Annotated in this window: 40 protein-coding genes (1 of these 40 cut by a window edge); 14 read left to right on the forward strand and 26 right to left on the reverse strand. The window is 72.6% G+C overall.

What is annotated here, in order from left to right:
• Together ACZ6JE_RS08945 and ACZ6JE_RS08950 are read left to right on the forward strand one after the other, a co-directional pair.
• On the forward strand, positions 1–59 hold the end of the coding sequence (locus ACZ6JE_RS08945) for a hypothetical protein (protein WP_464318734.1). The gene continues 2,692 nt to the left of window position 1, outside the view; 59 of the gene's 2,751 nt are visible here — the last part of the coding sequence; its start codon lies beyond the left edge, outside the window; it ends in the stop codon at positions 57–59.
• A gap of 265 nt (positions 60–324) precedes the next feature.
• Positions 325–3,060: an Ig-like domain-containing protein gene (locus ACZ6JE_RS08950; protein WP_464318735.1), complete on the forward strand. Its 2,736-nt coding sequence runs from the start codon at positions 325–327 to the stop codon at positions 3,058–3,060.
• 126 nt (positions 3,061–3,186) lie between these two features.
• On the opposite strand, the gene ACZ6JE_RS08955 is transcribed toward ACZ6JE_RS08950, so the two are convergent.
• Positions 3,187–4,260, reverse strand: coding sequence for an LCP family protein (locus ACZ6JE_RS08955; RefSeq protein ID WP_464318736.1), 1,074 nt, complete (start codon positions 4,258–4,260; stop codon positions 3,187–3,189).
• On the reverse strand, positions 4,257–5,180 hold the full coding sequence (locus ACZ6JE_RS08960) for a DsbA family protein (RefSeq protein WP_464318737.1): 924 nt from the start codon (positions 5,178–5,180) through the stop codon (positions 4,257–4,259). The genes ACZ6JE_RS08955 and ACZ6JE_RS08960 overlap by 4 nt, the downstream gene beginning before the upstream one ends.
• A 126-nt stretch (positions 5,181–5,306) precedes the next feature.
• Here ACZ6JE_RS08960 and ACZ6JE_RS08965 point away from each other — a divergent pair, with 126 nt between their 5' ends.
• Positions 5,307–6,617, forward strand: coding sequence for a GNAT family N-acetyltransferase (locus ACZ6JE_RS08965; protein ID WP_192061602.1), 1,311 nt, complete (start codon positions 5,307–5,309; stop codon positions 6,615–6,617).
• A 174-nt stretch (positions 6,618–6,791) separates the two neighbouring features.
• On the opposite strand, the gene ACZ6JE_RS08970 is transcribed toward ACZ6JE_RS08965, so the two are convergent.
• The 6 genes from ACZ6JE_RS08970 to ACZ6JE_RS08995 are packed head-to-tail and all read right to left on the reverse strand — an operon-like array spanning position 6,792 to position 14,339.
• Complete coding sequence (locus ACZ6JE_RS08970; RefSeq protein ID WP_464318738.1) at positions 6,792–7,982, reverse strand: glycoside hydrolase family 1 protein; 1,191 nt, start codon at positions 7,980–7,982, stop codon at positions 6,792–6,794.
• A 37-nt stretch (positions 7,983–8,019) separates the two neighbouring features.
• Entirely contained in the window at positions 8,020–8,913 is an 894-nt protein-coding gene (locus tag ACZ6JE_RS08975) for an alpha/beta fold hydrolase (RefSeq protein WP_464318739.1), read from the reverse strand.
• On the reverse strand, positions 8,910–10,643 hold the full coding sequence (locus ACZ6JE_RS08980) for an ABC transporter ATP-binding protein (protein ID WP_464318740.1): 1,734 nt from the start codon (positions 10,641–10,643) through the stop codon (positions 8,910–8,912). Before ACZ6JE_RS08980 ends, ACZ6JE_RS08975 begins: the two co-directional genes overlap by 4 nt.
• Positions 10,640–11,698, reverse strand: a complete 1,059-nt coding sequence (locus tag ACZ6JE_RS08985; RefSeq protein WP_464318741.1) for an ABC transporter permease — start codon at positions 11,696–11,698, stop codon at positions 10,640–10,642. Before ACZ6JE_RS08985 ends, ACZ6JE_RS08980 begins: the two co-directional genes overlap by 4 nt.
• On the reverse strand, positions 11,695–12,675 hold the full coding sequence (locus ACZ6JE_RS08990) for an ABC transporter permease (RefSeq protein ID WP_192061607.1): 981 nt from the start codon (positions 12,673–12,675) through the stop codon (positions 11,695–11,697). Before ACZ6JE_RS08990 ends, ACZ6JE_RS08985 begins: the two co-directional genes overlap by 4 nt.
• Positions 12,672–14,339 (reverse strand): ABC transporter substrate-binding protein, encoded by a 1,668-nt coding sequence (locus tag ACZ6JE_RS08995; RefSeq protein WP_320478088.1) that lies wholly within the window; start codon positions 14,337–14,339, stop codon positions 12,672–12,674. The genes ACZ6JE_RS08990 and ACZ6JE_RS08995 overlap by 4 nt, the downstream gene beginning before the upstream one ends.
• 382 nt (positions 14,340–14,721) lie before the next feature.
• Here ACZ6JE_RS08995 and ACZ6JE_RS09000 point away from each other — a divergent pair, with 382 nt between their 5' ends.
• Positions 14,722–16,116: a globin domain-containing protein gene (locus ACZ6JE_RS09000; RefSeq protein WP_464318742.1), complete on the forward strand. Its 1,395-nt coding sequence runs from the start codon at positions 14,722–14,724 to the stop codon at positions 16,114–16,116.
• 118 nt (positions 16,117–16,234) lie between these two features.
• On the opposite strand, the gene ACZ6JE_RS09005 is transcribed toward ACZ6JE_RS09000, so the two are convergent.
• The 4 genes from ACZ6JE_RS09005 to ACZ6JE_RS09020 form a co-directional block, all read right to left on the reverse strand.
• Complete coding sequence (locus ACZ6JE_RS09005) at positions 16,235–17,464, reverse strand: LacI family DNA-binding transcriptional regulator (RefSeq protein WP_464318743.1); 1,230 nt, start codon at positions 17,462–17,464, stop codon at positions 16,235–16,237.
• Between the two features lie 118 nt (positions 17,465–17,582).
• A complete protein-coding gene (locus ACZ6JE_RS09010; protein ID WP_192061611.1) occupies positions 17,583–18,329 on the reverse strand; it encodes a LysM peptidoglycan-binding domain-containing protein in 747 nt (248 codons plus the stop codon).
• A gap of 316 nt (positions 18,330–18,645) precedes the next feature.
• On the reverse strand, positions 18,646–20,853 hold the full coding sequence (locus ACZ6JE_RS09015; protein WP_464318744.1) for an acyltransferase family protein: 2,208 nt from the start codon (positions 20,851–20,853) through the stop codon (positions 18,646–18,648).
• Positions 20,854–20,948: 95 nt separating this feature from the next.
• Positions 20,949–23,597 (reverse strand): S8 family peptidase, encoded by a 2,649-nt coding sequence (locus ACZ6JE_RS09020; RefSeq protein ID WP_464318745.1) that lies wholly within the window; start codon positions 23,595–23,597, stop codon positions 20,949–20,951.
• Between the two features lie 175 nt (positions 23,598–23,772).
• Between ACZ6JE_RS09020 and acs the strand changes: the two genes are divergently transcribed.
• A complete protein-coding gene (gene acs, locus ACZ6JE_RS09025) occupies positions 23,773–25,830 on the forward strand; it encodes an acetate--CoA ligase (protein ID WP_464318746.1) in 2,058 nt (685 codons plus the stop codon).
• Between the two features lie 137 nt (positions 25,831–25,967).
• On the opposite strand, the gene ACZ6JE_RS09030 is transcribed toward acs, so the two are convergent.
• Together ACZ6JE_RS09030 and ACZ6JE_RS09035 are read right to left on the reverse strand one after the other, a co-directional pair.
• Entirely contained in the window at positions 25,968–27,263 is a 1,296-nt protein-coding gene (locus tag ACZ6JE_RS09030; protein WP_464318747.1) for a sensor histidine kinase, read from the reverse strand.
• Entirely contained in the window at positions 27,260–27,913 is a 654-nt protein-coding gene (locus ACZ6JE_RS09035; protein WP_192061616.1) for a response regulator transcription factor, read from the reverse strand. Before ACZ6JE_RS09035 ends, ACZ6JE_RS09030 begins: the two co-directional genes overlap by 4 nt.
• A 200-nt stretch (positions 27,914–28,113) precedes the next feature.
• Between ACZ6JE_RS09035 and ACZ6JE_RS09040 the strand changes: the two genes are divergently transcribed.
• The 5 genes from ACZ6JE_RS09040 to ACZ6JE_RS09060 all read left to right on the forward strand — a co-directional run bounded on the left by ACZ6JE_RS09040 (position 28,114) and on the right by ACZ6JE_RS09060 (position 32,739).
• Positions 28,114–28,683, forward strand: a complete 570-nt coding sequence (locus ACZ6JE_RS09040; protein WP_243215974.1) for a hypothetical protein — start codon at positions 28,114–28,116, stop codon at positions 28,681–28,683.
• Positions 28,680–29,780: a peptidoglycan-binding protein gene (locus tag ACZ6JE_RS09045; protein ID WP_464318748.1), complete on the forward strand. Its 1,101-nt coding sequence runs from the start codon at positions 28,680–28,682 to the stop codon at positions 29,778–29,780. Before ACZ6JE_RS09040 ends, ACZ6JE_RS09045 begins: the two co-directional genes overlap by 4 nt.
• Positions 29,777–30,526 carry an ABC transporter ATP-binding protein gene (locus ACZ6JE_RS09050; protein WP_464318749.1) on the forward strand — a complete coding sequence of 250 codons (750 nt, stop codon included), beginning with the start codon at positions 29,777–29,779 and terminating at the stop codon, positions 30,524–30,526. Before ACZ6JE_RS09045 ends, ACZ6JE_RS09050 begins: the two co-directional genes overlap by 4 nt.
• Positions 30,523–31,722, forward strand: a complete 1,200-nt coding sequence (locus tag ACZ6JE_RS09055; protein ID WP_464318750.1) for an ABC transporter permease — start codon at positions 30,523–30,525, stop codon at positions 31,720–31,722. The genes ACZ6JE_RS09050 and ACZ6JE_RS09055 overlap by 4 nt, the downstream gene beginning before the upstream one ends.
• Before the next feature lie 219 nt (positions 31,723–31,941).
• The gene (locus ACZ6JE_RS09060; RefSeq protein WP_320478078.1) at positions 31,942–32,739 is read left to right on the forward strand and encodes an isocitrate lyase/PEP mutase family protein; all 798 of its coding nucleotides are present in this window, start codon (positions 31,942–31,944) and stop codon (positions 32,737–32,739) included.
• Between the two features lie 144 nt (positions 32,740–32,883).
• Here ACZ6JE_RS09060 and ACZ6JE_RS09065 read toward each other — a convergent pair whose 3' ends face one another.
• The 11 genes from ACZ6JE_RS09065 to ACZ6JE_RS09115 form a co-directional block, all read right to left on the reverse strand.
• A complete protein-coding gene (locus tag ACZ6JE_RS09065; RefSeq protein ID WP_192061620.1) occupies positions 32,884–34,041 on the reverse strand; it encodes a YihY/virulence factor BrkB family protein in 1,158 nt (385 codons plus the stop codon).
• A 125-nt stretch (positions 34,042–34,166) separates the two neighbouring features.
• Positions 34,167–34,556, reverse strand: a complete 390-nt coding sequence (locus tag ACZ6JE_RS09070) for a DUF3618 domain-containing protein (RefSeq protein WP_243215268.1) — start codon at positions 34,554–34,556, stop codon at positions 34,167–34,169.
• Positions 34,537–34,965 (reverse strand): phage holin family protein, encoded by a 429-nt coding sequence (locus ACZ6JE_RS09075; RefSeq protein ID WP_464318751.1) that lies wholly within the window; start codon positions 34,963–34,965, stop codon positions 34,537–34,539. The genes ACZ6JE_RS09070 and ACZ6JE_RS09075 overlap by 20 nt, the downstream gene beginning before the upstream one ends.
• A complete protein-coding gene (locus ACZ6JE_RS09080) occupies positions 34,958–35,362 on the reverse strand; it encodes a YtxH domain-containing protein (RefSeq protein WP_192061623.1) in 405 nt (134 codons plus the stop codon). Before ACZ6JE_RS09080 ends, ACZ6JE_RS09075 begins: the two co-directional genes overlap by 8 nt.
• A 79-nt stretch (positions 35,363–35,441) precedes the next feature.
• Positions 35,442–36,815 carry a glycosyltransferase 87 family protein gene (locus ACZ6JE_RS09085; protein WP_192061624.1) on the reverse strand — a complete coding sequence of 458 codons (1,374 nt, stop codon included), beginning with the start codon at positions 36,813–36,815 and terminating at the stop codon, positions 35,442–35,444.
• 117 nt (positions 36,816–36,932) lie between these two features.
• Entirely contained in the window at positions 36,933–37,904 is a 972-nt protein-coding gene (locus ACZ6JE_RS09090) for a prenyltransferase (RefSeq protein WP_464318752.1), read from the reverse strand.
• Positions 37,901–38,257, reverse strand: a complete 357-nt coding sequence (locus ACZ6JE_RS09095; protein ID WP_192061626.1) for a lycopene cyclase domain-containing protein — start codon at positions 38,255–38,257, stop codon at positions 37,901–37,903. Before ACZ6JE_RS09095 ends, ACZ6JE_RS09090 begins: the two co-directional genes overlap by 4 nt.
• On the reverse strand, positions 38,254–38,595 hold the full coding sequence (locus tag ACZ6JE_RS09100; RefSeq protein WP_243215270.1) for a lycopene cyclase domain-containing protein: 342 nt from the start codon (positions 38,593–38,595) through the stop codon (positions 38,254–38,256). Before ACZ6JE_RS09100 ends, ACZ6JE_RS09095 begins: the two co-directional genes overlap by 4 nt.
• Entirely contained in the window at positions 38,595–40,295 is a 1,701-nt protein-coding gene (gene crtI, locus ACZ6JE_RS09105) for a phytoene desaturase family protein (RefSeq protein ID WP_464318753.1), read from the reverse strand. The genes ACZ6JE_RS09100 and crtI overlap by 1 nt, the downstream gene beginning before the upstream one ends.
• Complete coding sequence (locus tag ACZ6JE_RS09110; protein WP_192061629.1) at positions 40,292–41,185, reverse strand: phytoene/squalene synthase family protein; 894 nt, start codon at positions 41,183–41,185, stop codon at positions 40,292–40,294. The genes crtI and ACZ6JE_RS09110 overlap by 4 nt, the downstream gene beginning before the upstream one ends.
• Positions 41,182–42,252, reverse strand: a complete 1,071-nt coding sequence (locus ACZ6JE_RS09115; RefSeq protein WP_243215272.1) for a polyprenyl synthetase family protein — start codon at positions 42,250–42,252, stop codon at positions 41,182–41,184. Before ACZ6JE_RS09115 ends, ACZ6JE_RS09110 begins: the two co-directional genes overlap by 4 nt.
• A gap of 19 nt (positions 42,253–42,271) precedes the next feature.
• On the opposite strand from ACZ6JE_RS09115, the gene idi reads away from it, so the two are divergent.
• Together idi and ACZ6JE_RS09125 are read left to right on the forward strand one after the other, a co-directional pair.
• Positions 42,272–42,847, forward strand: coding sequence for an isopentenyl-diphosphate Delta-isomerase (gene idi / locus ACZ6JE_RS09120; RefSeq protein ID WP_243215273.1), 576 nt, complete (start codon positions 42,272–42,274; stop codon positions 42,845–42,847).
• Positions 42,848–43,015: 168 nt separating this feature from the next.
• The gene (locus ACZ6JE_RS09125; RefSeq protein ID WP_464318754.1) at positions 43,016–43,216 is read left to right on the forward strand and encodes a hypothetical protein; all 201 of its coding nucleotides are present in this window, start codon (positions 43,016–43,018) and stop codon (positions 43,214–43,216) included.
• Positions 43,217–43,320: 104 nt separating this feature from the next.
• Here the strand turns inward: ACZ6JE_RS09125 and ACZ6JE_RS09130 are convergent, their stop codons facing one another.
• Positions 43,321–44,433, reverse strand: a complete 1,113-nt coding sequence (locus tag ACZ6JE_RS09130; RefSeq protein ID WP_192061633.1) for a fatty acid desaturase family protein — start codon at positions 44,431–44,433, stop codon at positions 43,321–43,323.
• Between the two features lie 187 nt (positions 44,434–44,620).
• On the opposite strand from ACZ6JE_RS09130, the gene ACZ6JE_RS09135 reads away from it, so the two are divergent.
• Positions 44,621–45,298 carry an HdeD family acid-resistance protein gene (locus tag ACZ6JE_RS09135; protein ID WP_320480086.1) on the forward strand — a complete coding sequence of 226 codons (678 nt, stop codon included), beginning with the start codon at positions 44,621–44,623 and terminating at the stop codon, positions 45,296–45,298.
• The gene (locus ACZ6JE_RS09140; RefSeq protein ID WP_192061634.1) at positions 45,295–45,540 is read left to right on the forward strand and encodes a hypothetical protein; all 246 of its coding nucleotides are present in this window, start codon (positions 45,295–45,297) and stop codon (positions 45,538–45,540) included. Before ACZ6JE_RS09135 ends, ACZ6JE_RS09140 begins: the two co-directional genes overlap by 4 nt.
• Positions 45,541–45,777: the final 237 nt, after the last annotated feature.

Genomic DNA, 45,777 nt, shown 5'->3' on the forward strand with positions numbered 1-45,777 from the left:
AGAACGGCACCCCGCTCACCGCCACCCACACCGGGCCCACCATCACCCCCACCCGCTAAGACACGGCGGAGAACCGTCCACTGGCGTGAGCCGCCTCGACGACACGACGAAGCCCCTGGAACGAGCCCACGCTCGCTCCGGGGGCTTCGTCGACTCGCGGCCACGATGGTGACGCTCTCCGACTGCTGATGGCGCGCCTCCGTCGATGCTCGAAAATCCCGCCGCCCCTCGATGCGATCACGGGGTCAGGGTGCGCGCTCTGCGAATGTAATATACGACATGGCCGCCCCGATCGGTCTTCACCGTCCCCAGTCGAAAGAAGACATGTCCAAGATCATCACCGGGCTGGCCACTGCCGGTCTCGCGACCCTCGTCCTCGGGGCGACCGCCCCGCTCTCGGCCGCGGCCGTCCCCGCGAACGGCGACCGGGCTGCTGCCGCCGTCGACGCGGAGGACCGCGCCACGGCCTCGCTCCCCACGCCGCAGGTCGCCTTCATCCAAGCTGAGGAGAGCGGTTCCCGACTCACCCTCGGCGGCCTCGCGCCCGACGCCGACTTCGTCCGAATCGACGTCGCGAACGGTATCAGCGGCGGAACGGTCGGGGTCTGGAACGGCCGTTTCACTCATTCGATCTCCGCGCAGGACGTCGGCAAGACCGCGACCATCCGCGCCTACGACTACTCCTCGCGCAGCAGCTCAGCCGCCGAGGTCGTGCTCGGACCGATGTTCGCCGAGGGCGAGGACGACGCGCCCGGCACGCCCGTCGTCCACGCCGTCAGCCAGTACGACGACGACCATCTCGTCATCGAGGGAACGATCACCCATCGCCCTGGCCTCTTCCACAAGACCGTGGTCTGGGCCGAGGGATCGGGCATGTCGTTCGACTTCCCCTCCGAGAACGGCGCCTTCTCGTTGACGTTGCCGATCGCCCGTGCAGGTGAGGTCATCGACGTGACCGGCTCCTACGGGAGCCATGCGAGCGAAGCGGCCCAGGTCGCGCTCGTCCCCACCCAGCGCAACACCGCCTCCGAGGTCCACCCGCTCGAGGTCGCATCACCCACGGCGGGTGACGTGCTGGCGGCCCCCGAGGCGACCTTCGCCGGGTCGGGCATCCCGAACTCGCAGATCGTCGTTACCCGCGACGAGAAGACGAACCGCGCCTCCTCGACACTGTGCGAGACCCGCGTCTCGTCGCTGGGCGACTGGAGCTGCACCTCGCCGGCGCTCCCCGCCGGGAGCCACGACACCGTCATCACCGAGACGCCGACCTGGGCCTCCGCCGCGAAGCAGGAGACGCGCACGGCCTTCACCGTCGTCGACGACGCCGATGACGACGCCGCCGCCGGCTGGACGCCGAGTCAGCCGATGCTGTCGTCGGTCACCGAGAACGCGTCGGGGAGGATCGTCGTCCGGGTCATCGCCAACCGAGCGACCACGGCCGAGATCGTCGTCGGAGACCACGAGGAGACCGTGCGCGGCAGCAACGGACGCTTCGCCTTCGAGCTCGACGGCTCGCTCGCCGGTGCGACCGCCACCGTCACCGGCCTCCTGGCCGAGAACCGGGGCCGATCCCTCGAGATCCCCCTCACGCCGGTCGCCGCCCCCGACCCGTCGCCTCTCGAGGCACCTCGGATCCACGGGATCGTGGGCGATGCCCAGAACGGCTTCTCCATCGCGGGGACGACGTCGTACTTCGCCACCGAGTTCGACGTGCCGGGTGTGATCGTCCAGCACGAGGGGCGCTTCATCGGCGGCGCCGACACCACCTGGAACGGCGCGTTCATGATCCCCGTCGACGCCAAGTACGCGGGCGAGGAGCTCGACGTCATCACCGTCCGGGATCTGGCCATGTCGGACCGCACCACCGTCGCGGTCGAACCCACCGAGGGATTCGACGCTTCCGAGATCTTCCCGATCGACGTCACCTCGCCCGCCGAGGGCGAGACCATCCCCGCCGACACCGAGGTCTTCACCGGCACCGGGATCCCTGGATCGACCGTCGCCATCAGCAGCACGACGGAGGGCTCCGAGACCCTCGTCGTCGAACTCGGCAAGGCCGACGTGTTCGCCGACGGCAACTGGCGCGTCGAGCTCGACGCACCGCTGTCCGCCGGTGACCACGAGATGACGGTCACCGAGACCCCGTTCTGGGAGGACGCCGCACCGGCCGTGTCGACCCGATCGTTCAGCGTCGCCGAGGGCTCCGAAGACGGCGACGACGGCGAGGTCGCCGAGAAGCCCATCACGGTCACCGCACCCGTCGACGGCAGCACCTTCGCCGCCGGCAGCGTCGTGACCTTCACCGGCACCGCGACCCCCGGCGCAGACATCGCCGTGCGCCTCGGCTACGGCCTCGCACCCGTCACGGGGACCGCGAACGCGTCCGGCGACTGGACCGTCTCGCGCTGGCTCGGCAACGCGCCGTACACCGCGACCATCACGCAGTCGAAGGACGGCAAGCAGATCGGCGAGCGTCACACCGGCCCGACGATCACCCCCGCCGCGACGACCGCACCTGTCGTCGTCACCGCGCCCGTCGATGGCAGCACCTTCGCCGCCGGCAGCGTCGTGACCTACACCGGTACCGCCACCCCGGAGGCCACCGTCTCGGTCCGCCTCGGCTACGGCCTGGCACCGCTGGTCGCCGAAGCCGACGAGAACGGGAACTGGACCGTCTCGCGCTGGCTCGGCAACGCGCCCTACACGGCGACCATCACGCAATCGAAGGACGGCAAGCAGATCGGCGGGTCGATCACCGGACCGACGATCACTCCTGCCGCGACGACCGCACCGGTCGTCGTGACCGCACCCGTCGACGGCAGCACCTTCGCCGCGGGCAGCGTCGTGACGTTCACCGGCACCGCCACCCCGGGTGCCGACATCGCCGTGCACCTCGGCTACGGACTCGCACCGCTGGTCGCCGAGGCCGACGAGAACGGGAACTGGAGCGTCTCGCGCTGGCTGGGCAACGCGCCCTACACCGCCAAGGTGATCCAGTCGAAGAACGGCACCCCGCTGACCGCCACCCACACCGGGCCCACCATCACACCGGCCCGCTGAGACACCGGTCTGACCCGCCGAAGGGCGGGAGTCGCCTCGGCGACACGACGAAGCCCCGGGGCGAGCATGCTGCTCGCCCCGGGGCTTCATCGTGCGCGGGGTGCGGACGACGGCGCCCGCGCCCGATCAGGGCGCGGCGTCGGGCAGCGCCTCGTCGGACTGCAGGGCCTCACGCACGGTCTCGAGACCCGCCGGGTCGATCGCGAGGTACGACTGCCCGTCCGCCGACGTGCCCCCACCGGCGACCGGCAGGGTGACGGCGTGCAGGCTCGACGGCGTCAGCCCGCGCGAGCTCCAGCCGAGCTCGAGGAGGCGCGCCGGGGTCAACGACGCATCGACCGCCAGGTGGTCCGCCGTGACGCCGACGAACTCCGACACCCGGGCGGGGTCGGTCAGCGTGCCTCGGCTGACGACCCCCTGGGCCAGACCCGTCAGGAACGCCTGCTGGTTGCGGACCCGCTGGTGATCGGCGTCGGCGAACGAGTAGCGCTCGCGCACGAAGGCGAGGGCCGCGTCGCCGTCGAGGCGGTTCAGCCCCTGACGGAACTCGTGCGGACCCGCGGTGAAGGGCTGCTCGGAGTCGACGACGACCCCGCCCAGGGCGTCGGTCATGGCGCGGAAGCCCTCGAAGTCGATCTCGGCGACGTGGTCGACCCGCACCTCCAGCAGCTGCTCGACGGTCTGGACGGTGAGCGGCACGCCTCCCCAGCTGTAGGCGGCGTTGATCTTCGCCTCGCCGTGACCGGGCACCTCGACCCATGAGTCGCGCATGATCGAGAGCACCTCGACGGACGAGCGGTCGGCCGGCAGCCGGACGAGCATGATCGTGTCGGAACGCCCGCTCTCGCCCTCGACCCGGGTGTCGGACCCGAGCAGGAGGACGTCGACCGCCCCGTCGTCGTCGGCGGCCGGGCGCCCCTCGTACTCGGGGAGGGCGCCGGCGATCGTCGTCGAGCGGTCGTCGAACGACGCCCCCAGACGGACCAGGTAGCCGGCGCCGACCACCGCGGCCAGGACGGGCACGCCGACGAGGACGGCGAGCGTGACGACGACCACGGTCAGTCGCCGCCTCCGACGCCGCTCAGCCTGTCGGCGGGCACCCCGCGACGGCGCGGGGTCGAGACCCAGCTCGGCGAGAATGTCGACGCCGTCGCTGCCGACGTCGCGGCCCGAGCGGGGCGCTCCGCCCGACGCGCTCATCGCACACCTCCGGCGGTCTCGGCCGCGTAGGCCTCGCCCAGCGTCGACGCCACGAACTCGGGGAACGACTGGACCTCGGGGTCGAACAGCTCCCCGTTGACGATCGCGGTGGGCGTCGACGTGATCGCCTCGACCGAGTCGTAGGGCAGGGGGCCGGCGAGCGCGCGGCTCGTGGCCGCGGTCACCCAGCCCGCGAAGCGCTGGTCGGCGACGCACTCGGCGACGGCCGAGGGATCGTCGAAGGGATGGGCCTCGTCGACGATCCGAGCCAGACCCTCGATCGAGTGCCCCCGGCTGCCCGGGTCGGGCTGAGCGGCGAAGAGGGCCTGGTTGACCGCCCAGAACCCGTCGGGCTCGAGGTCGGCGACGCAGGCGGCCGAGGCGGCGGCCCGGGTGGCGTACCGCGAGCCCAGCGACGACCGGTCCGTGACGGACAGCGGGTGGATCTGCACGGTCGCCGCGCCGGACTCGACGAGACCCGTGAGGTAGTCGGCGTTGTCGAGCTCGAACTGCGCGCACCCCGGGCAGTGGTAGTCGACGTAGACCGCGATGTCCGCCACGTCGGAGGCCCCGGGGGTCGGCGAGGCGTCGGGTTCGGCGTCGACGGCCCGGGCGGGCGATCGCTCGGCGACGAGACCGGTGCCGACGCGGACGCCGTCCGCGGCGGTGTTGGCGGGGCCCGATCCCGTCGGCGACGAGGCCGACGCCACGAGCACCGCGGCCACCGTGGTCACCAGCGCGAGCGCGACCACGGCCGATCCGCCCTTCACCAGCGCGACCGTCGCGCGCTCCCGACGACGGGCTCGCCGTCGGCCCTCCTCCGCCTTGATGCGTGCCGCGGCCCGCGCATCGCTGCGCGCATCGGGCCGCCCGTCCGTCTGTGCCCCGTGGTCGTGTCGGGTGCCGTCGTCGTCGAGCATCCGCCCTCCTTCATCCTAGATAATTCCTCACATCATATTTCACCGGGGCGGTGCTGGCAATACGTCGGAACGAGCCTCCACCGCAGGGACGACGACAACGTCGGGGGCCAGCCCTAGGCTGACGCCGTGACTGCCTTCGACGACGACTACGACATCCGCACCTTCCCGGCCGCCCTGGCCCCCGAGTCCACCGACGACGAGCCGCGGGCCGATGCCGAGACGGCCCGCTGGGTCCGTGCCGAGGCGCTCGGATTCCACGAGGCGGCCCCCGACGAGAACGCCGTCGGTCGCACGGCCCGCCGACTCGCGGCCGACGGCCGCACCGAGACGGGCGTCTACCCGCGCGAGCCCCGCGACGGCTCCCTCGACGCCGAGGGCCAGCCCGTCGCGACGTTCGAGTCGTTCGTCAAGTCACTGAACGTCGGCGGCGGCCGCCTGCTCGACGCCCACCTGATCTCAGGTGTCACCGTGCAGCCGACCCACCGTCGCCGCGGGCTCCTCCGCCGTCTGATGACCGACGACCTCGCGCGCGCCAAGGGCGCCGGTCTCGCGGTCGCCGCGCTGACCGCGAGCGAGGGCTCCATCTACCGTCGGTTCGGGTTCGGGGTGGGGGTGCGCGAACGCACGATCGAGGTCGACCAGCGCCGCGCCTCCGGCCTGCTCGGCGACCCCGAGGGCAGCACCGAGCTCGTCTCGCGCGACGCCCTCGTCGAGCTCGCGCCGGCGGTCTTCGCCCGGTACCACGCCCGCACCCCGGGCTCGATCGACCGACATGAGGGCGCGTGGAACCGCCTGCTCGGGCGCGAGCGCCCCGACGGCACCCCCGACCCCGCGGTGCGCGGCGCGGTGCACCGCGACTCGTCCGGGGTGGTCGACGGCTACGTCGCGTACCGCCTCGAGGGCGCCGACGGGGCGCGCACCCTCGTCGTGCTCGATCTCGTCTCGGCCACCGACGACGCCTACCTCGGCCTCTGGCAGCTGCTGCTCTCCGTCGACCTCGTCGCGACCGTGCAGTACGCCGGTGCGCAGCAGAGCGATCCGCTCGGGCACGCCCTCGTCGACGGGCGGGCCGTGCGGGTCACCCACGACGAGGACCACGTCTGGTTCCGGGTGCTCGACACCGTGGCGGCCCTGCAGGCGCGCCCCTGGGCGGCCGACGGGGTCGTGACGATCGCCGTGGGCGACTCGCTCGGGCACGCGGCCGGCACGTTCCGCGTCACGAGCGAGGGCGGCAGCGCCACCGTCAAGCGCGCCGCGGTGCGCCGGGCCGACATCGAGCTCGACGTGGCGACCCTCGGCTCGCTCTGGCTCGGCGGCGTCGACCCCGTCACCCTCGCCGCGGCGGGGCTCGTGCGCGAACGCCGCAAGGGGGCGGTGCAGACCGTGCGGGCGATGATCGCCGCCGATCGACCGCTGCACAGCATCACCCACTTCTGATCCCGGCTTCCGATCCGGCGTCGAGGGGTCACGACGCGCCGCCGAGCCCCGAGGCGGGCGGCATGTCGTGACCCGTCGAGGCGGAGATGCAGGAGGCGCGGGTCGGGTGACCCGCGCCTCCTGCGCCCTGGGATGGGGCACGGCGCCGCCGCGGCACGCGACGACGCCGTGGTCTCACACGGCCGAGCTGCGCTCGAGGCCGTTGGCCTGCGCCACGCCGCCGTACCAGCGCGCGCTGGGCTTGGGGGTGCGCTCGAAGGTGTCGCGGTCCCAGGCGATCAACCCGAAGGTGGGGCGGAATCCGCTGGCCCACTCGTAGTTGTCGAGGGCGCTCCAGTGCTGGTAGCCGAGCACCTCGATGCCCTCGTCGATGGTGTCGTGGATGTGCTCGAGGGCGCCCTGCGTGTAGGCGATGCGGCGGCTGTCGTCGGCGGTCGCGATGCCGTTCTCGGTGACCATGACCGGCACGTGGCCGGACAGCTCCCACGCGCTGCGGATGCCCTCGGCGGCGGCCGGCGGCCAGAACTCCCAGCCGGTCAGCGTGGTCTCGAGCCCGTCGGCGACCGGGCGCGGCCCCTCGGGGCCGACGAAGGTCTGCGTGTAGGCCTGCACGCCGACGAAGTCGTCGCCGGCCGCCATCTCGCTGTACCAGTCGTCGCGGATGTAGCCGTACTCACGGGTCTTCTCGGCGGCGCCCGGCTCGTCGACGGCCTTGAACGCCTGGGTCGCGACCGTCCAGCCCGACTTGACGCCGGCGATCTGCGACAGCACCTCGCGGCTGCGCTTGTGCGAGGCGAGCAGCGCGTCGGCCACCTCGAGGTCGGGGTTCGGCAGACCGTACGCGACCAGGTTCGAGGCGTCCTCTCCGCCGGCGAGCATCGCCGCGATGTTCGGCTCGTTGATCGTGCAGACGTAGCGGACGCCCTCGCTCACCACCGGCAGGGCGAGCTCGGTGTAGCGGGCGAAGAGGTCGGCGGCGTCGGGTGCGCGCCAGAAGCCGTCGCGCTCGAACCAGCGCGGCACCGTGAAGTGCATCAGCGTGACGATCGGCTCGATGCCGAACTCGTGGCAGGTCTCGACCATGCGGCGGTAGTGCGCGATCTGCGCCTTGCTGACGACGCCGCGCTCGGGTTCGATGCGGGCCCACTCGATGCTGAACCGGTAGCTGTTCAGCCCCAGCTCGGCGAGCAGGCGGATGTCGTCGCGGAACCGGTTGTAGCTGTCGGCGGCGTCGCCGCTCGGCTCGACGATGGTCGTGCCGGGCGTGTGCTCGTGCACCCACCAGTTGGAGTTGACGTTGTTGCCCTCGATCTGGTGGGCCGCCGTCGCGGCGCCCCAGAGGAAGTTCTCGGGGAAGGTGAGCACGGAGTGCTCCTTTCGGTGATCGTGGAGGAGGAGCGGGTCAGGAGGCGCGGGTCGACCCCGGCACGGAGCCCCAGAAGTCGGCGAGCAGCGCGACGGTCGCCTCGGGTTGCTCGATCTGCGGCGAATGCCACGCGCCGGCGACGATCTCGTAGCGGGCGCCGAGCCGGGAGGCCATGTCGCGCTGCCACGGGATCGGCCACGCGGCGTCCCATTCGCCGTGCGCGACGAGCACGGGCACGCCGGTGGCGGCGAGAGCCGCGGTGGTGTCCTCCGGCAGCTCGAGGATCCGCGCACCGCCGATCAGGCTGTGCGGGCTGGTCCGCCGCATGCGCATCCGGACGAACGCCAGCTCGGGGTCGAGGGCGGCGAGCTCGGCGTCGTCGAGGCCGAGCGTGATCGGGTTCGTCGAGTCGAACAGCGCGGCGCCGCCCTTCTCGGCGACCAGGTGGCGTTCGAGGTGCTTGCGATCCGCCCAGCCGTGCGGGCCCGAGCAGAGCATCGTGTACGACGAGAACAGCTCGGGCGCCTGCAGCACGGCCGCGCGGCCGATCACTCCACCGAGGCTGTGGCCGAGCAGGTGCACGGGGCGACCGTCTGCGAGCAGCGGGGCGATGCGCACGATGTCGCGCGCCTCCTCGTCCAGGGTGTGATCGTCGAGCGAAGGAGGCGCGACCGAGTCGGCCTGACCGCGTCGCGAGACCACGATCACCTCGAACCCGGCGTCGCGCAGCAGCGGCATCGTGACGCGGAAGTCCTCTTTCGAGCCGGTGTACCCGGGGACGACGAGCACGGTGCCGCGGGCCGGGGCCTCGGGCACGACGCGGTAGGCGCTCAGCCGGCCGACGGGCAGGTCGATCGCCACCGTGTCGACCCCCTCGGCGACCGGCAGATCGCCGAACACGGGATGCGGCGCGAAGTCGTGCAGAGTCATCGGAGCTCGCCCCGTGCGAGGGAGCGCCGCGGGTTCGGCACCGCGTCGAGCAGCTTGATCGTGTACGGATCGGTCGGCCGCTGCAGCACCTCGGCCGTGCCGCCCCGTTCGACCACGGCGCCCTGGTTGAGCACCATGATGTCGTCGGTGATCAGCCGCGCGCTCAGCAGGTCGTGGGTGATGTAGAGCAGCGAGACGCCCCACTGCTCGCGGAGATCCTCGAGCAGGGCGAGCACGCCGGCCCGCAGCGAGACGTCGAGCATCGAGACCGGCTCGTCGGCGATGATCACCTGCGGGTCGCTGGCGAGCGCCCGGGCGATCACGACACGCTGCCGCTGCCCGCCCGACAGCTGGTGCGGCAGCTTCGCCGCGAACTGCTCGACCGGCGTCAGACCGACCGTCTCGAGCAGTTCGAGCACCCGGCGCCGCGCCTCCTGACCGGTGAGGCCCGTGAAGTTCACGACCGGGCGGGTGAGCGTGTACTCGACCGTGTGCAGCGGGTTCAGCGCCGCGTACGGGTCCTGGAAGACCATCTGCACGTCGCTGCGGAAGCTCCGCAGCGCGCGACCCCGCAGCTTCGTCACGTCGGTGTCGCCGAACGTGACGCTGCCGCTGGTCGGGCGCTCGACGCCCGTCACCAGCTTGGCGATCGTGCTCTTGCCCGAACCGCTCTGACCGACGAGGGCCAGCGATCGACCCGGCTCGAGGCTGAACGAGACGTCGCGCACCGCGCGCACGGGCTCGTCGCCCCGCCGAGGAGGCGCGTAGGTCTTCGACACCCCGCTCACCACGATGGGCTGCTGCGCGATCCGCTGCCCGCGGGTCGACACGGTCGGCACCGAGGTGGTCGTGTCGACCCGGCGCTCGCCCCGCGCGTGACGGACCGAGCGGTCTTCGAAGCCCGGCAGCGAGACGACCTCGGCGCGCGGGTCGGCGTAGTGCGAGAGCAGCATGCGGGTGTAGTCGTCCTGCGGGTCCTCGAGCACGTCGAGGCTCGCGCCGTCTTCGACGATGCGGCCCTCGTGCATCACGAGCACCCGCTGCGCCGACTCGAGCACGATGCCGAGATCGTGGCTGATCAGCACGGCCGTGAAGCCCTCGCTGCGCTGCAACGCGATGATCGTGTCCATCACGGCGTGCTGCACGAGCACGTCGAGGGCCGTGGTCGGCTCGTCGAACACCATCAGCTGCGGCTCGAGCGAGAGCGCCAGGGCGATCGACACGCGCTGACGCATGCCGCCCGACAGCTCGCCGGGGAACCTCGCGAGCACACCCGGATCGAGCTCGACCTTCGAGACGAGCTCGACGGCGCGGCTGTGCCACTGGTCGCGCGGCACGTGGCCGTGGGCCTTGAAGACGTCGACGAAGTGGTTGCGGATGGTGCGCACCGGGTTCAGCGCGTTCATGCCCGACTGCAGCACCATCGCGAAGCCGCCCTGCCGTTGCTGACGGAGGGCCTCGGTGCCGAGCGACTGCACGTCGGCGCCGTCGAACAGGATGCTGCCGCCGTTGGTGCGGGCCGGCGGCTTCTGCAGCCGGGTGAGCGCGTAGCCGAGCGTGGACTTGCCCGAGCCCGACTCGCCCACCAGCCCGACGAACTCGCCGCGCTTCAGCTGGAACGACACGTGGTCGACCGCCTGGACCGGCTCGGCCCCGGCGCTCTCGTACACGACGCTCAGATCGCGGACGTCGAGGAGGACGTCGTCGCGGACGTCGTTGCTCGTGCTCATGATTCGTCCTCTGTTCCGGTTGCTCGCTGGTCCGATCCGGCAGGCCGGCTCGGCGCTGGCGTCGCGGAAACGCTTCGCGTTTCTTTGAGCTCCAGCGCGCATGCGCGCGCCTCCTTGGCCTTCTTGGCTCCGCCTTCGCGGAGGCGGGGGTTGCCGACGGCGTCGACTCCGAAGTTGATGAGGGTGAGGCTCATCGCGAGCAGGGCGATGCAGAGACCCGGTGCGAACAGCAGGATCCACTGACCGGTGAGCAGGGCGTTCGAGTTCTGCGCCCAGTAGAGGATCGTGCCCCAGCTGACGATCGACGAGTCGCCGAGCCCGAGGAACTCGAGGCCCGCCTCGGCGAGGATCGCGCTGGTCGCGGCACCGAAGAACGAGCCCGTGATCAGCGACGTCATGTTCGGCAGGATCTCGCGGAACACGATGCGCCCCGAGCTCTCGCCCGAGAAGCGGGCCGCCGTGACGAAGTCCCGCGAGCGCAGCGACTGCGTCTGGCTGCGGAGCACCCGCGCGCCCCACGCCCAGCCGGTCACGACGATGACCGCCATGATGACCAGGATGCCGCCGTTCTGCAGGTAGGCCGCGATGACGATCATCAGCGGCAGACCCGGGATGACCAGGAACAGGTTGACGATGAAGCCGACGACGTCGCCGCCGAAGCCCTTCATGTAGCCCCAGCTGAGACCGATCGCGACGGCGATGACGGTCGACAGCACGCCGGCGACGACACCGACGAGCACGCTGATGCGGGCGCCGTAGATCAGCTGGCTCAAGACGTCCTCACCGGCGGCGGTGGTGCCCATCCAGTGGGCCCAGCTCGCGTCGGCGCTGCGCTCGAAGCCGTTCTCGCTGCCGCCGTAGGGGGCCAGCAGAGGGGCGAAGATCGCCGTCAGCACGAAGACGCCGAGGATGATCACGCCGATCTTCGCCTTGGGGTTCGACCAGATGGTCGCGGCCATGCGGCCGATGGTGAGCCAGCGACTGGGCGCCTTCTGCTCGGCGGGGCCGCTCGGCGGCGCGCCCTCGGGCAGGTGGACGGACACGGTGGAGGTCATCGGCGGGTCCTTGGGTCGAGCACGCCGTACAAGATGTCGACGAGGAAGTTGGCGACGAGCACGCTGACCGTGATCATCAGGAAGAGGGCCTGCATCAGCGGGTAGTCCTGGCCGATGACGGCGTTGAACAGCAGGTAGCCGATGCCGGGGTAGCCGAACACCTGCTCGACCAGGATCGAGCCGCCGACCACGCCACCGAGCGCGAGACCGAAGCCGGTGAGGTTCGGCAGGATCGCGTTGCGGGCGGCGTAGCGCACCGCGACCGTGCGGCCCTTGAGGCCGTTCGCCTCGGCGAAGGTGACGTAGTCGTCGCCGAGCGTCGAGATCATCGCGTTCCGCATGCCGAGGATCCAGCCGCCGAGACTGGTCAGGAGGATCGTGATGGCGGGCAGGACGGCGTGCAGCAGGGCGTCGCCGACGAACGCGGGGGTGAACCCGGGCGTCGTCGTGGCCCCGTAGGCGCCGGTGGTCGGGAACCAGTGCAGCACGTAGCCCAGGAAGAACAGCAGCAGGAGCGCCGTCCAGAAGTACGGGAACGTGCTCATGAAGCTGCCCGACAGGGTCGGCAGCGAATCGAGCCAGGTGCCGCGCTTCCACGCGGCGGCCACGCCGATCAGGGTGCCGAGCACGAAGGCGATGATCGTGCAGACCCCGACGAGGATCAGCGTGTACGGCAGCGCCTGGCCGACCAGGTGGCCGACCGTCTCGGGGAAGAACGTGTAGCTCGTGCCGAAGTCGAGACGCACGACCTGGCCGAGGTAGCTGACGTACTGCTCGAGCACGTTGCCGCTCGGCACGCCAAGCTGGGCCTCGATCGCGGCCCGGGTCGCGTCGGTGACGGGCCCGTTCTGCGACAGCTTCGCGATGGCGGCGTCGGTCGGGCTGCCCGGCATCAGCCTCGGCAGGATGAAGTTCAGGGTGACCGCGGCCCACAGGGTGAGGACGAAGAGACCGAGTTTCTGGGCGGCGTACTTCACTGGTCTCCCCCGTCGTTCTGCACGCGCTTCAGCTTCGTGAAGATCAGCAGCGGTGCCTGGTCGTAGTTCTGCGGGGCCATGTACGGGTCCTCCGCGGTGGGCCAGCCGGTGAACTTGGCGTCGTTGAACAGACCCCAGAGCCCGCCGTAGTAGAGACCGATCACGGGCAGCTGGTCGTAGACCACGTTCTGCAGCTGGTACGAGAGCCGCTGCTGGTCGGCGGGGTCGGTCGAGGCCTTCCACTCGTCGAGCAGCTCGTCGACCGCGGGGTCGCTGAAGCGCTCGTAGTTGGCGGCCGTGGTCTCGCCGATCGGCGTCGCGAACTCACTGTTCAGCAGGTTGTTGAAGGCCTGGTACACGTTGCCGTTGCCCATGCCGCCCATCGCCATGTCGAACTCGCCGTTCGCGATGGCCGACTGGTAGCCGGCCGGCTGGGGAGCCTGGATCTGCACGTCGATGCCGATCGCGCCCAACTGGCTCCGCACCTCCTGAACCGCCCGAAGCCAGTCGGTGTAGCCGTTGGCCGTGAGGATCGTGATCTTCAGCTGCTGACCGTCGGGGCCGACGAGCCGGTCGCCCTGCTGCGTGTAGCCCGACTCGGCGAAGGCCGCGAGGGCGCCGTCGACGTCCTGCTCGATGATGCCGTCGTTCGGGATCGAGGGGTCGAGGTCGTCCTCCTGGTTGGGCAGGATGAGCCCGGTCTGCCCGGCCGGCTCGAGGTAGCCCTCGGTGGCCGACTCGGCGATCGGACCGCGGTCGAGCGCCAGCGCGATGCCGCGACGCACGTTCACGTCGTCGAAAGGCGCCTTGGTGAGGTTCGGCACGAGGCCGATCACACCACCCGGCGGGAACCAGAAGTGGTTGTCGGGACTGGCCGCACCCCAGGTGCCCTCGACGTCGCTGATGAACGAGTACGACCAGTCGTAGCCGCGCGTGACGGTGTCGAGCTGGTTGTTCGTCGCCGGCAGGATGAGGTGGCCGATCTCGATCTTCTCCGCCTGCCAGTACGACTCGTTCTTGTCCATCGAGTACTGCTGCGGCGAGTAGTTGCCGAGCGTGAACGGGCCGGTGCCGACGGGGTCGGGGTTGCGGAACGTGGTCGGGTCGTCGACGTCCTTCCACAGGTGCTCGGGCACGATCGTCGTCTGGCCGATGATCTCCATCGCCGGCACGTCGTCGGTCTGCAGGTGGAAGACCACGTGGTCGCCCCGGGTCTCGATGGTCTCGATGTGCTGCCAGGCGCCCTTGAGGTCGAGCGACGGATTCTCCTTGATGAGGTCGAACGTGTACACCACGTCGGCCGGGGTCATCTCGGTGCCGTCGGACCACTCGACGCCGCTGCGGATCGTCATGTCGACGGTGCGCGCGTCGGGCAGCGTCGTCTCGCTCGCGAGCCACGGCGTGATCTCGTTGTCGAGCGGGTTGATCTCGAGCAGGGGCTCGTAGATCCACGTGGAGGCGGTGCGCTTGTTCGTGAGGAACGGGTTGAAGTTCCGCTCGAACTGCGGGTTGCCCTTGTCGGCGTTGATCAGCATCGTGTCGTCGCCGATCGTCGGATCGGGTTGGCTGCGGATCTGGATGCTGCAACCGGCCAGCAGGAGCGCGGCCGCCGTGGCGGCCGCCGCTGCTCGCACCAGCGCGCGGGGTCTTGACGTGTGCTTCATCGCCACGGTTCTCTCATTCGTCGTCGAGGTGAGTCTGATGAGTGTAAGCGCATACATGGCGCAACGGCAAGCGGGTTCGCGGGGTGCGCGCGGGTTCGCGCCGTGTGTGCCGGGCGTGCGCGGGCGTGCGCGGGGTGCGGCGGGTTCGTGGCGTGTGTGCGCGGGGTGCGGCGGGTTCGTGCCGCGCGTGCGCGGGCGTGCGCGGGGTGCGGCGGGTTGGTGGCGTGTGTGCGCGGGGTGCGGCGGAGCGCGGCGGAGCACGGCGGACGCGGGCATGGCACGGTCATTCGAGATCGAGAGAGTGCGCAGCCGGCCCTCACCTCGACCCGCCATCATCGAGAGCAGGGCGGGAACCCGATCCCGCCGCCGAGGGAGGATGCCCATGGTCACCGCATCGCAGCTCGCCGCCCTCGCCCGCACCCTGCCCTCGGTCGAAGCCTCCGCCGACGCGATCGCGGCCGACTTCTACGATCGGCTGTTCGCGGCCCGACCCGATCTGCTGCGCGACCGCTTCAACCGCGGCGAGCACGCCCAGGGCCGCCAGGCCCGCGAGCTCGCCCGCACGATCGTGGCCCTCGCCGAGGCGATCATCGACGCCGCTCCGGGCAGCGGGACGAGCAGCAGCGCCCGCGCCGCCGAGACCCTGCACCCGACGGCACGGCAGGCCGGCGCCCCCACGTTGGCCGGGTCGACGGCGGCGGAGATCACCTCGCGACTCGCTCAGCGCCATGCCGCGCTCGGCATCCGCCCGGGCGACTACGCCGTGTTCGAGACGTCTCTGCGGGAGGCGATGCGCACCTCCCTGGCTTCGGACTACGACGCCGACGCCGACGAGGCGTGGACGGCGCTCTACCGCCAGGTCACCGACGAGGTCGCGGCGGCCGTGACCGATCTCTACGCGAAGGCCGACCTCGAACCCGACGAGGAGTGGCGCGAGGCTCTCGTCACCGAGCACCGCATCGAGGCGGAGGACGTCGTGGCGCTGACCCTGGTCTCGGCGGACAGCGAGGCGCTGCCGCGGTACCGCGCAGGCCAGTTCGCGTCGGTCCAGGTCGAGCTGCCCGACGGCGCCCACCAGATCAGGCAGTACAGCCTGCGCGGCGGACACGACGAGCAGTGGCGGATCAGCGCGCGCGTCCTCGACGGCGGCGGATTCGTGCCCGACGGCGAGGTGTCGCAGCATCTGCGCGACGCGATCGCGGTGGGCAGCATCGTGCGGGTGTCGCCGCCGATCGGCTCGCTCACCATCGACGAGCTGGACGACGCGCCCCTGCTCTTCGTCTCGGCCGGCATCGGGTGCACGCCCGTGCTCGGCATGCTCGACCACCTCTCGCGCACCGAGCCGGCGCGCCGCGTCACGGTGCTGCACTTCGAGCGGACACCCGAACGTCACGCCCACCGCGCGGAGCTCGAGGCGCTCGTGGCCGGCATGCCGAACGCGTCGCTGCGCGTCAGCTACACGCAGGGGAGCCTGAGTGCGCTGGGGGCCGGGGCCGGCGGCGGGGGTGCCGGGGCCGGGTCGACCGGCGGCGGGCCGGTCGCGTTCGCCGGCGAGTCGATCGACGGCCCGGGCGCCTACCTCGACCCCATCGACCTCGGCACGGTCGCCCTGACGCCGCAGCACCGGGTGTTCCTCTGCGGGCCCGTGCCCTTCATGGCCATCGCCCGCGCCGCCCTGATCGAGCACGGCGTCGAGGCGGAACGGGTGCACTACTTCGTCTTCGGCCCCGACGACGGCAGCGTGACGGGCATCGACACCGGGCAGCGCGGGCGGTAGCCGGTCCGAGGAGGCGCGGGGGCCGGGCCGAGGAGGCGCGGGCCGGGTTCACGAGGCAGGGGCCGGGAGGTCGAGGGCCGGGCCGAGGAGGTGGGGGCTGCGGAGGCGCGGGCCGGCCTCAGGAGGTGCGAGCCGGACCCAGGAGGGGCGGGCAGCTCTCGCGGAGCAGGACCTCCACGGGCAGGGTGACGCGCTGCGGCGGCATCCCTGGGTCGGTCAGGCGCCGGACGATCGAGCGGACGGCGACGCGCCCCAGCTCGCCCATCGGCTGCCGCACCGTCGTGAGACGCGGAGTCGAGAAGCGACCGGCCTCGATGCCGTCGAAGCCCGTCACCCGCACTTGCCCGGGCACATCGACACCGGCCCGATCGAAGACGTCGAGCACCCCGAGCGCCGTCTGGTCGTTGGCGCACACGACGGCGTCGGGCAGGGCAGGCCCGGCGACTGCGGGCCCGGCACCGGCACCGGCACCGGCACCGGCACCGGCACCGGCACCGTCAGAGCCCGACCCGAGGGCGAGCAGCGCCTCCGCGACCCGGCGCCCGCCGCCGCGGCTGAAGTCGCCGCGCTCGACGCGCACCCGCAGATCGACCCCGCCCGCGGCCCGGCGTCCGGCGACGGCCTCGTCGAACCCGCGGTGCCGGTCGGCCTCGTCGGGCGAGTCGGAGGGGCCGGTCACGTAGACGACGTCGGCGACCCCGCGCCCGTCGAGCACGAAGGAGGTGAGGGCGCGCATGCCCGCGACGTTGTCGACGCTGACGTGATCGAGCTCGTCGCCCGGCCGCGAGTCGGCGAGAACGACCACGGGGATCCGCCGCGACACGTGCGCGAGCAGATCGGCCGGCACGGTCTGCGCCAGCACGGCGAGCCCGTCGACCCGCCCGGCGATGTCGTTGACGATCACCTCGCGACTCGACCCGCGACCGGCCGCGACCATCAGGGCGAATCCGCGCCGCCACGACTCGACCTCGGCACCGCGCAGCACCTCGTCGAAGTAGAGGTTGGCCGGGTTCGACCAGTGACCGCCGGTCGCCACCGGCCCGGCGACCCGCGCCTCCCTGTCGTCCAGGAGGGGGATGCGGCTCGAATCGGTCAGCACCGCCCAGTCGGGTTCGGGCTCGTCGATGGCGTCGTGCCCGGGGAGGAACAGCCCGAGCACGCCGTGCCGCCGCCCGGCCAGCCCGCGGGCCGCACCACTCGGCACGTACCCGAGCGCGCGCACGGAGTCGAGCACCCGGGTGCGGGTCTCGGGGCGGACGTCGTCGGGTCGGCGGAGCACCCGCGACACCGTCGCGATCGAGACGGCGGCGTGCGCGGCCACGTCGTAGACGGTGGGGGCCTTCGTCACGGAGTCCTTCTTCAGCTGGCGGTCCGCACCATCCTAGGCATGCGACGAGGAGGCGCGGGTCGACCCGTGCCTCCTCGTCACGCCCTCGAGGGCGTCGGTCGCCTGCTCGGCGCGGCGCCTACTTCTCGGCGGGCAGCTGCAGCACCTGACCGACCGTGATGACGTTCGGGTCGGTGACGGTGTCGAGGTTCGCACCGGCCAGGGTGATCCAGCCGCCCTCGATGTCGAGGTCGGTGGCGATGAGGTCGAGGCTGTCGCCGGCCTCGACCGTGTAGGTCTCGCCGCTCGTCGGGACGGCGGCGATCTCGGGCACGACCGGCGCGGCGGGTGCCGCGGGCGCTGCCGCCTCGGCCGGGGCCGTCGTGGTCGACCCGGTGCTCGGCGCGGCGGCCTGGGGAGCCGGTGCGGCGGCGGGCGCGGGTGCCGGTGCCGGCGCTGCGGCGGGCGCGGGTGCCGCACCGCTGGTGCCGCTCAGTCCCAGCTGCGACGAGCACGAGGGCCAGGCGCCCCAGCCCTGCGACGCGAGGACGCGCTCGGCGACGGCGATCTGCTCGCTCTTGCTGGCGTTCGCGGCCGAGCCGGTGCCGCCGTTCGCTGCCCAGGTGCTGGGGCTGAACTGTAGCCCGCCCGAGTAGCCGTTGCCGGTGTCGATCGACCAGTTGCCGCCGCTCTCGCACTGCGCGAGGGCGTCCCAGGTGGCGACGTCGGCCGCGCTCGCAGGTGCTGCGGCGAGCCCGATGCCGGCGCCGGCGAGGGCGACGACCGCGGCCGTGCCCAGCAGACCGCGGGTCTTGCCCCGGCCGGTCTTGGTGCGGGCGGACCCGGCGTCGTGGGCGGAGGTGGTGGCGCGTGTGATTCGTGACATGTGTACGTGTGCTCCGTCGAGGTCACCCCGGCACGGCGCTGGCGCGCTCGAACCGCTGCCCGCCTCTCACCAGATAGGTCGGATGGCGGCGACCGCAGCCCGGGCAGCGGGGTGACGTGCGGTGCCGTCGTGACGCCCGCACGACGGCGGGATGTCTCGAGCCCCTGAGCGGGACAGCGGCCCACCGTAGTCACGAGGCCCGGGAGGGCCAAGCCCGACCGAGCGGTCCACCGGAGGCGCGGGTCGGGTTCTCCACAGGCCGATCGCGATGGCCATCGGCGACGACCCCTGAACGTCCGTGTTCGCTGGGAATCGGTCACGGCGCCTCGCCGAAGCCCGTCACCCCGGCGGCCGCGAGACTCTCGCCGAGCGCCGGAGCCATGTCGACGGCGAACGGCCCCGAGTAGTGCACGTAGTCGATCTTGACGACCGAGTCGCCCACGAAGGCCGGGCAGACGTTCTCGAGGCAGGTGAAGTCGCGGGCGTCGATCCACGGCTGATCGCGGGCGGCGACGACCTCGCCGATCGCGGCGGCCCGCTCGAGCCAGGGCCCGCCGACCCGGGTGATGCAGTCGACGGGCGACCCGCCGGGCCGGTAGCACTCGCGGACGCTCGCACCGGGCGGCGGGGGCGACAGATGGACCACCTGGCCGACGTGCGGCTCGATCCGGTCGAGGTACCGGGCGAGCCCGTCGGCGAGCTCGGCCACCGTGGCGTCACGCCCCGCGTCGGCCAGGGGCATGGGCTCGTAGGTGTTCTGCACCACGACCACGTCGGGCTTCGTCGCCTCGACGGCCTCGAGCGTCGCGGCCCGGTAGTCGGCGCAGTCCGCGGTGTCGTCGGTGTCCCAGGCGAGGTCGACGAACGAGCAGGCGAACCCGACCCGCCCGACGACCCGCAGGTCGCTGTCGGGCGCCTCGGCGAGCGCGACGAACGAGTCGAGCTGGTGCGCCGCCGTCGAGTCGCCGACCAGCATCACCGTCGTGCTCGCGTCGGCGGGCCCGAACGTGCAGCGCTCGACGGGGGCGAGTCTCGTGATGTCGCCGCAGGGCAGATTCGCGCCCCCGGGCACGACCCCGTCGACGGGCGGGTCGAGCTCGGGCCAGATGGTCGTGGCGAGGGCCGCGGCCACCTGCTCGCGGAAGGCCGTGCCGGCCGGGCCCACGGCCGGGGTGCCACCGGCCTCGTCGACGCCACCCGCGCCTCCTGCAGGTCCGTCGCCCTCGCCCGCGCCGCCCGCGGCACCCGTGCCCGAGGAGCCCGGCGCCCCCGAGGCGCCGGTCGCACCTGCCGCGATCACCGGCGGCGCGGGCAGCGGCCGGACGTTGTCGGCCGCGAGGGCCACGACCGCGGCGGCGACGACGGCGAGCGCCCCGACCGCGGCCACTCGCTGCTCGCGGCCCCGACCGGGCGTGCGGGGGCGGTCGCCCCGACGCGGCCGGTCGCGGAGGCTCCACGACGCGGTCATGGCCGGCTTCTCGACGAGGTGGTGGCAGACGACGGCGAGCGAGGACGCCGCGATGTAGACGGCCGCCGTCGACTCGGGCGCGATCGACCGGATGACGACGAGTGCCGGGAAGTGCCAGAGGTAGAGCGAGTAGCTGATGTCGCCGATGTAGCCGGCGACCCGGTTCGTCAGCACGACCGGCGATCGCGCGCCCGGCACCGAACCGCCGGCGAGGACGGCCAGGGTCGCCACCACGGGCACGACGGCCCACGGGCCGGGGAACCCCCAGGCCTCGTCGATCATCGCCATCGAGGCGACGATGACCAGCAGCCCCAGCCACGACAGGACGGTGCCCACCGCAGGAGGCGCGGCTCGCCAGACCCCGATCGTCACGGCCAGCAGCGCCCCCGCGCCCAGCTCCCATGCGCGGGTGAGCGTCGAGTAGTAGGCGAGCACCGGGGCGTCCGCCGTCTGGACGACCGCCCAGACGAAGGAGGCGGCGCACACCACCACGAGGACGGCCGCGAGCACCCCGCGCAGTCGCCGGGCCGAGATCGCGGCGACGAGCAGCACGACGAGGGGCCAGACGAGGTAGAACTGCTCTTCGACCGACAGCGACCAGAAGTGCCGGAAGGGCGAGATCGGCCCGTCGGCGGCGAAGTAGTCGGTGCCCTGCGCCGCCTCGTGCCAGTTGGCCAGGAAGACCGCCGACCAGCCGGCGTCGACGGCCGACGAGATCAGACGGTTCGTCGACAGCAGACCCGCCACCGCCGCGAGGGTGACGACGAGCACGGCGAGCGCCGACGGCATCAACCGCTTGACCCGGCGGAGGTAGAAGCCGCGCATCGAGATGCGCCCCGTGCGGCTGTGCTCTCGGACCAGCAGACCGGTGATGAGGAACCCGGACAGCACGAAGAAGACGTCGACCCCGACGAAGCCGCCCCGGGGCCAGCCCGACACGTGCTCGACGACGACGGCCAGCACGGCCACCGCCCGGAGGCCCTGGATGTCGAGACGTCTGCCGCGGGGTTCTCGGCGGACGGCGCGACCCGCGGGCGCGCTGCCTTCTTGCGACATGGATCCTCCCGGGGTCGTCGACTCCCGGGAATGCTACATGCTTTTATGCCTCATGCCTGTGTGATCCATGATCAGGCCGCTGTTGTCCACAGGCCCTAGGCGCGGCCGCCCCTGGGGAGGGGAGATCGACCTCCGTCATCCACAGGCGAGGACGAGGACGAGCCCGAGCGGCGGCGACGGACGCCCCCGCCCACGACGAGCACGACACCGGCGATCACGAGAGCGGCTGCGGCCCAGAGACCCTGCGCAGGCTCCGACCCCGTGTAGGCGAGCTGCGCGGGCCCGCCGGCCGCGACCGCTACGGGCACCGTGCCCGCCGGGTCGGCCGCGTCGGCCGCGTCGGCCGCGTCGGCCGCGTCGGCCGCGTCGGCCGCGTCGGCCGTGCCCGCCGGGTCGGCCGGGTCGGCCGGCGACACGGGCACCGGCGAGTCGGGCGCACCCGGCCCACCAGGCACGGCGGGCGCACCCGGCACCTCGGCCGCAGCCGCCCTCACGCTGAAGGCCACGGGCTCGCCCTGCCCGGAGACGCTCCCGCTGAGGAGCACCTGCACCAGCCCCAGCGCGACGTGGTCGCCCTCGGGGACGCCGGTGAACTCGACGCGCCAGGCTCCCGTGGAGTCGGCGGTGACGGCCGTGGCGGTCACCGCGGAACCGGTGTCGAACGGCTCGGGAGGCGCGGGGTCGCCGCCGGCCTCGGCACGATCGGCCGCGGCGGCCAGGGCCGCGGCCGCAGCGGCGGACGCCTCCGCCCCCGCGACGCCGCCGGGCGGGACCAGGGCGACGGCGACGGCGGCACCCGGTGCCGCGAGACCCGTCACCACGACGCGGGAGCCGACGACGACCTGGCCCGCGGAGGGCGAGTCGATGCGCGGACCGGCCAGAGGGGCGCCGATCTCGACGTCCACCCGGTCGCTGCTGCCCGAGCTCCCGGTCAGCACGATCGTGCCCGGCCCCACCGGGGTGCCCGGGTCGAGTCGGCCGATCGATCCGAGGCGGCCGTCGGCGTCGGCGTCGAAGGCGGTGAGGTACGCGGCCGGGCGGCCGACCCCGCCGACCTCGAGCGTCGGGGTCACCGTCTCGCCGGGCGCGAACCCGGCCCCGAGCAGCCGGAACGGCACACCGGCCTGCACCCGGCCGTCCGCGACGGCAGCGGTCGGGCCGAGGTCGAGGTCGTCGGTCACCGCCGCGAAGGCGTCGACCAGGCCGGCGCCGTAGAGCGCGGTGTCGCCGAGGTCGGTCGCCTGCGAGATCAGCAGCGCCCGCAGTTCTGCGGGCCCCGCGTCGGGGTGGACCGATGCCAGCAGCGCGGCCACGCCGGCCACGTGCGGCGACGCCATCGACGTGCCGCTGTACACGTCGAAGCCGCCCCCGAAGACGGTGCTGACGATACCCGAACCCGGGGCGGCGATGTCGATCTCGCCCTCGCCGTAGTTCGAGAACGACGACTTCGCGACGCTGCCGTCGGGCTGCTGCGCGACCGAGGCCACGGTGACGACGCCGTCGACGCCGGCGGGCAGGTCGACGCAGCCCTGCGAGACGTCGCGGTCCTCGATGATCCGCGGCCCCGACACGTAGGCGCCCGCGGCGTCGTAGACGCCGTCGTCGGGGCTCGTCGACTCGGTGGTCTTGTTCGCGAGGTCGTAGTCCTCGTTGCCGGCGGCGGCGATGTTCAGCACGCCCTGCTGCTGCGACCAGGCGACGGCCTTCTCGACGGCGTCGAGCGCCGGCTGCTGCTCGGGCTGCCCCTCGCACCAGAACGCCCAGGGGTCGACGTAGTAGCTGCTGTTCGTGACGTCCATACCCTCGGCGGCGGCCCACATGAAGCCGCAGAGCGCGTACTCGGGGTAGATGAAGCCGTCGTGGTTCACCACCTTGACGCTCGCCAGCGTGACGCCCGGCGCGACGCCGGTGATGCCGTCGCCGTCGGCGTCCGCGCCGATCGTGCCGGCGACGTGCGTGCCGTGCGATTCGCTGTCGTCGACGGGCACCCAGGCCGCCTGGTCGCCGTCGGGGATGCCATTGACCGAGCAGCCGACCGATGCCGCGGGGTCGACCTGCGACGCGAGGTCGGGGTGGTCGACGGCGATGCCGCTGTCGAGCACGCCGACCAGCACGTCGGCGTCGCCGGGTTCGATCGAGCGGGCCTCGGGGGCTCCGATCGCGTCCATGTCCCACTGCTGCGAGTCGAGCGGCGCCGCGGTGACGGCGGCCTCGGCGCGGGGCCGGTCGATGGACAGCGTGCCACCCTCCCAGTCGGCCGCGACGGCGCCCTCGGTGACGGCCGCCTGGCGCGTGGGCCCGGCCGACCGCACCACCGAGGAGGCGCGGATCGCGTCGAGGAACCCGGTGGCGGTCGACTGCGCGGTCACCACCCCGATCTCGGGGTAGCTCATCAGCACGATTCCGCCGGCTGCCACGACGGCCGCCCGAGCCCCGGTCGTCGCGGCCTCGGTGGGGGCGACGTTGACGACGTAGTTCATGAGCTCGCCGGGGGCGAGCGCCTCCGGGGCGAGCGCCTCCGCAGCAGGCGCCTCCGCAGCAGCCTCCGCAGCAGGCGCCTCCGCGGCCGGCGCCGATGCGTCCGCGGCGGGGGCCGTGTCGACGGCGGGCGCCGGCTCGACGACCGGAGCAGGCGCCGGTGCCGGCTCCGCGGCGGACGCCGCCACCGGGGCGAGCACGAGCGCGCCGGCGAGCGCGAGGGCGGTGCCGAGGCGAACGCGCCCACGACCGGTCGGGTTGGTCACGTCTGCTCCTGTCGTCGCGCCAGGAGTCGTCGCGATCCGGCGCGGGCGCCGACCGACGTCCGGAACGGAGTCCTGCTCAGAGTAAGGCGCGACGCGAGATTCCGCACGACCCGCCGTGTTACGCCGGGTTGCCCGCCGCCCGATGCCGCGCCGGGGCGACTCGTAGCATCGACGGATGGCGACGACCGACACCATCTCGAATCTGCTCGACGAGCGACGGACGTTCCCCGCGCCTCCCGGGCTCGCCGCGACCGCGAACGTCACGGCCGCCGAGCACGCCCGCGCGGCAGCGGACCCGGTCGCCTTCTGGGAGGAGCAGGCGCACCGCCTCGACTGGGAGACCCCGTGGCGCACGGCGCACACCTGGTCGCCGGTCGCCGAGGGCCCCGACGGCGAGCTGACCGTGCCCGAGGCCACCTGGTTCGCGGGCGGCCGTCTGAACGTCGCGGTCAACTGCGTCGACCGGCACGTCGCCGCCGGTCGGGGCGACAAGGTCGCGCTGCACGTCGAGGGCGAGCCGGGCGACCGCCGCGACATCACCTACGCGCAGCTGCAGCGCGAGGTCGTCAAGGCGGCCAACGGACTGCGATCGCTCGGTGTGACGAAGGGCGACCGCGTGGTCGTCTACCTGCCGGTGATCGCCGAGACGATCGTCGTCACCCTCGCCATCGCGCGGATCGGCGCGATCCACTCGCTCGTCTTCGGCGGGTTCTCGGGCGAGGCCCTGAAGTTCCGGGTCGAAGACACCGGCGCGAAGCTGCTCGTCACCACCGACGGCCAGTTCCGCCGAGGAGGCGCGGTGCCGGTCAAGGCGAACGCCGACCACGCGGTCAGCGGCGACAACGGGATCGAGCACGTGCTCGTCGTCCGCCGCACGGGCGATCGGACCCCCGACCTGCCCTGGACGGACGGACGCGACCTCTGGTGGCACGACGTCGTCGACCCTCAGCCCGACACCGACTCCCCCGAGCACTTCGACGCCGAGACGCCGCTGTTCATCATGTACACCAGCGGGACGACGGGTCGACCGAAGGGGCTCGTGCACACGAGCGGCGGCTACCTCACGGCCGCGAGCTACACGCACTGGGCCGTCTTCGACGCGAAGCCCGACGACGTCCACTGGTGCACGGCCGACCTCGCGTGGGTCACCGCGCACACCTACGAGATCTACGGGCCGCTCTCGAACGGCCTCACGCAGGTGATCTACGAGGGCACTCCCGACACCCCGCACCCCGCCCGGCATCTCGAGATCATCGAGCGGTACGGCGTGACGACGTACTACACGGCGCCGACCCTCGTGCGGACGCTGTCGTCGTGGTTCCCCGACGGACTCCCCGACACGTACGACATCTCGTCGCTGCGCCTCCTCGGCACGGTCGGCGAGGCCATCAACCCCGAGGCGTGGGTGTGGTTCCACGAGCAGTTCGGACGCGGCGAGTGCCCCATCGTCGACACCTGGTGGCAGTCCGAGACGGGTGCGAGCGTCATGGCTCCCCTGCCCGGGGTCGACACGCTCAAGCCCGGCTCGTCGCTGCGGGCGCTGCCGGGCGTCTCGACGGCCGTCGTCGACGACGCCGGAGCGCGCGTGCCGAACGGCGCCGGCGGCTACCTCGTCGTGCAGCGGACCCCGCCGTCGCTGGCCCGCACCGTCTGGGGCGACCCCGAGCGGTACCGCGACTCGTACTGGGCGAAGTACTGGCGGCAGGGCTGGTTCTTCTCGGGCGACGGCGCGAAGTACGACGCCGACGGCGACATCTGGGTGCTGGGCCGCGTCGACGACGTGATCAACGTGTCGGGTCACCGGCTGTCGACGATCGAGATCGAGTCGTCGCTGGTGGCGCACCCGCTGGTGGCCGAGGCCGCGGTCGTGGGGGTCGCCGACGAGCGCACCGGGCAGGCGATCGCCGCGTTCGTGGTGCCGGCGGCGAGGCCTGCAGGAGGCGCGGTGCCCGACGCCGGGTCCGCTTCCGAACCGCAGGTCTGGGCTCCGCTCGCGGGGTCGCTGTCGAGCGCGCTGCGAGCGCACGTGGCCGACCAGATCGGCCCCATCGCCAAACCCGCCACCGTGCTCGTCGTGCCCGACCTGCCGAAGACCCGCTCGGGCAAGATCATGCGCCGGCTGCTCGGCGACATCGTCGACGGTCGCCCCCTCGGCGACACGACGAGCCTGCAGGACGACACGGTGCCCGGCCGGGTGGCGGCGATCCTCGCCGAGGCGACCCACGCCTCCTGACGCCCGCTCAGACCCCAGGGAGACCCCGGGAACTCGCTCAGACCCCGGTTCGCGCACCGGGGTCTGAGCGGATTCCTGGGGTGTCGATCGAGGTGACTCGAACTGGGCCCGGCAGGCACCTCAGGGCACCGTTCGGGTCACCTCGTTGCGCCGACCGCGACCCGCAGACCACCGCCCTCGCGCGGCGCGACCTCGACCGTCCACCCGTGGGCGCGGGCGATCGAGGCGACGATCGCGAGACCGAGGCCGCTATGCCGGGCGGGCACCGCTCCTCCGGAGCCTGCAGCCACGGTGGTCGACGCCAGAGCGACGCGCGTGAACGGCCGCGTCAGCGTGGCGGCGACCTCCGGGTCGACGACCGGCCCCGAGTTCTCGACGACGACGACCGCGTCAACGGAGTCGTCCGAGCCGACCGCGTCGACCGAGCCGCTCACGCGCACCCACCCGCCGGGCTCGTTGTACTCGACGGCGTTGGCCACGAGGTTGCGGACCAGCTGCCCCACGAGCACCGCATCGCCCTCGACGGCGCGGAACGAGCCGCGGTCGACGACCACGTGCACCGAGGAGGCGCGGGCCGCGTCGGCGACGCCCGTCACCACCTCGTCGACGACGTCCCCGACGGCGACCCGTTCGAGAGCCCCGGCGGCCAGCCCGCGGTCGGCCGTCGCGAGGGCGAGCAGACTCTCGACGAGGTGCTCGCTGCGGCGGTTGACCTCGAGCAGCTGATCGCGGATCGCGGCGACCTGGTCGGGCGTGGGGTCGTCGAGGCCGATCTGCAGCGCGGCGCGCTGCACGGCCAACGGCGTCCGCAGCTCGTGCGACGCGTAGGCGACGAAGCGGCGCTGGGCCTCGAACGAGGCCTCGAGCCGGTCGAGCAGCCCGTCGATGGTCGACGCGACCCGCGAGAGCTCGTCGCTCGGGCCGGTCAGACCGATGCGCTCGTGCAGGGTGCTCGCCGTGATGCGCTGGGTCGCGGCGACGATGTCGTCGATCGGGCGGAGCAGGCGGCGGCTCACGAACCACCCGGCCCCGGCCGCGATCACGGAGGCCGCCGCGACGCCGACGGTCGACCAGATCAGCTGCTGCCGTGCCACGATCGTCCCGACGACGCGAGCCGCGGTCAGGGTGTCATCGCCCGGCTCCGCGCTGCCGACGGGACGCTCGACGGCGATCGGCGAGCCCGGCGACGACGGCGACCCCGGTGACGACGGGACGCCCTCGAGGCTGAGGGCGACGCCCTGCGACGTCGCGACGCCGACGCCGAGCAGCACGAGCGCGGCGAGGACGGCGAAGACGACCCCGAACGTGGTCGCCGTGCGGAGGCCGATGCTCCGCCGCCTCCGGTTCAACGACCCGAGACCGTCGGCCGCCGGAGTCGTCGGGGCCGTCGGGGGCGTCTGAGTCGTCGGGGCCGCCGGGGGTGCCGGTCTCACAGCCGGTAGCCGCGACCGGGGACGGTGCGGATCGGATCGGGCTCGCCGAGCTTGCGGCGCAGCTTGCTGACGGTGACGCGCACGGCGTTCGTGAAGGGGTCGATGTTGGCGTCCCAGACCTTCTCGAGCAGCTCCTCCGCGCTGACGATGCGCCCGTCGGCCTGCAGCAGGACCTCGAGCACCATGAGCTCCTTCGTGGACAACCCCAGGTCGAGCCCCCTGCGGGTCGCGAGGTGGCGGTTGGTGTCGAGCTCGAGGTCGCCCGATCGGAGCACCGGCGGCGTCGCCGCCCCCGACCGGCGTCCGAGCGCTCGCACCCGCGCCACGAGCTCGGGGTACTCGAACGGCTTCGCCAGGTAGTCGTCCGCTCCGAGCTCGAGCCCGCCGACGCGATCGTGCAGGTCGCCGGCCGCCGTGAGCATGAGGATGCGCGTCGCGTCGCCCCGCTCGGCGACCTGTCGTGCCACCACGTCGCCGTGGAGGCCCGGCAGGTCGCGGTCGAGCACGACCACGTCGTAGTCGTTGACCGCGAGCATCTCGTCGGCCTCGTCTCCGCGATAGGACACGTCGACGGCCATCGCCTGCCGCGACAGCCCCGCGGCGACCAGGTCGGCCAGCGCCACCTCGTCGTCCACCACCAGGACTCGCATCGATCCCCTCCCGTCGTCCTCCGCCGCCGCCACCGTCCAGGCGACGAGAATTATTCACATCATATTACGGACATCGCGTTTCGCCGACGTAACCGTCGAGGCCACGGCCCCGAGACGCCGCCCTCGGTGAGATGGTCACCGATCTCCGCACGACGACCCGGTACGGAGCCGCCCACCATCACGCCAGAGAAAGGCACCCCATGACCTCCACCTCCCCCGCATCCGCGCCGTTCCGTGACCGCCGGTCCGCGCGTCGACGCACGTCCGCCCTCGGCACGCTCTCGGTCTGCGCCGTGCTGCTGCCGGCCCTGCTGGCCGGGTGCAGCACGGACGACGACGCCACCTCCGCCGCCACGTCGGCGGGCGGCGGCACGAGCGCGTCGGCCCAGCTCGGACAGTGCCTCCGCGACGCCGGGTACGACGTCGACGATCCCGACCTCGACGAGGGCATGGTCGTGGCCGTCCCGAACGGGGCGGACGCCGACGAGTACGCGGCCGCGTTCGCCGAGTGCCGTGAGGGCCTGCCCGAGTCCGCGGGCGGCGGGGAGGCCGCCGAGGAGCCCTCCGCGGCCGAACTGGCCGAGTGGCAGGAGTCCCAGCTGAAGGTCGCCGAGTGCGTCCGCCAGGAGGGCTTCGAGGACTTCCCCGACCCGGTCGACGGCGCGTTCCCGCAGACGAGCTGGAGCACCACCAGCAGCACCCCCGAGCAGGACGCCTTCTTCGCCTGCAGCGAGCGGTTCGGCCCCTCCGCCGAGGGGTCGGGCGAGTGAGCCCCGCCCGCCAGCCCGACCGCCCCCCTGGCCACCGCCCGGCGCACCGCCGGGCCCTCGTCGGCGTCGTCGCGGGCGCGCTCTGCGTCGCGGCTCTGACCGGCTGCTCGCTCATCGAGGGCGGGGCCGGCGGCAGCGCTCCGTCTGCCTCGGCCGTCGGCGCTCAGCGCCCCACCGCCCCCGTCGTGCTCGGCGACCTCGTCGACGGCAAGCGGATCCCCGCGGCCCTCGGCTACGGCACCCCGGTGCCGCTGACGTCCGCCGGGACGGGCGTCGTCACCGGGCTCCCGGCCTTCGGCGAGGAGATCGGCCGCGACGGCGTCCTCTACTCGGTGGACGAGAGCCCGGTGCGGGCGATGCACGGGGACGTGCCGCTCTGGCGCCCCCTCGTGCAGGGGCTGCGCGGGGCCGACGTCACCCAGCTGAAAGAGAACCTGCGCGCACTCGGCTACGAGGTCTCGGACGGCGAGTGGTTCGACTCCTCGACGCGCGACGCCGTCACGCGCTGGCAGACGGACCGGGGGCGGACGCGCACCGGCGGCCTCGATGCGTCCGACATCGCCTTCGTCCCCGGCGACATCCGGGTCGCCGACCCGATCGGGCGGGTCGGCGACGAGGCGGGCTCGGCCGTCTACGGCTACACCCCGACCGCACTCGTGGTGACGGCCTCCGTCTCGCCTCCCGACCTCGCCCGGTTCCCCGGCGGCGGGCCCGTGGAGGTCCGCCTGCCCGACGGCACCACGGTGCCCGGCTCGGTCCAGGCCGTGGGCGAACCCTCAGGAGGCGCGGGTGACGACCCGGCGCCGGGTGGCGACGACGAGGTGGTCGTCACCGTCGGGCTCGACGGCGATCCGCCCGAGGGGACGTCGACGTCGACCGCGGTCGACCTGGTGGTGGACGGCGAGCGCCGCGAGGGCGTGCTGAGCGTCCCCGTGACGGCCCTCCTCGCCGGAGACGACGGTTACGTCGTCGAGGTCGTGCGGTCGGGCGGCGAGACCGAGCGCGTCCCCGTGACGACCGGTCTCTTCGCCCAGGGGCGGGCCGAGGTCTCGGGCGACGGGCTCGCCGAGGGCGACGAGGTCGTGGTGCCGTCGTGAGCGGGGTCGAGACCGTGGGCGGTCTCGTCGGGACGACCCGCGCCTCCTCGGAGGCGACGACGACCCCGACGGCCGCCGAGGCCGTGCTCGAGCTGCGCGGCGTGACGAAGGTCTACGGCGGGCTGGCCGCCCTCGGGGGCGTCGACCTGAGTGTGACCCGGGGCGAGTTCCTGGCGGTCGTCGGGCCGAGCGGCTCGGGCAAGTCGACCATGCTGAACGTCATGGGCACGCTCGACCGCCCGACGACCGGATCGGTCCGGGTGGCCGGTCACGAGGTCGGAGGGCTCGGAGACGACGCCCTGTCGAGACTCCGCGCCGAGCACATCGGCTTCGTCTTCCAGCACTTCCACCTCGCCTCGGGTGCGACGGCCACCGAGAACGTGGCCGACGGGCTGCTCTACGCCGGCGTCCCCCGCCGCGAGCGCATCGACCGGGCCCGCGGCGCCCTCGACCGCGTCGGCCTGGGTCACCGCGTCGATCACCGCCCGCATCAGCTCTCCGGCGGCGAGAAGCAGCGCGTGGCGATCGCCCGGGCCATCGTCGGCGAACCCGCGCTGCTGCTCGCCGACGAACCCACGGGCGCCCTCGACTCGGTGTCGGGCGCAGCCGTCCTGCGTCTGCTCGACGACCTGAACGCCGGTGGGACGACCGTCGTGGTCATCACGCACGACCTGTCGCTGGCGGCCACCCTGCCCCGCCGGGTGCGCATGCGCGACGGTCTGATCGAGGGCGAGGTGCTCCGGTGAGCAGGCGTCGACCCGGTCGGCTGTCGACGCGCGACCTGGTCGGACTCGGCGTCTTCGGGCTGCGGACCCGACCCGCGCGCGTCGTGCTGTCGGCGCTCGGCATCGCGATCGGCATCGCGGCGATGATCGCCGTCGTCGGGATCTCCTCGTCGAGCCAGGCGGCTCTCGCCCGGGTGCTCGACGGCCTCGGCACGAACCTGCTGCAGGTCACCCCCGGTCGGGACGCCCTCGGCACGGACGTCCCTCTGCCCGAGGCCTCGCGGGACATGCTCGACCGCCGCCCGGACGTCGAGCAGGCGGCCGGTGTCGGCCGGGTGCCCGGTCAGCGGGTCTACCGCAGCGATCGGATCCCCGCGGCGGCCTCGGGCGGCATAACCCTCGACGTGGCCCTCGGCGACCTCGAGGGGGTGCTGCGCAGCGAGATGTCGTCGGGCACCTGGTTCGGCGACGCCTCCGACGATCTGCCCCAGGTCGTGCTGGGGTCGACGGCCGCCGCCACGCTCGGTCTCGACCGGCTGCATCCGGGCAGCCGCGTCTGGATCGACGGCCGCTGGGTGGCGGTGGTCGGCGTGCTCGCGCCGCTGCCCCTCGCCCCGGACCTCGACAGCTCTGCCCTCGTGCCCGAGTCGACGGCCGCCGACGAGTTCGGCTGGGACGGCCGCCCCACCCGGCTGTTCGCCCGCGCCGATCCCGAGCGGGTCGCGGCCGTACGGGACGTCCTCGCCCGCACGGTCAACCCCGCCGAGCCGACGGCGGTCACCGTGAGCCGGCCGTCCGAGGCGCTCGCCGCCCAGCAGGCGTCCGAGGCGTCGTTCACCGGGCTGCTGCTCGGCATCGGCGGGGTGGCGCTGCTCGTCGGCGGCATCGGAGTGGCCAACACCATGGTCATCACGGTGCTCGAGCGCCGGGCGGAGGTCGGGGTGCGGCGAGCGCTCGGCGCACGCCGTCGGCACATCCGCGACCAGTTCCTCGTCGAGTCGCTGCTGCTCTCGCTGCTCGGCGGCGCCGTCGGCGTCGCGCTCGGGGCCGCGGTGACGGCCGTGTTCGCGCTCAGCCAGGGCTGGCCCGTCGTGGTGCCGGCGTGGGCGGCGCTCGGCGGGCTGGTCGCGACGGTCGTCATCGGCGGCGTCAGCGGGCTCTACCCCGCGTCGCGGGCGGCGCGCATCCCGCCCACGTCGGCGCTCGCGGCGGCCTGACCCCCGCCCGCGGCCTCATCGAGGTGACCCGGATCGCGCCCCGCAGGCGTGACAGGGCCCCGTTCGCGTCACCTCGATGGCCGTGGGTCGCCGAGACCCCAGGAACCCGCTCCGACCCCAGCGCGCGCACGGGGGCCTGAGCGGACTCCTGGGGTCGGGGCGAGGGCGGCAGCGCGCGCGGGGCTGGTGTCGCACAGCGCGGGCTGGTTGGCTGGGGGCATGTCCATCTCCTCCACGGCCGAGAAGGCCGAACTGCTCCGCTCGCTGCACGTCCCCGGCGATCCGCTGATCGTGACGAACGTGTGGGACAGCATCACGGCCCGCATCGTCGCCGGCGCACCGGGCGTGCGCGCCCTGGCCACCGCCTCCCACTCCATCAGCGAGGCGCACGGCGTCGAGGACGGCGAGGGCCTCGACGTCGACGAGATGCTGGCCGCGGCACGCATCATCATCCGGTCCGTCGACCTGCCCGTGTCCGTCGACTTCGAGAAGGCCTACGCCTCGGACGCCGCCGGCACGCTCGACAACGTCTTCCGCCTCATCGAGGAGGGCGCCGCCGGCCTCAACATCGAAGACAGCATCGGCCAGGCCAAGGCCCCGCTCTACGACATCGACACGCAGGTCTCGAAGGTCGCCGCCGCCCGCCAGGCCGGCGACCGCGCCGGGGTGCCCATCGTCATCAACGCCCGGGTCGACGCCCTGGCCGGCGACCCCGACAGCTTCGACGACGCCGTCACGCGCGCCAACGCGTACCTCGCCGCCGGCGCCGACTGCGCCTTCGTGCTCGGCCTCGGCACCGAAGACCTCGTCAAGGCCGCCCTCGACCGCATCGACGGCAAGATCAGCGTCATCTCGAACCCGTCGGCCGTGCCCCTGGCCCGTCTCGCCGAGCTCGGGGTCTCCCGCGTCAGCTTCGGCCCCACCACCATGGGTCTGACGCTGTCGCACCTGCGCGACGCCGCCGCCACGCTCACCGCCCGCGGCGAGTACCCGGCCGAGCTCGGCTTCTCCTTCTGAGCCGAGCCCCACGCGACACCCCGAAACCCGCGCCGCACCCCGAAGAATCGGGGTGTAGCGCGGGTTTCGGGGTGTAGCGGCCGGCGTGGCGCACGGCCGGCCCGGCACGCGGCCAGCCCGGCACGCGGGCGGCGTGGCGCGCGCTCAGTCGCGGCGCTTGCCCGAGTCGGGCTCGTCGGGCTCCGGGTGGTCGTCCGACGGGGCCGATCCGCCCTCGCCGTCGGCCTCGGGCCGCTCCTCGCCCTGACGCGCCATCTCGGCGGCCGCCGCCTGGCGCAGGCGCATGCCCTCGAGCTCGTCCTTGGCGAGGGCGGCGGCCTTCTTCTCGGTCTGCGCCGTGTCGCGCGGCGGCAGCAGGATCTCGCTCTCGGCCTTCATGCCGGCCTGCAGCTGACGTCCGCGCTCGAGCTCAGCGTCGAACTCTGCGCCGAAGAGCAGCGCGTTGTTGGTGATCCAGAGCCAGAGCAGGAACACGATCACGGCGCCGAGCGAGCCGTAGGTCGCGTTGTAGTTCGAGAAGTTCGCGACGTAGAAGCCGAAGCCGACCGACGCGATCAGCCAGATGACCAGGGCGACGAGCGACCCGATGCTCATCCACTTGAACTTCGGCTGCTTGATGTTCGGGGCCCAGTAGTAGAGCACGGCCACGATCACGATGGCGATCACCGCGAGCACGGGCCATTTGACGATGTTCCAGACGAAGACCGCCGTCGAGCCGAGTCCGACCAGGTCGCCGACCGTCTGGGCGACGGGCCCGCTGAGCACGAGGATCAGCCCGGCCGCGACGATCAGCACGACCGTGAACGCGGTGACGCCGAGCATCGTCGGGCGCAGCTTCCAGATCGGGCGACCCTCGTCGATGCCGTAGATGCGGTTCATGGCGCGCCCGAAGCCGCCGACGAACCCGGAGGCCGACCACAGCGCGCCGAGCACACCGACGATCAGGGCGACGCCGGCCGCAGGCGACCCGGTCAGCTGCTCGATCGGGCCCTCGAGCAGCTTCGCGACGTCGGGCGACCCCAGCTGCCGGATGATGTCGAGCACCGCGTCGGCCGTCGCCCCGGCCTGCCCGACGACCCCGAGCAGCGACACGATCGCCAGCAGGGCCGGGAAGATCGCGAGCACGGCGTAGTAGGTCAGACCCGCGGCGAGGTCGGTGCACTGGTCGCGGGTGAACTCGCGGAGCGTCTTGCCGAGCACGTACCCCCACGAGGGCTTCGACACGTCGGTCAGCTCCTGCGGTTTGCGCTCGTCGTCCGCCGACGGCGCCTGCTGCTCGCGCTCGGTGCTCTTCTGGGCCATGGGGTGTCCTGTCGTGGAGATGCGGGTGGTGAGCCCAGGAGGCGCGGTGCCGGTCGCGAGGACCGCCACCGCGCCGAGGCGGTCGCCGCCGGCCGGCCGCTGCCGGCCGGTCGGCGCCGAGACGGTCAGCGCCGGGCGACCTTGACGACGCCGGCGACGATGGCCGCCAGGCCGGCCGCACCTGCGGCGGCCGCCGCGACGACCGGCTTCGGGTCGTCGGAGTACCGCCGCTTGACGCTCGCCTTGAGGCGGCGGGCGTGCGCCGGCACGCTCAGCTTGTCTTCGATGGCGTCGAGCGTGGCCGCGAACTCCTCACGGGTGCGCGCGAGGTCGAGCTCGATCTCGGGGATGCTCGCGCCGGGGCGCGGTCCCTTCTCGTTCTCGGGGGCCGTCTCGTCGCGGGAGCCGCCGGACTTCTCGGCCCGCGCCTCCTCGGCCCTCGCCTCGGCGAGCTCGCGCTCGGGGTCGGGCTTCGGCTCGTTCTTCCCGGCCGGGTCAGTGCTGCGGGGAGTCATAGGTTCCCTGGCCCTTCAGAGCCGTGACGTCGGCCTTGACGCTGGCGACCGTCTTCTCGGGGGTCGGCGGCACGCCCTTCTTCAGCGCCTTGACGCCCAGCAGGGCGAGCACGGCGGTGACGATCAGCAGCACGGCGGCGACGATCAGGGCGGCCAACCACGGGGCCACGACGGTCGACAGCCCCAGCACGGCAGCGGTCAGCAGCACCGCGAGCAGGAAGAACCCGAAGAGCGCGGCGCCGACGAGCAGACCCGCACCGACCCCGACCTCTTTCAGCTTCGTCGAGAGCTCGGTCTTGGCGAGGGCGATCTCACCGTGGATGAGACGCGAGATCAGCTCGGGCAGGCTGCCGAGCAGCGAGCCGAGCGACTTCTTCGTGCTCTCCTGCGGGTTCTTGAGGTCAGTCACCGACGCTCACTCCCGGGAGCTTCGAGGTGCCGTTGTCGCGGTCGCCGGTGTCGGCGTCGCCCTTGTCGGCACCGGTGGCGGACGCGCCCTTCGATCCCACCTCGTCGGCCTTGGCCTTCGCCTGGTCGGCGACCTTGTCGGCCTTCTTCGTGGCGGACTTGACGGTCGACTGGGCGGCGGAGGCGGCGTCGTTCGCGACGTCCTTCAGCTTGGATCCGACGACGGGGGCGTTGTCCTTGACGAAGTCCTCAGCCTGGTGGACCGTCTTCTGCACCGAGGGGTTCTCCCACAGGTCGCCGGCGCGGTCCTTGATCTTGATGTAAGCGCCACGGCCCGCGCGGGCTCCGAGGACGTACCCGACAGCCGCTCCTGCGACGAAGAGGATCTTGCCTTTCATGAGTGCTCCTAGTTGCTCGTTGTCGTGCTCTGGACTCTCCACGCTGGCACAGCACGGCCCGGGAGGCCCAGATTGACCTCTATCGGGCGGATCTCAGCCCGATGCCGACGGCCTCGGGCGTCAGAGGGCGCCCGGTGACGCCGACGGCCGCCAGCGCGGCGGCCACGACCCGCAGCACGCACCAGCCGAAGAGCACCACGATCAGCACGTTGCGGGCCGCGAGCACCACCACTGCGAACGGATTCAGATCGAGGAGGGGCAGGTACAGGATCGGGAACACGAGCGTCGTCAGACCGGCCGACCAGCCGATGAGCAGGGCCGGCACCCGGAACTGCTCGGGCCGGAGCGCCAGCCCGACCGCGACGACGGGCGCGATCCACAGCACGTACTGCGGCGAGCCGACCTTGTTGAGGGCGACGAACGTGGTCGTCAGCGCGAGGGCGCCGAGCAGCACGACGCCGGTCTCGTCGACGGCCCGGGCACCGCGACGCGCACCGGGCAGCCCCAGGGCGGCGACGGCGACGAGCACGGCCAGCGCGAACAGCACCCCGAACATCAGACCGGTGCTGCCGTTGATCAGCACCGAGGCGCCGGGCCCCATGACCTCGTTCGTCGCGAGCCCCACGTTCTCGTAGACGGAGGCGCCGGGCACCCCGAGCATCGCCATCCAGAGCCACGGGGTCGCCATCGGCGCCTCGACCTGCAGGCCGCGGCTCGACTGCATCGTGACGAAGCTGTCGAGGTGCGAGGCGCCGCCGCCCACGACGACGAGCCCCACGATGGCCGCGCTCGTCGCGACGCCCGCCCCGACGATGGAGCCCCGACGGCGCGACACCGCGACGGCGGCGGCGACGACCGCGGCGGGCCAGACCTTGATCCAGGTCGCGAGGGCGAGCAGCGCGCCGGCGACCCTCGGCCGGGTGGCGAGCATCAGCAGCCCGGCCACGACGAGCGGGGCGCTGAACCCCTCGAGCCGCAGGAACGCCACGGGGCTCAGCAGGAACAGGATGAGCAGCCACCACCAGGCGGCCGTGGCGTCGACGGTGCGTCGCCCGCGGTCGGTGAGCAGCCAGAGCGCCCCGGCGTTGACGGCGGTCAGCAGCAGCAGCCAGACGAACTGGTAGAGCGACTCGCCCAGGATGTTCGACAGCACGATCGGCCCGAGCGCCCCCGCCGGGTAGACCCAGTCGAAGTCGAGCACCGGCCAACGGCCGTCGGCGAGCGCGCCGCTCGCCCACGAACGGTAGAGCGGGAGGTCGCCGGTGACGTCGCCGGTGAGCATCATCGGCGTCAGGGCGAGCATCACGGTGAGGTGCAGGCTGACGAACGCCCACCAGATCGCGTGCGGGTGCCGGCGGATGACCGCCCAGCGCTCGGCGACGCGGTGCCCCGTGTCGTTCCAGGCACGGGCCCGGCGGAGGGCGGCGGCGGATCGACTGAGGCGAGGACTCACGACGCGACCATAGGGGGCGTACCTATCACGGAGGTGAACATCGGGAGGCGCGTCGGTTCGTCCGCCGCCTCGGGCCACGGCCGTCTCGCGCCAGGGCCGTCTCGGGCCGGGGCCGTCTCAGGCCAGGGCGACCCACCAGATGAGCAGCATCGTCGTGACGAAGCCCGACAGGAAGTTCAGCGTCAGGAACCGCTTCCAGCCGCGGTTGACGCCCTCCGCGTCGGCGTCGGCGACGTTCCACCACGGGGCGCAGCTGATCGCGTAGACCACGGGGATGATCGCCGCGATCGGGCCGGGGAACTCGGTGAGGGTCATCAGCACCCCGGCGAGGAGGTACGCCACGACCGAGAACCGGACGGTCGCCTTCGCCCCGATGACCGTGGCGATCGACGCGATGCCGCCCTCGCGGTCGGCGAGGACGTCCTGGACGGCGCCGAACGCGTGACTGGCCATCCCCCACAGGAAGAACGCGCCCAGCAGCGCGACGAGCTGCGGCGTGACGGTCGCGCCGGCGAGCGCGAGCCCGTAGACGGCGGGGCTGACGAAGTGCGTGCTCGACGTGATGGAGTCGACGAACGGGCGCTCCTTGAAGCGCAGCCCGGGTGCCGAGTAGGCGATGACCGCGAAGACGCTGATGGCCAGCACGAGCCAGCTGAGCGGGCTGCCGACGATCACCAGGAAGATCAGGAACGGCACGTTCGTGACGACGGCGGCCCACAGCGTCGTGCGGTGCAGACCGCGGTCGAGCAGCGCGCCCTCGACCCCGCCCTTGCGCGGGTTGCGGAGGTCGCTCTCGTAGTCGAAGACGTCGTTGATGCCGTACATCGCGAGGTTGTAGGGCACCAGGAAGTACACGATGCCGACGATCGCGATCAGCCAGGGCACGGCGCCGAAGTCGAAGAAGCCGGTCGCGTCCGACGACAGGACGGCGACGGCACTCGAGCCGTCCGAGTCGAGCGGCACGTACGACCCGCCGTACGCGACGGTGCCGCTCGCCGACGTCAGGATGAACGCCGCCGCGAACGGGAACGCCGTGTTGATCCAGCTGAGGGGCCGTGACGACCAGAACAGGGCGGTCAGCGTCTTCATGAGCGCGCCTCCTTCGGGGCCCGGCGTCCGCCGAGCAGGGTCCACACCGACGGCAGCAGCACGAGCGCGGCCACCGAGTAGGCGAAGTCCTCGAGGGGGGCGATGCCGATCTTCACGCCGCTGATGCGGTCGGGCGCGTAGTCGACCAGACCGACCCCGATCATGATGTTGTCGAAGACGGCGGTCATCAGCAGCAGCACGACCGTCGAGAGGCCGGCCGCGCGCACGCGGGCGACACGGGCCGCCGAGGAGGCGCGCTCGGCCCGACCGCGCCACCAGGCAGCCAGCACGGCGGCCCCCGCCACCACGGCCACGAGCGCGAGGAACACGGCGTTGATCGCCCAGTACGTCATGAGGCGCCGCCCTCTCGACCGGAGGCGCGACGATCGACGATCAGCCGCGTGCCGGCGAGGAGGTTCATCGTCAGGTAGCAGAGCAGCGTCAGGAAGAAGACCTCTTCGAGCGGCAGCTCGGGGGCGATCTGGATGCCGGTCATGAACGACGTCTCGCCTCGGAAGAACACCCCGGTGTCGATGCCGACGATGTCCCAGATCAGGAAGAACACGACGCCGACCAGCAGCGTCACGAACGCCCGCGGGGCGTCACGCCAGAAGAACAGCGTGAACCGGCGGTCGAGCATCGCCATGCCGAAGATCGAGATGCAGAGGGCGACGAGGTAGAGCAGGCCCATCAGGCGGCGGACTCGGACCGGGGAGGCGCGCTCGAGGTCGACTCGCCCGGCTCGGGCAGCGGCTCGGTGCTGCGGTCGCCGCGCAGGTTCTTCAGCAGGATCTCGGCGCTGATCAGGCACATCGGCAGACCGATGCCGGGTCGCACAGACCCGCCGACGTAGAAGAGGTTCTCGACGTGCTCGGACGTGTTGCCGGCGCGGAACATCGCGCTCTGGTCGAGGGTGTGGGCCGGGCCGAGCATGCTGCCGCTCCAGGCGTTGACGTCGTCGACGAAGTCGCGGGGGCCGCGGGTGCGCCGCAGGACGACGCGGTCGGCGAGGTCGGAGACACCCGTCCAGCTCGCGATCTGCTCGATCACGAGGTCGGCGAGCCGCTCGATCAGCGTGTCGCCGTCTCCGTCGACGTCGCCGCGACCGAGCGCCGGGTCGGCGGGCAGCGGGACGAGCACGAAGAGATTCGTGTGACCCTCGGGCGCGGTCGACGGGTCGACGGTGCTCGGCTTGCAGACGTAGAGCGAGGGCGGGTCGGGGATGCGCTTGTCGGCCCCGAAGATGCGGTCGAAGTTCTCGTGCCAGTCGTTCGCGAACAGCAGCGTGTGGTGCTCGAGCTCGGGGATCTCGCCCTCGACGCCGAGGTACATCAGCAGGGCGCTCGGCCCCGGGTCGCGCTTCGTCCAGTAGTCGTCGTCGAAGGTGCGGAGCGACGGGGGCAGCATCGTGGTCTCGATGTGGTGCAGATCGGCGGCCCCGACCACCACCTCGGCCTCGAGGCGCTGCGCCTCGCCGTCGGCGTCGACGTACTCGACCCCGGTGGCGACGCCCCGCGAGCGCACCCGGCCGGCACGACCCTCGCCGACGACGGGCTCCGCGGTCGTCACGCGCGTGACCGACGCCTCGGTCTCGATGCGCACCCCCGCCTCGCGGGCCACGCGCTCGATCGCGTCGATGACGGTGATCAGCCCGCCGCGCGGGTAGAGCACGCCGTCGTCGAGGTCGAGCGTGCTCATCAGGTGGTACATGCTCGGCGTCTTGAACGGCGAGGATCCGAGGAACACCGCGGGGTAGCCGAGGATCTGCCGCAGTCGCGGCTCCTTCACCGTGCGCGACGCGAACGTGTCGAGGTCTTGGAGCAGGAGGCGCGCGAGCTTCGGCAGACGGACGACGACGTCTCCGCGCAGCAGGGGCCCGACGCTCTCGAAGCTCGTGTAGAGGAACCTCTGCTTGGCCATCTCGTACGTGTCGCGGGCCGACCGCAGGTAGCTGCGCATGCGGTCGCCGCTGCCGGGCTCGATCGATTCGAACAGCGCGACGTTCTCTTCGAGACCGCGGGGGACGTCGATGGGCGCGTCGGACCCGCCGTCGGCCGACGGCTCGAAGTAGACGCGGTAGCCGGGGTCGAGCTCGACGAGGTCGAGCTGCTCGGCCGACGACGTGCCCATCAGCCGGAAGAAGTGGTCGAACACCTCGGGCATCAGGTACCAGCTGGGGCCGAGGTCGAAGCGGAACCCGTCGTGGCTCCACGAGCCGGCGCGACCGCCGACGGCGTCGTTCTTCTCGAGCAGCACGACGTCGTGGCCCTCGCGGGCGAGCAGCGCCGCCGAGGCCAGACCGCTGATGCCGCCGCCGATCACGACGGCGCGCGAGCCGTGCCGCTCGACGGTGGTGTCTCCGGTGGCGCGGTCGAGCCAGGGTGTGCTCACGAGGTCCTCTCGGCGGGGCGGTCGGGGATGCGGGTGGTGCGGCCGGCGGCGGACGCGAGGGCGATGCGGACCTTCACCGGGTCGGGCACGCGCACACGGGCGCGGATGAGCGAGGAGGCGGGGGTCGCCTCGAGACGGCGGTTCAACTCGGCGAACAGGCCGTGCGCGAGGGCGACCGCGCGTCGCGACGTCGCGGGCAGCACCGGGATGATGTCGCCGGCGACCCGCAGGTCGTCGTCGATGTCGGCCACGAGGCGGGCCTTGGTGGCCTCGTCGAACGAGCCGACGTCGACCCCGGGGAAGTAGCTGCGGCCGAGCTGCTCGAAGTCGGCCGCGAGGTCGCGCAGGAAGTTCACCTTCTGGAAGGCCGCGCCGAGGCGCCGGGCGCCCTCGTCGAGCTCGGCGACGGTCGACGACGGGAACGCGTGCCCGAGGAGGAACGCGCGGAGGCACATCAGACCGACGACCTCGGCCGAGCCGTGGACGTAGCGGTCGAACGACTCGGCGTCGTGCTCGCGGGCGCTGAGGTCGGCGCGCATCGAGGCGAAGAAGGGGCGGGTCAGCTCGCTGCCGAAGCCGGCGGTGCGCGCGGTTCGGGCGAAGGCGTGCACGACGAGGTTCGCGCTGAAGCCCGTCTCGATGGCCCGCTCGGTCTCGGCCTCGAACTCGTCGAGGCACCGCGCGGACGACTCGGGGTCGAGCCCCGCCTCGGCGGCCGGCCCGTCGACGATCTCGTCGGCGACCCGCACCAGCGCGTAGACGTTCTCGACGTGCTGACGGACGTCGGCCCCGAGGAGGCGCGAGGCCAACCCGAACGACGTCGAGTACCGACGGATCACCCCCGACGCCGTCTGGTCGGCGACGGTGTCGTACAGCGCGAGGCCGGTCATCGGACCCTCTCGAGGACGGTCGAGACGAGCGGGCTGAGGGCGTCTCGGAGGGCGTCGCCGATCGCGGGGCCCTCGAGCACGGCCAGGGCCCGTGCCGCGTGCTGCTCGACGAGCGTCTCGGCGAACGACCGCGCACCGCACGCCTCGAGCCTGCTGCGCACGTGCGCGGCCTCGTCCGGGGTCAGATCGGCCTTGCCGACGAAGGGCTGGATCGCGAACCACTGGTCGGTCGTCGCGGCATGCGCGATCAGCACGGTGCGCTTGCCCTCGCGGAGGTCGCCGAGCGTCGTCTTGCCCGTGCTCTCTTCGGTGCCGAAGACGCCGAGCAGGTCGTCGACCAGCTGGTAGGCGACCCCGACCTCGCGGCCGAACTCGCCGACCGCGTCGACGACGTCGTCGCCGGCCCCGGCCAGGACGGCGCCGGCCTGCAGCGGGGCCTCGAACGAGTAGACCGCGGTCTTCGCGCGCTCCATGTTCAGGATCTCGTCGACCGTCGGCACGTCGTCCGACAGCGAGAGCTCGACGTCGACCATCTCGCCGCCGGCGCTGACGAAGATGGCCTCGTCGAGGATGTCGAGGAGGCGCGCCTGAACCCCGCTCTCGCAACGCACCTGCATGAGGAGGCGGCTCGCACCGGTCAGCGCGAGGTCGCCTGCGATGACGGCGGCCGACATGCCCCGGTGCTCGGCTGCGGGCGTCGAGAGACCGGCGGTCGTCGCGGTGTCGCGGTAGCTGCCCGAGACGTTCGGGATGCCGCGCCGTGAGAAGTCGCGGTCGATGACGTCGTCGTGCACGATGAGGGCGGTGTGCAGCAGCTCGAAGGCCGCCCCGACACCCGCCACGGCGTCTTCGTCGCCACCGCCCAGGGCGTCGTACGCCGTGAAGACCATGCGCGGGCGGAACCGCTTGCCGCCGGCGCTGTTGCGCTCGAGCACGGACCAGAGATCGACGTAGCGCGAGCCGACCGACTCGGCCCGGCGTTTGGCCAGGCTGAAGAAGCCGTCGAGGACGGCGTCGACACGCTCATGCCGCTCCCGCGTCCGTTCGCGAAGAAGTTCACCGTCCACGCCAGGCAGACTACCTCTCATGACATCCGAGAAACCCTCCTCAGCGGTCGAGCCCCACGAGATCGCTCCGGGGCCGCAGGCCGAGCTGGTCGTGCTGCTCGACGAGTCGGGCGAACCGGTCGGGACGACCGAGAAGGCGACCGTCCACACCGCCACCACTCCCCTGCACCTCGCCTTCAGCTGCCACGTCGTCGACGACCTCGGTCGTGTGCTCGTGACCCGGCGCGCCCTGTCGAAGAAGACCTGGCCCGGTGTCTGGACGAACTCGTACTGCGGCCACCCGGCCCCCGGCGAGACGCCGGCCGACGCCGTCCGCCGCCGCGCCTCGCAGGAGCTCGGCATCGAGGTCAGCGACGTCGAGGTCATCCTCCCCGACTTCCGCTACATCGCCACCGACGCCTCGGGCGTCGTCGAGAACGAGATCTGCCCCGTGTTCACCGCCCGGGTGGTCGGCACGCCCGACCCGTCGCCCGACGAGGTCGCCGAGTGGGCCTGGGTCGATCCGGCCGAGCTCCGCCGCGCCGTGGCCGCCGCGCCCTTCGCCTTCAGCCCGTGGCTCGGGTGGCAGCTGGAGGCGTGGCCCGCGACCGCGTGACGCCCGCCGGGTCGGCGACCCGCGCCTCCTCGGCTGGTCCGCTCCGGGGGCGGCTCGTAGCAGCGTCGCCGCGCCCTGGCAACCCCCTTCACCGCGTTCGGCGCCGTCTCTAGGTTGAGAGCGTCCCCGCGCGACCGCCGGGGCTCTTCGACGGAGGGCGGACCGATCGTGACGAGCACCTATCGGAGCGACCCGGCCACCGAACCCGTCCGGATCGTCGGCTACTCGAAGCCCCGCACCCGCACATCCGACGACGTGACCGACCACCGTCGGCAGAACGTCGCGGCCGGCCGACCCCGACCGGACGCCGACTCCCGCGTGCGGTACGTGGACTTCCTCGTCACGCGACGCGACGGCCGGACGGGCTGAGACGACGGACCGCCCCGCCGATCGACGGATCGAGGGGCGGGGCGGTCTGCGGTCGACCTGCTCGCGACCGGCGCGCTGGGCGACCGGTGCGGCGAGCGACCGACTCAGCGGGGGCGCAGCTGCTGGGCGGCCGGGCAGTCGAACGGGTCGCGGGCGGCGAGCCCGACCCGGTTCAGGTAGCGGACGACGATCCCGTACGACTTCGTGATCGTGGTCTCGGTGTACGGGATGTCGTAGGAGGCGCAGTGCTGCTTCACGAGGCGGCTCGCGGCCCGCAGATGCGGGCGCGCCATGCTCGGGAACAGGTGGTGCTCGACCTGGTAGTTCAGCCCGCCCATGAACGCGGTCGAGAAGCGGCCCGTGATGTTGCGCGACGTCAGGACCTGCTTGCTGAGGAAGTCGACCTTGGCGCCCTCGGGGATGATCGGCATGCCCTTGTGGTTCGGGGCGAACGACGAGCCCATGTAGAGGCCGAAGACGGCCATCTGCACGCCGATGAACGCGAACGCCATGCCGAGCGGCAGGAACCAGAACACGACGCCGAAGTACAGGGCCAGACGCACGGCGATGAGCGTGATCTCGAGCGCACGGCCCTCGACCTTCTGACGCCCCAGCAGCGTGCGGAACGACGTCACGTGCAGGTTGACGCCCTCGCCGAGCAGCAGCGGGAAGAAGAAGTAGCCCTGGCGGCGCGTGATGAAGCCGAGCACGCCCCGCTGCTTCGCGGCGTCCTCTTCGAGGAACGAGATCGTGTCGAAGGCGATGTCGGGGTCTTTGCCCTTGGTGTTCGGGTTCGCGTGGTGACGCGTGTGCTTCGTCATCCACCACGCGTAGCTGATGCCGACGACCCCGGCGGCCAGCACGCGGCCGACCTTGTCGTTCGTCGTGCCCGACGCGAAGACCTGACGGTGCGACGCCTCGTGGGTGAGGAACGCGAACTGCGTGAGGATGACCCCGAGCGCCGCGGCGATCAGCAGCTGGAACCAGCTCGACCCGAGCAGGACGAAGCCGGTGGCGGCACCGCCGAGGCTCAGCACGAGCACGACGAAGACGGTGATGTAGAAGCCGGTGCGACGCTTGAGGAGACCCGCGTCGCGCACGCTCTTCAGCAGCTCGGAGTAGGTGCTCGTCGGCTTGCTGACCCGGCCGGGGACGGTGGCCCGGAAACCGGAGTCGGCGAAGCGGTCGGTGGTCGGGGATGGTGCAACGGACGTCATCGGGCTCCGGCGGTGGTCGACTTCCCAGCCGCGTGTCGTGAGCGATGCGCCCTTGGATGTAGCGACCGTAAGGGAGCCCCCTGGGTAACCGTCGTGAGAAGGGGTGAGCGACGGGTGATCGTCCCGGAGGCCTGTCAGGGGAGGGGCGGTAAACTCCTCGGGTTCCCCGACGCCCGAAAGAGGTCCCGTGTCTGCCCATCCCGACGCTGCCCGCAGCGCGCGCTACTGGCCGGTCCCGCTGCTCCGCGCGGTGCCCGCCCTGGCGATGGGCGTGATCATCACGTTCTCACCCGACCATTCGGCCCGCATCGGGCTCATCGTCTTCGGGGCGGCGACCCTGGTCGCCGGGCTCGTCCTCGCGCTCGGCGCGGCGACCCGCCTGTCGTCCGACCCGTCGAGTCGGACGCTGCAGCTGGTGCAGGGCGTCGTGGGTCTCCTGGCCGGCATCGCGGCGCTCGTCTTCTCGTCGGGCGGGCTGACCGTGCTCGTCGCCGTCGTCCTGGCCTGGGCCTTCGTGACCGGGGCACTCGAGCTCGTCACGGGTCTGCGGCGTCGCGGCCGTTCGCCGCTCGCCCGTGACTGGACGACCGTCGGGGCGCTGACGCTCGCGCTCGCCCTGGCCTTCGTGCTCGTGCCGCCCGACTACGCCCGCGAGCTCGGCGGCATCGAGCGGATCGAGGGCGTGCTGACCTCGTCGACCGTGCTGGTCGGCCTGCTGGGCGCGTACGGTGCCCTCGTCGGCGTGTTCCTCGTGATCGCGGGCCTGTCGCTCAAGTGGCAGACCACGACACCCGACCCGGCGGGGATCCCCGCCCACCCCGCTTCAGACGCCGACACCAGTTCAGACGGAGTACCCCAGAGATGACCCAACCCAGCTGGCGCGACCGCGTCCGCCCCGCCGAGTTCCTCGGCCTCAGCGCGGTGTTCGCCGTGTTCATCGGCGTCGTCGTGCTGCTCACCACCCGCGAACTCGACCTCGCGCTGATCTTCCTCTGCATCGGCTTCATCGTCGCCCTCGTCGTGATCGCCATGCTCGCCCTCGCGGCGAAGCCCAACGACGACGAGCAGCACGAGCTCGACGACGCCGACAAGCCGCGCGGGCACTGACCGGCGCCGGCGGGACCCGCCGACCCGCGCCTCCTCGGCTCCGCCCCGCGCGGTGCTGGGCGGTGCATTTCTGCGCGCTGCGGTTCTGCGCGCTGCAGTCCGGTGCGCTGCGGTTCTGCGCGCTGCCGGGGGGTTCGGCGGGTTCCCGTCACTCGCGGCGGGTCCGCGCTGACGCCGCCGACCTACACGGGCATCGCGTCGCAGCTGGTCGACCGCCTGGCGTAGCCCGCCCGGTGG

The sequence above is a fragment of the Frigoribacterium sp. AC759 genome, assembly GCF_979256015.1.

Coding starts and splice junctions, on each gene's coding strand:
- ACZ6JE_RS09100 (WP_243215270.1), bottom strand. CDS start 38,595: ATGGGCCTGCTCTACCTCGTCGCCCTCTGCATCTCGATCTTCGGCATG.
- ACZ6JE_RS08975 (WP_464318739.1), bottom strand. CDS start 8,913: ATGACTCTGCACGACTTCGCGCCGCATCCCGTGTTCGGCGATCTGCCG.
- ACZ6JE_RS08950 (WP_464318735.1), top strand. CDS start 325: ATGTCCAAGATCATCACCGGGCTGGCCACTGCCGGTCTCGCGACCCTC.
- ACZ6JE_RS09070 (WP_243215268.1), bottom strand. CDS start 34,556: ATGACTCCCCGCAGCACTGACCCGGCCGGGAAGAACGAGCCGAAGCCC.
- ACZ6JE_RS09110 (WP_192061629.1), bottom strand. CDS start 41,185: ATGACCGGCCTCGCGCTGTACGACACCGTCGCCGACCAGACGGCGTCG.
- ACZ6JE_RS09000 (WP_464318742.1), top strand. CDS start 14,722: ATGGTCACCGCATCGCAGCTCGCCGCCCTCGCCCGCACCCTGCCCTCG.
- ACZ6JE_RS09095 (WP_192061626.1), bottom strand. CDS start 38,257: ATGACGTACTGGGCGATCAACGCCGTGTTCCTCGCGCTCGTGGCCGTG.
- ACZ6JE_RS08955 (WP_464318736.1), bottom strand. CDS start 4,260: ATGAGCGCGTCGGGCGGAGCGCCCCGCTCGGGCCGCGACGTCGGCAGC.
- ACZ6JE_RS09035 (WP_192061616.1), bottom strand. CDS start 27,913: ATGCGAGTCCTGGTGGTGGACGACGAGGTGGCGCTGGCCGACCTGGTC.
- ACZ6JE_RS08995 (WP_320478088.1), bottom strand. CDS start 14,339: ATGAAGCACACGTCAAGACCCCGCGCGCTGGTGCGAGCAGCGGCGGCC.
- ACZ6JE_RS09080 (WP_192061623.1), bottom strand. CDS start 35,362: ATGAAAGGCAAGATCCTCTTCGTCGCAGGAGCGGCTGTCGGGTACGTC.
- ACZ6JE_RS09140 (WP_192061634.1), top strand. CDS start 45,295: ATGACCCAACCCAGCTGGCGCGACCGCGTCCGCCCCGCCGAGTTCCTC.
- ACZ6JE_RS08985 (WP_464318741.1), bottom strand. CDS start 11,698: ATGACCTCCACCGTGTCCGTCCACCTGCCCGAGGGCGCGCCGCCGAGC.
- ACZ6JE_RS09015 (WP_464318744.1), bottom strand. CDS start 20,853: ATGTCGCAAGAAGGCAGCGCGCCCGCGGGTCGCGCCGTCCGCCGAGAA.
- ACZ6JE_RS09040 (WP_243215974.1), top strand. CDS start 28,114: ATGACCTCCACCTCCCCCGCATCCGCGCCGTTCCGTGACCGCCGGTCC.
- ACZ6JE_RS09130 (WP_192061633.1), bottom strand. CDS start 44,433: ATGACGTCCGTTGCACCATCCCCGACCACCGACCGCTTCGCCGACTCC.
- ACZ6JE_RS09090 (WP_464318752.1), bottom strand. CDS start 37,904: ATGAAGACGCTGACCGCCCTGTTCTGGTCGTCACGGCCCCTCAGCTGG.
- idi (WP_243215273.1), top strand. CDS start 42,272: ATGACATCCGAGAAACCCTCCTCAGCGGTCGAGCCCCACGAGATCGCT.
- ACZ6JE_RS08960 (WP_464318737.1), bottom strand. CDS start 5,180: ATGCTCGACGACGACGGCACCCGACACGACCACGGGGCACAGACGGAC.
- acs (WP_464318746.1), top strand. CDS start 23,773: ATGGCGACGACCGACACCATCTCGAATCTGCTCGACGAGCGACGGACG.
- ACZ6JE_RS09060 (WP_320478078.1), top strand. CDS start 31,942: ATGTCCATCTCCTCCACGGCCGAGAAGGCCGAACTGCTCCGCTCGCTG.
- ACZ6JE_RS09010 (WP_192061611.1), bottom strand. CDS start 18,329: ATGTCACGAATCACACGCGCCACCACCTCCGCCCACGACGCCGGGTCC.
- ACZ6JE_RS08980 (WP_464318740.1), bottom strand. CDS start 10,643: ATGAGCACGAGCAACGACGTCCGCGACGACGTCCTCCTCGACGTCCGC.
- ACZ6JE_RS09065 (WP_192061620.1), bottom strand. CDS start 34,041: ATGGCCCAGAAGAGCACCGAGCGCGAGCAGCAGGCGCCGTCGGCGGAC.